This is a genomic window from Solibacillus kalamii (assembly GCF_002174535.1).
Taxonomy (GTDB): Bacteria; Bacillota; Bacilli; order Bacillales_A; family Planococcaceae; genus Solibacillus; species Solibacillus silvestris.
Genome location: NZ_NHNT01000001.1, coordinates 403,701 through 461,371 on the forward strand (window position 1 = coordinate 403,701; position 57,671 = coordinate 461,371).

The 57,671-nt window shown below is 37.5% G+C and carries 64 protein-coding genes, 1 pseudogene and 1 riboswitch; of the genes and pseudogenes, 21 read left to right on the plus strand and 44 right to left on the minus strand.

The window, feature by feature from the left end; translation table 11 throughout:
* The first annotated feature begins 67 nt into the window (after positions 1-67).
* From CBM15_RS01975 to CBM15_RS01985, 3 genes are all read left to right on the plus strand, one after another.
* Positions 68-253: a YkvS family protein gene (locus tag CBM15_RS01975; RefSeq protein WP_008403508.1), complete on the plus strand. Its 186-nt coding sequence runs from the start codon at positions 68-70 to the stop codon at positions 251-253.
* Between the two features lie 85 nt (positions 254-338).
* The gene (locus CBM15_RS01980; RefSeq protein WP_008403510.1) at positions 339-950 is read left to right on the plus strand and encodes a CPBP family intramembrane glutamic endopeptidase; all 612 of its coding nucleotides are present in this window, start codon (positions 339-341) and stop codon (positions 948-950) included.
* Between the two features lie 63 nt (positions 951-1,013).
* The gene (locus tag CBM15_RS01985) at positions 1,014-1,742 is read left to right on the plus strand and encodes a chemotaxis protein (protein WP_087615529.1); all 729 of its coding nucleotides are present in this window, start codon (positions 1,014-1,016) and stop codon (positions 1,740-1,742) included.
* A 44-nt stretch (positions 1,743-1,786) separates the two neighbouring features.
* Here CBM15_RS01985 and CBM15_RS01990 read toward each other — a convergent pair whose 3' ends face one another.
* Entirely contained in the window at positions 1,787-2,233 is a 447-nt protein-coding gene (locus CBM15_RS01990; protein ID WP_014824582.1) for a MarR family winged helix-turn-helix transcriptional regulator, read from the minus strand.
* 309 nt (positions 2,234-2,542) lie between these two features.
* A complete protein-coding gene (locus CBM15_RS01995; RefSeq protein ID WP_087615530.1) occupies positions 2,543-4,003 on the minus strand; it encodes an ATP-binding protein in 1,461 nt (486 codons plus the stop codon).
* A 165-nt stretch (positions 4,004-4,168) separates the two neighbouring features.
* On the opposite strand from CBM15_RS01995, the gene CBM15_RS02000 reads away from it, so the two are divergent.
* Positions 4,169-5,902 (plus strand): B12-binding domain-containing radical SAM protein, encoded by a 1,734-nt coding sequence (locus tag CBM15_RS02000; RefSeq protein ID WP_087615531.1) that lies wholly within the window; start codon positions 4,169-4,171, stop codon positions 5,900-5,902.
* A 60-nt stretch (positions 5,903-5,962) separates the two neighbouring features.
* On the opposite strand, the gene CBM15_RS19310 is transcribed toward CBM15_RS02000, so the two are convergent.
* A complete protein-coding gene (locus tag CBM15_RS19310; RefSeq protein ID WP_193433742.1) occupies positions 5,963-6,130 on the minus strand; it encodes a hypothetical protein in 168 nt (55 codons plus the stop codon).
* A 118-nt stretch (positions 6,131-6,248) separates the two neighbouring features.
* Between CBM15_RS19310 and CBM15_RS02005 the strand changes: the two genes are divergently transcribed.
* From CBM15_RS02005 to CBM15_RS02015, 3 genes are all read left to right on the plus strand, one after another.
* On the plus strand, positions 6,249-6,545 hold the full coding sequence (locus CBM15_RS02005) for a transposase (RefSeq protein WP_239835806.1): 297 nt from the start codon (positions 6,249-6,251) through the stop codon (positions 6,543-6,545).
* A 194-nt stretch (positions 6,546-6,739) separates the two neighbouring features.
* Positions 6,740-6,997, plus strand: coding sequence for a translation initiation factor 2 (locus tag CBM15_RS02010; RefSeq protein WP_087615533.1), 258 nt, complete (start codon positions 6,740-6,742; stop codon positions 6,995-6,997).
* A gap of 116 nt (positions 6,998-7,113) precedes the next feature.
* The gene (locus CBM15_RS02015; protein ID WP_239534741.1) at positions 7,114-7,431 is read left to right on the plus strand and encodes a ferritin-like domain-containing protein; all 318 of its coding nucleotides are present in this window, start codon (positions 7,114-7,116) and stop codon (positions 7,429-7,431) included.
* A 314-nt stretch (positions 7,432-7,745) separates the two neighbouring features.
* Here CBM15_RS02015 and CBM15_RS02020 read toward each other — a convergent pair whose 3' ends face one another.
* From CBM15_RS02020 to CBM15_RS19220, 6 genes are all read right to left on the minus strand, one after another.
* Positions 7,746-8,402 carry a potassium channel family protein gene (locus CBM15_RS02020; protein ID WP_087615534.1) on the minus strand — a complete coding sequence of 219 codons (657 nt, stop codon included), beginning with the start codon at positions 8,400-8,402 and terminating at the stop codon, positions 7,746-7,748.
* Positions 8,403-8,425: 23 nt separating this feature from the next.
* A complete protein-coding gene (locus tag CBM15_RS02025) occupies positions 8,426-9,763 on the minus strand; it encodes a TrkH family potassium uptake protein (protein WP_087615535.1) in 1,338 nt (445 codons plus the stop codon).
* Positions 9,764-9,962: 199 nt separating this feature from the next.
* Positions 9,963-10,103, minus strand: a riboswitch (cyclic di-AMP (ydaO/yuaA leader).
* A gap of 427 nt (positions 10,104-10,530) precedes the next feature.
* Entirely contained in the window at positions 10,531-10,722 is a 192-nt protein-coding gene (locus CBM15_RS19660; RefSeq protein ID WP_087615536.1) for an N-acetylmuramoyl-L-alanine amidase family protein, read from the minus strand.
* 169 nt (positions 10,723-10,891) lie between these two features.
* Positions 10,892-11,194: a hypothetical protein gene (locus tag CBM15_RS02035; RefSeq protein WP_087615537.1), complete on the minus strand. Its 303-nt coding sequence runs from the start codon at positions 11,192-11,194 to the stop codon at positions 10,892-10,894.
* Positions 11,195-11,391: 197 nt separating this feature from the next.
* Positions 11,392-11,568: a hypothetical protein gene (locus CBM15_RS19215; RefSeq protein WP_158100184.1), complete on the minus strand. Its 177-nt coding sequence runs from the start codon at positions 11,566-11,568 to the stop codon at positions 11,392-11,394.
* Between the two features lie 361 nt (positions 11,569-11,929).
* Positions 11,930-12,103 carry a hypothetical protein gene (locus CBM15_RS19220; protein WP_158100185.1) on the minus strand — a complete coding sequence of 58 codons (174 nt, stop codon included), beginning with the start codon at positions 12,101-12,103 and terminating at the stop codon, positions 11,930-11,932.
* Between the two features lie 559 nt (positions 12,104-12,662).
* On the opposite strand from CBM15_RS19220, the gene CBM15_RS02040 reads away from it, so the two are divergent.
* Positions 12,663-13,046: a spore coat protein gene (locus tag CBM15_RS02040; protein ID WP_087615538.1), complete on the plus strand. Its 384-nt coding sequence runs from the start codon at positions 12,663-12,665 to the stop codon at positions 13,044-13,046.
* 213 nt (positions 13,047-13,259) lie between these two features.
* Here CBM15_RS02040 and CBM15_RS02045 read toward each other — a convergent pair.
* Positions 13,260-13,529: pseudogene (locus CBM15_RS02045) on the minus strand (RusA family crossover junction endodeoxyribonuclease); the annotation flags it as partial.
* Positions 13,530-13,949: 420 nt separating this feature from the next.
* Between CBM15_RS02045 and CBM15_RS02050 the strand changes: the two are divergent.
* Both CBM15_RS02050 and CBM15_RS19665 read left to right on the plus strand, forming a co-directional pair.
* Positions 13,950-14,279 (plus strand): Arm DNA-binding domain-containing protein, encoded by a 330-nt coding sequence (locus tag CBM15_RS02050; RefSeq protein WP_087615539.1) that lies wholly within the window; start codon positions 13,950-13,952, stop codon positions 14,277-14,279.
* Between the two features lie 9 nt (positions 14,280-14,288).
* The gene (locus CBM15_RS19665; protein WP_158100186.1) at positions 14,289-14,489 is read left to right on the plus strand and encodes a tyrosine-type recombinase/integrase; all 201 of its coding nucleotides are present in this window, start codon (positions 14,289-14,291) and stop codon (positions 14,487-14,489) included.
* Between the two features lie 109 nt (positions 14,490-14,598).
* Here CBM15_RS19665 and CBM15_RS02060 read toward each other — a convergent pair whose 3' ends face one another.
* The 3 genes from CBM15_RS02060 to CBM15_RS02070 all read right to left on the minus strand — a co-directional run bounded on the left by CBM15_RS02060 (position 14,599) and on the right by CBM15_RS02070 (position 20,251).
* Positions 14,599-15,948, minus strand: a complete 1,350-nt coding sequence (locus CBM15_RS02060; protein ID WP_087615541.1) for a TrkH family potassium uptake protein — start codon at positions 15,946-15,948, stop codon at positions 14,599-14,601.
* 104 nt (positions 15,949-16,052) lie between these two features.
* Positions 16,053-16,817 (minus strand): TerC family protein, encoded by a 765-nt coding sequence (locus CBM15_RS02065; RefSeq protein ID WP_014824588.1) that lies wholly within the window; start codon positions 16,815-16,817, stop codon positions 16,053-16,055.
* A 386-nt stretch (positions 16,818-17,203) separates the two neighbouring features.
* Positions 17,204-20,251 (minus strand): efflux RND transporter permease subunit, encoded by a 3,048-nt coding sequence (locus tag CBM15_RS02070; protein ID WP_087615542.1) that lies wholly within the window; start codon positions 20,249-20,251, stop codon positions 17,204-17,206.
* Between the two features lie 191 nt (positions 20,252-20,442).
* On the opposite strand from CBM15_RS02070, the gene CBM15_RS02075 reads away from it, so the two are divergent.
* A complete protein-coding gene (locus tag CBM15_RS02075) occupies positions 20,443-21,207 on the plus strand; it encodes an NRDE family protein (RefSeq protein WP_087615543.1) in 765 nt (254 codons plus the stop codon).
* Positions 21,208-21,464: 257 nt separating this feature from the next.
* Here the strand turns inward: CBM15_RS02075 and CBM15_RS02080 are convergent, their stop codons facing one another.
* The 3 genes from CBM15_RS02080 to CBM15_RS02090 form a co-directional block, all read right to left on the minus strand.
* The gene (locus CBM15_RS02080; protein ID WP_014824591.1) at positions 21,465-23,036 is read right to left on the minus strand and encodes a peptide chain release factor 3; all 1,572 of its coding nucleotides are present in this window, start codon (positions 23,034-23,036) and stop codon (positions 21,465-21,467) included.
* 66 nt (positions 23,037-23,102) lie between these two features.
* Positions 23,103-23,663 (minus strand): VanZ family protein, encoded by a 561-nt coding sequence (locus tag CBM15_RS02085; protein WP_239534740.1) that lies wholly within the window; start codon positions 23,661-23,663, stop codon positions 23,103-23,105.
* A gap of 76 nt (positions 23,664-23,739) precedes the next feature.
* On the minus strand, positions 23,740-25,209 hold the full coding sequence (locus CBM15_RS02090) for a UDP-N-acetylmuramoyl-L-alanyl-D-glutamate--2,6-diaminopimelate ligase (RefSeq protein WP_087615544.1): 1,470 nt from the start codon (positions 25,207-25,209) through the stop codon (positions 23,740-23,742).
* Between the two features lie 349 nt (positions 25,210-25,558).
* Here CBM15_RS02090 and CBM15_RS02095 point away from each other — a divergent pair, with 349 nt between their 5' ends.
* Entirely contained in the window at positions 25,559-27,136 is a 1,578-nt protein-coding gene (locus CBM15_RS02095; protein ID WP_087615545.1) for a two-component system sensor histidine kinase NtrB, read from the plus strand.
* Positions 27,137-27,182: 46 nt separating this feature from the next.
* Here the strand turns inward: CBM15_RS02095 and CBM15_RS02100 are convergent, their stop codons facing one another.
* Positions 27,183-28,571, minus strand: a complete 1,389-nt coding sequence (locus CBM15_RS02100; RefSeq protein WP_087615546.1) for an aldehyde dehydrogenase — start codon at positions 28,569-28,571, stop codon at positions 27,183-27,185.
* A 321-nt stretch (positions 28,572-28,892) separates the two neighbouring features.
* Between CBM15_RS02100 and CBM15_RS19315 the strand changes: the two genes are divergently transcribed.
* Positions 28,893-29,045, plus strand: coding sequence for a hypothetical protein (locus CBM15_RS19315; protein WP_008403534.1), 153 nt, complete (start codon positions 28,893-28,895; stop codon positions 29,043-29,045).
* A gap of 249 nt (positions 29,046-29,294) precedes the next feature.
* On the plus strand, positions 29,295-29,660 hold the full coding sequence (locus CBM15_RS02105; RefSeq protein ID WP_140405546.1) for a hypothetical protein: 366 nt from the start codon (positions 29,295-29,297) through the stop codon (positions 29,658-29,660).
* A gap of 133 nt (positions 29,661-29,793) precedes the next feature.
* Here CBM15_RS02105 and CBM15_RS02110 read toward each other — a convergent pair whose 3' ends face one another.
* The 7 genes from CBM15_RS02110 to isdC form a co-directional block, all read right to left on the minus strand.
* Positions 29,794-30,618, minus strand: a complete 825-nt coding sequence (locus CBM15_RS02110; protein WP_087615548.1) for an EfeM/EfeO family lipoprotein — start codon at positions 30,616-30,618, stop codon at positions 29,794-29,796.
* Positions 30,619-30,631: 13 nt separating this feature from the next.
* Positions 30,632-31,315 carry a class B sortase gene (gene srtB / locus CBM15_RS02115; RefSeq protein ID WP_087615549.1) on the minus strand — a complete coding sequence of 228 codons (684 nt, stop codon included), beginning with the start codon at positions 31,313-31,315 and terminating at the stop codon, positions 30,632-30,634.
* 1 nt (position 31,316) lies between these two features.
* Entirely contained in the window at positions 31,317-32,087 is a 771-nt protein-coding gene (locus CBM15_RS02120; protein ID WP_087615550.1) for an ABC transporter ATP-binding protein, read from the minus strand.
* A gap of 8 nt (positions 32,088-32,095) precedes the next feature.
* Positions 32,096-33,049, minus strand: a complete 954-nt coding sequence (locus tag CBM15_RS02125) for a FecCD family ABC transporter permease (RefSeq protein ID WP_087615777.1) — start codon at positions 33,047-33,049, stop codon at positions 32,096-32,098.
* A gap of 117 nt (positions 33,050-33,166) precedes the next feature.
* Positions 33,167-34,078 carry a heme ABC transporter substrate-binding protein IsdE gene (gene isdE, locus CBM15_RS02130; RefSeq protein ID WP_087615551.1) on the minus strand — a complete coding sequence of 304 codons (912 nt, stop codon included), beginning with the start codon at positions 34,076-34,078 and terminating at the stop codon, positions 33,167-33,169.
* Between the two features lie 207 nt (positions 34,079-34,285).
* A complete protein-coding gene (locus CBM15_RS02135; RefSeq protein WP_087615552.1) occupies positions 34,286-36,085 on the minus strand; it encodes an S-layer homology domain-containing protein in 1,800 nt (599 codons plus the stop codon).
* Positions 36,086-36,105: 20 nt separating this feature from the next.
* Positions 36,106-36,882, minus strand: coding sequence for a heme uptake protein IsdC (gene isdC, locus CBM15_RS02140; protein ID WP_087615553.1), 777 nt, complete (start codon positions 36,880-36,882; stop codon positions 36,106-36,108).
* A gap of 376 nt (positions 36,883-37,258) precedes the next feature.
* Between isdC and CBM15_RS02145 the strand changes: the two genes are divergently transcribed.
* A complete protein-coding gene (locus tag CBM15_RS02145) occupies positions 37,259-37,897 on the plus strand; it encodes a GntR family transcriptional regulator (RefSeq protein WP_087615554.1) in 639 nt (212 codons plus the stop codon).
* A 113-nt stretch (positions 37,898-38,010) separates the two neighbouring features.
* Here the strand turns inward: CBM15_RS02145 and CBM15_RS02150 are convergent, their stop codons facing one another.
* From CBM15_RS02150 to CBM15_RS02185, 8 genes are all read right to left on the minus strand, one after another.
* On the minus strand, positions 38,011-38,676 hold the full coding sequence (locus CBM15_RS02150; protein ID WP_087615555.1) for an HAD family hydrolase: 666 nt from the start codon (positions 38,674-38,676) through the stop codon (positions 38,011-38,013).
* A 31-nt stretch (positions 38,677-38,707) separates the two neighbouring features.
* Positions 38,708-39,349: an NAD(P)H:quinone oxidoreductase type IV gene (gene wrbA / locus CBM15_RS02155; RefSeq protein WP_008403545.1), complete on the minus strand. Its 642-nt coding sequence runs from the start codon at positions 39,347-39,349 to the stop codon at positions 38,708-38,710.
* A gap of 113 nt (positions 39,350-39,462) precedes the next feature.
* Positions 39,463-39,903 (minus strand): type II 3-dehydroquinate dehydratase, encoded by a 441-nt coding sequence (aroQ, locus tag CBM15_RS02160; protein ID WP_087615556.1) that lies wholly within the window; start codon positions 39,901-39,903, stop codon positions 39,463-39,465.
* A gap of 120 nt (positions 39,904-40,023) precedes the next feature.
* The gene (locus CBM15_RS02165; protein ID WP_087615557.1) at positions 40,024-40,923 is read right to left on the minus strand and encodes a quinate/shikimate dehydrogenase; all 900 of its coding nucleotides are present in this window, start codon (positions 40,921-40,923) and stop codon (positions 40,024-40,026) included.
* Positions 40,924-40,961: 38 nt separating this feature from the next.
* Positions 40,962-42,176: an MFS transporter gene (locus CBM15_RS02170; protein ID WP_087615558.1), complete on the minus strand. Its 1,215-nt coding sequence runs from the start codon at positions 42,174-42,176 to the stop codon at positions 40,962-40,964.
* A gap of 102 nt (positions 42,177-42,278) precedes the next feature.
* Positions 42,279-43,478 carry an MFS transporter gene (locus tag CBM15_RS02175; protein WP_087615559.1) on the minus strand — a complete coding sequence of 400 codons (1,200 nt, stop codon included), beginning with the start codon at positions 43,476-43,478 and terminating at the stop codon, positions 42,279-42,281.
* Between the two features lie 463 nt (positions 43,479-43,941).
* Positions 43,942-44,760, minus strand: coding sequence for a thermonuclease family protein (locus tag CBM15_RS02180; protein WP_087615560.1), 819 nt, complete (start codon positions 44,758-44,760; stop codon positions 43,942-43,944).
* Positions 44,761-45,017: 257 nt separating this feature from the next.
* Positions 45,018-45,599 carry a phosphatidylglycerophosphatase A family protein gene (locus CBM15_RS02185; protein ID WP_087615561.1) on the minus strand — a complete coding sequence of 194 codons (582 nt, stop codon included), beginning with the start codon at positions 45,597-45,599 and terminating at the stop codon, positions 45,018-45,020.
* A gap of 119 nt (positions 45,600-45,718) precedes the next feature.
* On the opposite strand from CBM15_RS02185, the gene CBM15_RS02190 reads away from it, so the two are divergent.
* The 3 genes from CBM15_RS02190 to CBM15_RS02200 all read left to right on the plus strand — a co-directional run bounded on the left by CBM15_RS02190 (position 45,719) and on the right by CBM15_RS02200 (position 47,575).
* Positions 45,719-46,438, plus strand: coding sequence for an alpha/beta hydrolase (locus tag CBM15_RS02190; RefSeq protein WP_087615562.1), 720 nt, complete (start codon positions 45,719-45,721; stop codon positions 46,436-46,438).
* A gap of 189 nt (positions 46,439-46,627) precedes the next feature.
* Complete coding sequence (locus CBM15_RS02195; RefSeq protein ID WP_008403553.1) at positions 46,628-47,143, plus strand: YjcG family protein; 516 nt, start codon at positions 46,628-46,630, stop codon at positions 47,141-47,143.
* A 3-nt stretch (positions 47,144-47,146) separates the two neighbouring features.
* Complete coding sequence (locus CBM15_RS02200) at positions 47,147-47,575, plus strand: GNAT family N-acetyltransferase (protein ID WP_008403554.1); 429 nt, start codon at positions 47,147-47,149, stop codon at positions 47,573-47,575.
* 93 nt (positions 47,576-47,668) lie between these two features.
* On the opposite strand, the gene CBM15_RS02205 is transcribed toward CBM15_RS02200, so the two are convergent.
* From CBM15_RS02205 to CBM15_RS02230, 6 genes are all read right to left on the minus strand, one after another.
* The gene (locus tag CBM15_RS02205; protein WP_008403555.1) at positions 47,669-47,917 is read right to left on the minus strand and encodes a stage VI sporulation protein F; all 249 of its coding nucleotides are present in this window, start codon (positions 47,915-47,917) and stop codon (positions 47,669-47,671) included.
* 18 nt (positions 47,918-47,935) lie between these two features.
* Positions 47,936-48,088, minus strand: a complete 153-nt coding sequence (locus CBM15_RS02210; RefSeq protein WP_008403556.1) for a YjcZ family sporulation protein — start codon at positions 48,086-48,088, stop codon at positions 47,936-47,938.
* 63 nt (positions 48,089-48,151) lie between these two features.
* Complete coding sequence (spoVAE, locus tag CBM15_RS02215; protein WP_087615563.1) at positions 48,152-48,526, minus strand: stage V sporulation protein AE; 375 nt, start codon at positions 48,524-48,526, stop codon at positions 48,152-48,154.
* Positions 48,523-49,518, minus strand: a complete 996-nt coding sequence (locus tag CBM15_RS02220) for a stage V sporulation protein AD (RefSeq protein ID WP_087615564.1) — start codon at positions 49,516-49,518, stop codon at positions 48,523-48,525. Before CBM15_RS02220 ends, spoVAE begins: the two co-directional genes overlap by 4 nt.
* Entirely contained in the window at positions 49,512-49,967 is a 456-nt protein-coding gene (gene spoVAC, locus CBM15_RS02225; RefSeq protein WP_087615565.1) for a stage V sporulation protein AC, read from the minus strand. The genes CBM15_RS02220 and spoVAC overlap by 7 nt, the downstream gene beginning before the upstream one ends.
* A 1-nt stretch (position 49,968) precedes the next feature.
* The gene (locus tag CBM15_RS02230) at positions 49,969-50,370 is read right to left on the minus strand and encodes a YhcN/YlaJ family sporulation lipoprotein (RefSeq protein WP_087615566.1); all 402 of its coding nucleotides are present in this window, start codon (positions 50,368-50,370) and stop codon (positions 49,969-49,971) included.
* A 160-nt stretch (positions 50,371-50,530) separates the two neighbouring features.
* Here CBM15_RS02230 and CBM15_RS02235 point away from each other — a divergent pair, with 160 nt between their 5' ends.
* Entirely contained in the window at positions 50,531-51,055 is a 525-nt protein-coding gene (locus CBM15_RS02235; RefSeq protein ID WP_008403561.1) for a CotY/CotZ family spore coat protein, read from the plus strand.
* Between the two features lie 100 nt (positions 51,056-51,155).
* Here the strand turns inward: CBM15_RS02235 and CBM15_RS02240 are convergent, their stop codons facing one another.
* The 6 genes from CBM15_RS02240 to CBM15_RS02265 all read right to left on the minus strand — a co-directional run bounded on the left by CBM15_RS02240 (position 51,156) and on the right by CBM15_RS02265 (position 55,998).
* On the minus strand, positions 51,156-51,473 hold the full coding sequence (locus CBM15_RS02240; protein WP_087615567.1) for a 4-diphosphocytidyl-2C-methyl-D-erythritol kinase: 318 nt from the start codon (positions 51,471-51,473) through the stop codon (positions 51,156-51,158).
* 49 nt (positions 51,474-51,522) lie between these two features.
* On the minus strand, positions 51,523-52,893 hold the full coding sequence (gene mgtE / locus CBM15_RS02245) for a magnesium transporter (protein WP_014824608.1): 1,371 nt from the start codon (positions 52,891-52,893) through the stop codon (positions 51,523-51,525).
* A 198-nt stretch (positions 52,894-53,091) separates the two neighbouring features.
* Positions 53,092-53,976 carry an RluA family pseudouridine synthase gene (locus CBM15_RS02250; RefSeq protein WP_087615568.1) on the minus strand — a complete coding sequence of 295 codons (885 nt, stop codon included), beginning with the start codon at positions 53,974-53,976 and terminating at the stop codon, positions 53,092-53,094.
* Positions 53,977-53,987: 11 nt separating this feature from the next.
* Entirely contained in the window at positions 53,988-54,782 is a 795-nt protein-coding gene (locus CBM15_RS02255) for an NAD kinase (protein ID WP_008403565.1), read from the minus strand.
* Positions 54,782-55,459 (minus strand): GTP diphosphokinase, encoded by a 678-nt coding sequence (yjbM, locus tag CBM15_RS02260; RefSeq protein ID WP_008403566.1) that lies wholly within the window; start codon positions 55,457-55,459, stop codon positions 54,782-54,784. Before yjbM ends, CBM15_RS02255 begins: the two co-directional genes overlap by 1 nt.
* Before the next feature lie 155 nt (positions 55,460-55,614).
* Positions 55,615-55,998 carry a UPF0738 family protein gene (locus CBM15_RS02265; protein WP_087615569.1) on the minus strand — a complete coding sequence of 128 codons (384 nt, stop codon included), beginning with the start codon at positions 55,996-55,998 and terminating at the stop codon, positions 55,615-55,617.
* Between the two features lie 168 nt (positions 55,999-56,166).
* Here CBM15_RS02265 and CBM15_RS02270 point away from each other — a divergent pair, with 168 nt between their 5' ends.
* A complete protein-coding gene (locus tag CBM15_RS02270) occupies positions 56,167-56,754 on the plus strand; it encodes a CYTH domain-containing protein (RefSeq protein ID WP_087615570.1) in 588 nt (195 codons plus the stop codon).
* Between the two features lie 23 nt (positions 56,755-56,777).
* The gene (locus CBM15_RS19585) at positions 56,778-57,545 is read left to right on the plus strand and encodes a lytic transglycosylase domain-containing protein (protein ID WP_275584029.1); all 768 of its coding nucleotides are present in this window, start codon (positions 56,778-56,780) and stop codon (positions 57,543-57,545) included.
* The last annotated feature ends 126 nt before the right edge of the window (positions 57,546-57,671 follow it).

A 57,671-nucleotide genomic window follows, 5' to 3' on the forward strand; every position in this document is an offset into this window, starting at 1 on the left:
AATTGAATTTTGTAGTATAATTTCAAGCAAACTGTTAATTAGTAGTCGATGAAGGGACTGACTGTGTATGAAAATTGCGGAAGTTGGAAATATAATCGAGTTTAAAGACGGCTTAAAAGGAGTCGTTGAAAAAGTGAATGAGAATTCCGTTATCGTTGATATAACGATTATGGATAATTTTCATGATTTAGAAATGGAAGAAAAAACAGTTGTTAATCACAAACGGTATAAAATATTAGCTAATAACGAATAATTTAATGCAAATTACCCTTTTTAACATTGAGATGATGATAAAAAGGGTAATTTTTGTTACGATACGTAAGGGGAGGTTGAAGCTATTGAAAAACAAAAAACAAATCATTACACTCCTTCTGGCATTAGTTTTTATTTTCAGCATGATGTTTTTTACATTTTATGAAAAGACGATATTCTGGTATTTATATGCCTTTACCTTACTAGTTGGAATTGCCATCAGCTTAGTGGCAGGTAAATTTGAAGACCGTATTCCGACATGGCAATATTTGATATACGGAATTGGGTACGGGACAATTACGTATGGAATTGTAAAACTCGGTTATATGATAATGCCTTATCTCGATAAAAACGCATCAAAGGATATATCGAAATTTTTAGATGTATATGGTCCACAGAATATTTTCCATTATTTAATGCTCATTTTTATCGTAGTTGTAGGAGAAGAAATGTTTTGGCGAGGCTATGTTCAGCAGCAGTTAAAACAATACACAACGCCTTTCTGGGCTGTCGTAATCACTTCTATGCTATTTTCACTGTCTCTAGCAATTAGCGGGTTCCTGCCAGGTGCACTTGCAGCTATTATCGCTGGTTTGCTTTGGGGAGCGTTATATGAATGGAAAAAAAGTTTACCGTTAATTATCGTTACCCATATTGTCTTTGTTTTACTATTATTTTTAGTTTTACCATTATTCTGATACAATTAAAGCAGAAACTTATCTTTCTAAATTTTCGTCTATACATGTTAAAGGGGGATCCATATGAAGAAAACAATTTATCAAGTCGGTGCCGTAGTTATTTTATCTGCATTTTTAGCAGCTTGTAATACGGATACGGACGAGCCTACAACAACAAACGCAGCAAAAGAAGAGCCTACTGAAACAGAAGAAGTGCAAAATGAGGAAGAACAAGAAACAAACGAAACGAGCGAGACAAGCGAGGCCGATGAATCTTCTTCAGCTCAGCAAGAGGAAACTACTGAGTCATCAGAAGAAACAAAAACTGAACAAGAAGATAAAAGTGATACTACTACATTGACATACATTTCAAATGGCCAGGCGTTTGAAGAAAAAGTAGTAACTTCAAAAAGTGATGAAATGAATTATACGATTCAACATTTAGAAAACTATACACTGACTTCAGAAGAACCAGGTGTCGACAGTTTATTAAATAATGCTGATGAAGCAACGTCAATGCAGATTGAAGTTGTAAAAAAAGAAGATGTAACTTTTGATCAGTTAAAAGAATCTGCAAAGGAAACAATTTCTGCCATTGCTCCTGAGAACACGAAAGATCTGGATTTAGCTTCAACTTTGTCAGAGCGTGAGGAAATTTTAAATATTGTTGGATATGAAGCTTTATTAGAAGATGAAAAGGTTGTAAAAGTTGTAATTGAGCGCGAAAACCTGTTTGTTACGTTAACAATTTACGATAATGTCCAAGCAGACTTAACAGATGCCTTTTTACAAATGGGCTTAACAATTCAATAATGAGCAAAAAGGACGCCCGTAAATTTTGGGCGTCCTTTTCTTGATTAATAGGATAAATCTTTAATAGATAATCCTAATTTTTTTAATAACTCTATTGCTGTCTGTTTTTCTTCGGCTGATAATGCTCCTAAAAGTTCATGAATTTTCTGTTCATGCTCTGGAAACAGCTTGTCCATAAATTCGGAACCAAGATCGGTAATTTCCGCATATGTGACACGACGATCGGTTGGGCACGAAACACGCGCTAAAAAATTCCGTTTTTCCAACTTATCAACTACGTAAGTAATTGATCCGCTTGCTAACAGAATTTTGTTCCCGATTTGCTGCAGTGGCTGGCGACCTTTATGATATAAAAGCTCTAAAACTGCGAATTCTGTGGGATTCAAACCATTTGTTTGTATAAATTGATTCGTAGCTTCACTTATCGCTTTATGTGCTCTTGATAAAACGATAAATAATTTCAACGATTGCTTTACTTCCTCTGAAGCCATAAAAACCATCCTCTATTTTAAATAATCAATTACGCTATGCGCAATTGCGTAGGATTTAAGGAGGCCCACAAGACGGGACAGACTTCTGTTGTCCATAATGGAACACTTTAAGCTAACTTCCTCTTTAAATCCTCTTTAGTAATCTGTGACATCTGCAAGAAGCTTGGCTCACACGAGATTAAATACTCATTCATTACTTCATGGAAGCGGTGCTCTTACACTGATTTGCTAAGATCTCAGCTAGTGTTTGCTAAATCTGCTTAATGAAGATGTACATATTATAGCGATGGATTGGAAGTTTTGTCAAAATCACTTCGAAATTGCCGCCATTCTTGCAACTCTCATTGAATAAGAAGGAGAAGAATTTAAATATTCAATTTCATTTCTTAAATCAAAATCAATTAAAAACTTAGATCCTTCACCTTGCTCACTTTCAATGTGGAGAGTCCCATTATGTTCTTTAATGACAGATTGTACAAGCAATAATCCCAGTCCAGATCCTGTTTCTTTCGTTGTATAAAAAGGGTTTAACGCATTTTCAATATCAACTGCATTCATCCCTTTTCCACTATCCTGAACTGAAAGCTGCAGCGTATTTTTGCCGCGGTAGAGTAAACGTACCACAATGTAATTATTCGTATCCATGGCTTCGATAGCATTTTTCAGCAAGTTAATGATCATTTGCATCAGGCGATTGTAGTCCCCATTAATTCTGTATTCTACTTGTTCGTCAAATTCAAACAAAATCATCGCATTTGTTTTCATTGCGAGAGGCTGCATACGCTGAATTGACTGGTCTACAACATCCTTCAAATCAAGCATGTTAAATACTTGTTTCTTTGGTTTTGAAATGTTCAGAAGGTCTCCAAGCAAATCATCCATACGTTTCAACTCAGATTCCAGAATTTTGAAGTAAGGATATTCCTGCTCATTTAAGCTGCTTTTAATCATCTGAATAAAGCCTTGGATCGATGTCATAGGATTGCGTATTTCATGGGCAATCGACGCAATATTTTGACCAATAAACGACAGAGATTGCTGATGCTCAATCCTTTTTAACAACATCATCTCTTCCGTCTGATCAATAATCGTTGTTACTAATATCCCTAAATTTTCATCTACTTTACTAATGAAGTTTAAATAGACCGGAGTGCCATCTCCGTTTTCTCTTTTAACAAAAATACTCGCCATTTCCCGATTTGAAATTTTTTTATAATATTGGATGATAACTTCTGAATCGTACTGGCAATCTTCAAAAAGATAATCATAGCTTCTATTTTCTATTTGAGCGGCTTTTCGATCAAGTAAATGTAATGCCATTGCATTGCCGGATAATATTTTCCCGTTCAACGTTGTTAATATTACCCCTTGTGCCATTCCATCAATTAAATTCTGAAACATAAGTGTTTTGCTTTTTTCTTCGAATGAAATAACATTGGATGGGTTAACTTGTATTCTAGTAAAGATCAGTTGTTTATGTTCAAGAAAATGCCCCCAAACCTGGACCGGTATTTTCTGATGATATTTATTAATTAATACAAATGTAGTAGTAGATGGTGATTTTTCATTAACGGAATGGATAAATCTCTCCCACTCACCACTAAGTTTGTCCGTACTTTCCCAAAAACATTTAGGTAAATGGGTTGACTGTAATATTTCCTCTGCTTTACTATTCATAAATTCAATCTTACCTTGGCGGTTTAATATAATAATTTGTTCATTGGATTGCTGAAAGAGATCTTCTAACATAAAATTCAATTGACCTTCCACTACAATTACAACCCCCCATTTTTAGATATTATAGAATTTTCAGAATTGTATACTTATGGTATATTATTTCACATTACTATTTGGAATAAAATGGGCAAATTCTCCCATATTGTTTGTATCTGTTTACACTGCTACAATATACTTTATGAAGAGGAGAATAAAATTATGAAAATTATATTAAGTACACTCAATGCAAAATATATTCATACTAATTTAGCGATCCGCTATTTAAAAGCAGCAGCACTACCTGAATTCGACTGTGAGCTAGCTGAATATACTATTAAAGACCCCGCTTTCAACATTGTATCAGACCTTTTCCAAAAGAAACCGGATGTTGTCGGATTCAGCTGTTATATTTGGAATATTAATGAGACGATTGCGGTAATTCGTATGCTAAAAACGGTATTGCCTAATGTCAAAATTGTATTAGGCGGTCCGGAAGTTTCCTATGATGTCCATGAATGGATTCGTAAACATGAAGAAATCGACTTCATTATTATGGGTGAAGGTGAAGTTTCATTTAAAGAAATGCTTCGCTACTTCAATGGTGAGACCCCACTCGAAAAGGTGCCGGGTATTTGCTATTTAGAAGAAGGAAAATTGAAAATTCATGCACAGCCACCGAAAATCGATTTGCGAGAAATTGCTACCCCTTTCCGATTTGAAGAAGATTTACCTCATCTAGGTAAACGGATTCAATATATTGAAACAAGCCGCGGCTGTCCTTTCAGCTGTCAATTCTGCTTATCTTCTATAGAAGTAGGAGTTCGTTATTTCAATCGAGAGAAGATTAAAGAAGATATTCGTTACTTAATGAATAACGGGGCAAAAACGATTAAATTCGTAGACCGTACCTTTAATATTAGCCGCAGCTATGCGATGGAAATGTTCCAATTTTTAATTGATGAACATCAGCCAGGTGTCGTATTCCAGTTTGAAATTACAGCGGACATTATGCGTCCTGAGGTCATCCAATTTTTAAATGACAACGCACCGAAAGGGCTGTTCCGTTTTGAAATCGGTGTCCAGTCAACTAATGACCTAACAAACGATCTTGTAAAGCGTCGTCAAAACTTCGAAAAACTAACTCGTACTGTCACAATGGTAAAAGAAGGCGGAAAAATTGACCAGCACCTGGATTTAATTGCCGGATTGCCTGAAGAGGATTATGCGTCTTTCCGCAAAACATTCAATGATGTATTTGCGATGCGTCCAGAAGAGCTGCAGCTTGGCTTCCTGAAACTGCTGCGCGGGACAGGCTTACGATTGGAAGCAGAAAAGTACGGCTACACATATGTTGATATTTCGCCATATGAAATTTTTTCAAATAATGTATTAACATTCGATGATATTGTTCGTATTAAACATGCGGAAGACGTACTGGAAAAGTATTGGAATGCTCATCGTATGGACAATACGATTGAATATTTAGTAACAAAAGTATTTGAAACGCCATTCGATTTCTTCCAAAGTTTCGGCACATACTGGGAAACAAAAGGCTGGTCACGTATTGGACATCAGCTTGAAGATTTATTCCGCCGTTTACTTGAGTTCCTTCAAACAGTCGAGCATGCTGACTTAGAAGTGATTACAAGCTTAATGAAGTACGATTTCCTGCAAGGTCAGCAGTTCCAGCCGCGTAAACTTTGGTGGGATGACCGTCTTTCTGATGAAGAGATGAAAGATGTCTATGCCCGTATTAAAGAAGGCCCTTCCCTTGTAGGTGAGGAATTTGAAGCAATGCAGATTACTGAACGCGAATTATTCAAGCATTCATTAATTATTCCGTTCCACATCGATTTAGAAAATTACGAAGTCGGTGCACCAGAAAAGAAAACAGGCTATTTATTCATATACTTCCGCAATGGACAACAGCCTTACTTCAACACATTCAATTAATTCAAAAACGCTGCAAACTCTTAATATGGAGTGTGCAGCGTTTTTTACAAACTGAAAAATTTATCGATTATTTGATTTAGAATCATCCGATTGTTTCTTTTGAGGTCCATTTTTATATTGCTCTTCCGTTAAATCATTGTCTTCACGAAGATCCAGATCATCCGGGTTTAATTCCGGTCCAACCTCTTCTTTCATATTTTGTCGGTCATTCCCTTTCTTCTTTTCCATAACGATCACCTCCATTCAATAAATTAACCAATTGGCTATAATCTTATTCTGCCGATTGCAGTCGGCCTACTCGTTTTATACCCCAAAAAAGAGGGCATAATTCAACTAATAGAAAGGAGTGCTATTTTTGAAATTTTTATTGGTTATTTCAACCATTGTTGTTCCGCTTATTATGGTCCTTCTAAGAAAGAAAATCAGCAAGTCAGCCGTTATTTTTAATATATTGGCTGTTATTTTTGTCATCATTTTCGGCAGTATTGCATCTACTTCAATTTATCAGATTATTATTGACGATGCTGTCTTTATGACAAAAATCCATGGTCTTTTTTTAAATGAACTCTTCTTAATTTCCGGCGCATATATCGGAGTATTTACTATTTACAGACTTATGATTCTCACATTGCATGAAAAATAGTTATGTTATAAATACATTAAAGAACGCCCATTCCCTATAAGGAATGGACGTTTTTACGCATTGCCCGATTTTCCTTTAATTACCATTATTACTCCGCAAGAATAAGCAATTTTAATATTTCTAACTCACTATTATTTAAAAAATACATATTATGCAATTAGAGCCATTCTTTTTTAGTAAGGAGGATATTATTAGTGAATGCCAATAAAAAAGAACAGTCCCCAGACTCTCAAGATATTCAAATTGCCAGGCTTGCTTTTATTGGTGCATCCATCGCTACATTAGGTGATGGTATAGCTGCGATTGCTGCTGGTCTAGCGTTGGAGGCATTAGAAAACTCAAGTAACCAAGGCACTCAAAGATCCGATTCATCCCCACAGTCAAAAGACATGCAAAAACAGCTTGACTATTTAATTAATGAATTGAAACAGATTAAAAAAATGATGAAATAAGTTTATTAGTTTTGATTAGAGACAAGTAGATACACTACGAATTTTTATGCCTAAAACTTCAAGCAAAGTTTTGTTCTTATTTTAATCGAATATATTGGCTAAAAAGGAGTGTATTTTTGCATAACTCTGGTCTGCTTTTCCTTAAAGCAATCAATGGTGAATTCACGGCAATCCATTTTTATGAGCACTTAGCTAAACTCGCACCAACTCAAGAAATTCAAAATAGAATTCTTGAAATTCGAAATGATGAAATGAGACACTTTCAAAGCTTTTCTAATTCCTACTTCTCCATTACCGGCCATTATCCAACGCCTCAAATTACAGAAGAAATGCCAAATAACTTTAAACAAGGTGTATTAGGTGCATTTAAAGATGAGCAAGAAGCTGTTGAATTTTACCATTTTGCTTCAAGACAAGCTGGAAATCCTATATAGCACATCAATTTCAATCCAATGCATCAGATGAACAAAATCACGCAGTCTGGTCTCCCCGATTCTTGTGCCAATCGCAGTAAAGGGTAAAATTCGTATCTAGCGAATCCATTAAAAATTCGTTGGTTAACATTTCCGAGAAGGTGTTTGACGCTGTATGAATTATTCACTCAACTTTTTAACCTAATATAAAATAAATTTATTACTATACTATGTATGGCAAAAAAGCCCATTACTTTTTAAAGGTAATGGGTTTTAATGTATTTATGTGATTTAGTTTGTGCAAAAAGGGACAATAAAAAGAATCATTTATACACTCATTCTATACTCGAGAATTTTGCCAGATCTTTCCTACTCCCTATGGTCACTAGTAAATCTTCTGGTTGGAGCAACTCTTCTGGAGAAGGAGAAACAATGATATCATCATTCCTAACAATCGCAATAATACTGACATTAAATTTAGCACGAATATCAAGTTCTTTTAGATTTTTACCGGCCATCCTTAAAGGAATTGTAATTTCCTCAATATTGTAATTTTTCGAGAGTTCTATATAGTTAAGCAACTTGGGTGAAAGGAGTTGATTGGCTACTCGTTCCCCCATATCTCTTTCCGGATAAATGACCCAATCAGCGCCGATCGCCTCTAATACCTGGCCATGCCTTTTGCCAAGTGCCTTAGCAATAATTTTTGGAATTCCTAAATTTTTTAAGAGTACCACCGTTAAAATGCTGGATTGAATATCGTTTCCTATCGCTACAATTACACAATCAAAGTCTGTGATACCTAATGAAGTAAGAGCCTTTTCTTCCGTCGAATCAGCAATCACCGCATCTGTAACGTAACCTTCAGCAGCTTCAACATTTTCTTCAACTAAATCGATACCTAATACTTCTTGCCCAGCTTCATGCAGTCTTCTAGCAACACTCGTTCCAAATCTCCCTAAACCTATCACAGCATATTGTTTTATTGCCATTTTGTATCCCTTTCTTTTGTTAATTAACCAATCATTATGTTCCCTTTTGTATAGTGATATGCTTCTTTTTTACGTCGTTTGGAAATAGCAAATCCAAGTGTTAACGGACCTAATCTCCCTACGAACATTGTTAAGATAATTAGAACGCGTCCAAATGGAGATAGCTCTGGTGTTAATCCCATAGAAAGTCCCACGGTACCAAATGCTGAAGTTGCTTCAAATAAATATAGAATAAAGTCATGACCTGGTTCTGTGATGCTTAGCAAAAAGGTGACGATTACAACGATCATGATGCCGCTCATCGCAACAGTAAGTGCCTTTAGAATACTTTGCATAACAATACGACGTTTAAATAAAACCACATCTTCTCTCCCTTTAAGCTGGGAAAAAGCTGTTGCCACTAAAACTGCAAAAGTAGATACCTTAATACCTCCAGCAGTCGAGCCTGAACCTCCCCCGATAAACATTAGGAAAATGGTTAAGAATAGTGTGGCATGAGTCAAATCTGCCATTGGTAATGTATTTGCTCCCGCCGTTCTTGGCGTTATACTATGGAACAAGGCACCTAGAGCTTTTCCTGTGGAAGATAACGGTCCTAATGTTTTATCATTATTATACTCAAACAGTAAAATTAAGATGGTTGCCCCAACGATAAGCATTAGAGTTGTAAACAATACAACTTTTGAATGTAATGAAATTTTATGTGTAACAGGGTATTCATATAATTCGTGTATGACAATGAAACCTAAGCCACCTATGATGATCAGAGAGCAAACAGTTAATACTACAAATGGATCGTCAACGTATTCAGTAAGACTTTTAAATCCCCCCATTAAATCAAATCCTGCATTATTAAAAATTGAAATTGAGTGGAAGAAACCAAAATAAATTGCATTGCCAATCGTCATATCAAATGAAAATCTGATCGCTAATATGATTGCTCCAATACCCTCTACTATCACAGTGAAAATTATTATTCTTTTAACTATTTTGACGATATCAAGAGTCGAAGCAGCATTAAAAGCTTCTTTTAATAAAATCCTTTCTTTTAAAGAGATTTTTTTTCCTAATAGAGTAAATAAAAAGGTTGCAAACGTCATAAATCCTAAACCGCCAATTTGAATAAGCGACAAGATCACTAATTCACCAAACAGTGAAAATGCCTCCTCTGTATCTACAACCACTAGACCTGTAACACAGGTAGCGGAAGTAGCTGTAAATAACGCATCTAGGAATGGAAGTCCTTTACCATCTGCTGTAGCTACCGGGAAAGTCAACAAAAATGCACCTACTAGGATTAAAATGGCAAATCCCATAACAAGTATTTTTGATGGATTAAGGCTCTCTTTGAAAATTTTCATTGCTCCCTCCTAACAATAAGTTAAAAGTTATTTACCCATGCATTTATACCAATTTTAGGTATATTTCCCACTCTACGAAGAAGCTCTTATTCTAAAATAATTAATAAAGTTTTATGAACGCAAAAAGACCGATTTAAACAAGCATTAACCTTGCGGTAAACGACAAAAGGAATACTTGAATAAGGCGGTCTATTATATGACCTCCTCCGCATTAGCCGACGAAGTTAGCTGACGGGTTAGGATGGCGAAAGAGTAAATATCATCCCTTCTGCAATGCAGAATTAACCCCAAAAGATTGGGTCCTCCGTTCTCAATGATTGAGATTTGGCTTTGTTAGTTTTCTTAATTACGAGCTTATTTTACTCCTGCGCATAACACTTGTAAACTGGTTAAAAAAATTTATTTATAAGTTTGTTTATAATAATATGACATGTCTTAACCATAATGACATGGAGAAAATTTTTTTCGATATGCAAAATACCAGAAAGAAAATCTACTCACCTATTAAGACAAATCCATGCTGTTCTTCAGTTAGACTTAGTGGTCGACATAAAAACAGTGAGTACTAGATTGGGTCATTAAAATATTTACATTACAGCAAATACATATTTGCATGTCAAAACGACTCAAGGATTAGATTTAATTCTTCTGAATTAATTTTCTCTGTATTATTAGGTTCATAAATATTAATAGTTTCTGTATTAGAAGATTCAAATTTTAAATTTTCTACTTCATCCTTTAAGATGGCATAGTACTCTTTTAATACCTCAGGGCTTGTATTTTCGATAATCTCTGAACGTAAGTGATAGATACGTGTCAGTGCGCCTCGATAGCCTTACTTCATATCCTTGTGAGATTAATTTCTTTTCTAAAGCTAGAGCTACTTTCAATACATTTTCTGCTTCTTTGGATTTTGCTCCAATCGCTCCAGGATCTTGACCGCCATGCCCAGGGTCAATATCTTTTTACTCATCCGTAAACAACTCATTTTCAGGTGTATGGTAGCATTTCTCACGCACCACCGGAAGAATAGCAATACGCACTATTCAACACCCTACTCAATTATTAGCATAACCTTATGCTAATTGCTGAATAAATAAAAAGAACGCTCATTTTGAGCGCCCGCAACTATATATAATAATCATCGTTATCATGCCAAATCCCCTGGCCATCGTAGAAAGCCAGAAGTTGATTTTTAGCTCTATTTAGAGCTTCTTGTTCTGTTTCAAAATTAGCCGCAGTAGTTATATACGCACCTGCATTATTTTTACCCTGATAAAAATGACTGGTTTTCATTTGATAGAAACCATTTTCATCGATGTAAACTTTAATTCCAATGCGTTGTTTCCCTACAAACATAGAATACTCATTCACTAATCGCTTTACTTCTGAAACATCTTTATCTGCTAGTAATTCGAAATCCCAATTCATACTATCATCTCCCACCTCTATTTTAAAATAGAATGGAAGGTAATTCCACGAAAAACAAAACAAACCTCTCAGTAATTTTAGGAGTTTCATATTCCTGTTTAATTTCTTCCCAGTAAATCATGCCACATCAACACCACCTCCAAAAGACAAAATAAAGGGATTCGTAATACCCACAAATGTAATTTTAGGGATCATATTCAATTCTTTACCACGCTACTACTTGCCTTTGGTAACGTTACCTCAATACCATACCCTGCTATTTTTGCACCATTATAGCCCCTTTTTGCCTCCGCTATCTCAATTTCACTAATCATCCAATGATAATCCTTAATCATTTGATCTAGCGTATGACGATTCACAATTTGCTTTGCCATAAGATTGCCCCCTTATGCTATAATTATTTTGGATGAATTATTTGGCATAAGTTGAAACCTACACTAGAACAAGAGTGTATAGTTTTACTACTTGAGCTGTGGCTTGAGTCTTTTTTTATGCGCACTTACAAAAAAAGAAGGAGATCTTTATCAATGGAAACGTTAATCGCTTTTATACCGATTTTAAGTTTATTTTTTTACATAGCTCCATGTGTATTTGTAATTTGGTTCTTACTTAGAATTCTTAAAATACAGCAAGAAAAATTACGAGTTCTTAGAAGTATAGATAACAAACTAAATAAGTAGAATTTTTAGATGGGGCCTCCCATCTTTTATACGTGCATAATTCTCAAGGTATTAATCAATCTTCGTCATCTAATTGTTTCATTTTATCTAGCATTTGATCTAAAAAGATAAGTTCCATTTGTTTAGCTAATTTTTCTGCCATTCCTAATGAATCAAGACTTTTTTCTATATCTGTAACCTGTTGTTTTATGTGTAATCTTAACTTTTCATATTTTTCTAATTCACTCATACTCTCTACTCCTTTAAACTGAAGTTTTACTACCAAGTATGGACAGATTATTTAGTAATAGTCCAACCTTTGCAGTTCTCATCTAGTTCAGAAAAGTTTGCTATTCCTCATGAAAAATGGGTCATTTCTATAAAGCCTTCCTCGGCAATAAAACGTTCAACCTCATCCTCTGTATAACCTAGATGCATAATTTTTTCACAGTTTTCAGTATTATTTATACACGTAACTGTATAAAGGTCTTCGCTATCTGTGTCATATTCGTGCACTGAAATGCTATTTAGAATTTCTTATCTAGATACTGGTTTCTGTAAACTAGCGTTAATCCATCCTCCAAAGTCATCCGGTTCCACGATTACCCAACCTAGTTTTTTCTAATGCTTCTTTAAACTCTCCAAAAATATGTGCCTAGACTATTTCAAATAATTATTTAATCTTAGCTAACAGGCTAATCTCCCAAGAATAAATCATAGTTACCTTAGATATTCGTCTATAGTCTTTTCCAACTTAAGCATAATCTAGGGACGTAAGACAAAATAAAATCGAAAGGAGATGTTTATTTATGGCGAATAACAATAATAATCGAACTCCGCAAAACAATGAAAATAATGTAGAAGTAAATCAGTTTCAAGATCAAGGGTTAATTATTCGTAATTCACATACTGTTGATGTAACACAAACGGAAGTACAAGGACTTGTGTTAGTTCAAGCTGCTCTACAAGCTGCTATCGAAGCGGCCATTGTAGTACTAGGCTCGAATGAAAATACTGATGTAAGAAATCTTCAAAGAATAGCTCAAAATTTAGAAGTTACCCAAGCAGAATCACAAAGAGTTGTTATTCTTGACTCGGATGCAATAACTGTAAGACAAACAGAAGTTCAAATTGATGTAGTAGTTCAGGCAGCCATCCAATTATTAGCTCAATTAGCTTTAAGAGTCGGTTAATAAGGAAAAGCCTCTTTTTACAATTACGATTATTTGTAAGAGCTATCCAATAAACTTTTTAAGGATAGCCCTTACCCTTTTTTACTCTCTGATTAAATGGTCTAATTCCTGTTTGTTCCTTTCTGCATCACCATTACTCCACATTTTTGTTTAATTACTTACTAGTCCGATCCACCAAATAAACAAGCCAATCTACATAAAACCGAAGCTTTTTCATGCAATCACCATTATTTTCACTTCTGCCCGTGGTTGCATATCATAAAATTTCCGCAACACCATCTCCACAATCTGTGCATCATCATGCCAAATGATTTTACTACAGCCGTCCTTTATTCCCTTTACTAAATTATCTAAGTCCGGCTTGGTTGTCGGTCGTAAATCACCTGATACAAAAAGTGCCTGTTTTGGCTTTGTATAGTACTTTTTCGGTGGAACAATATAAACATCCACTTCTAGCTTTAATGGAGCAACAATCGGCTCCTGTGGCTTATTCTTCCACGCTTTCTTCCACGCTTTCTTCCACGCTACGAGCTTAACTAACTCTTTGTATGAGCGAGAGACTTCGGGGCGTCGTGTGTTCTGACGCCCTTGCCCATTCTAGAAAATCTCGGTCGCTCCTGCGCTTGTACGAATCCTGGTACTGTAAATTGAATCGTTGCCCTGTCACTCCTAAGCGACCTGCTGCAATGGCTCTATCTCATTCACCATTCGCACACTCGGCACTAATTTGTTTTGCTGCTGAATTATTAATACCTGATGGTAGTTTCAAAGAAAACGAGACTATCTATGACATAGCTTCTATACATAATGTACCGATTGAATTAGTCGAGTTAAAATGTAAGAAGTTATTTTTACAATTACAAAAGAACTTATGTTCCTAAAAACCATTTTAGAGGTAATTACATGGCTTACTTCCGAAAACGTGGAGATGTATGGGAGTATCGAATAAAATACAATGATTTAGGCAAACAAAAGACTCTTTCTAAAAGTGGGTTTGCTACTAAATCAGCTGCACGAGCTGCCGCTGTCCTAGTGGAAGGAAAATTATTTAAAGGGGGTATCGATGAATTCAGAAAAGGAGACATACTATCTGAAGGTTGGTTGCAAAAATTTAAATTAATTTATGAATCGCAACGACGTGATTCCAGTAACGTATCTGCAGCCAATGGCCAAGCAAAATTATTAAACCGGTTTAAAGGATATAGTTTAAAGAAAATAAATCGGGCAGACTAAGAGGACATGATGAGTAACTTTTTACGGTATGCTGGAATACCTGAGAGTAAATCACCTCACTTATTACGACACACCCATGCTGTTCTTCAGTTAAAAGCAGGGGTCGACATAAAAACAGTGAGTACTAGATTGGGTCATAAAAATATTAACATTACGGCAAATACTTATTTGCATGTTACTGCGACTCATGAACAAAATTCACTAGAATAGTTTGTTAATTACCTCAAAAATTAGATCTTAGGGGTCTAAAAGGGGTCAAATAACTTTTCAACCCCTCGAAAACCCTTGTAAAGCCTTACTTTAAGCCACTTTTGAAAAACTACCCAATAATGATCCGTTCCTTCGGGTAATGGTACTTCTTCTTCTTGGCAGATCCTCCGATTGAATACAGGAAAGAAATGAGCCCTACACGCCCTACAAACATGAGCACCATAATGACCATTTTTCCGAATGCCGTTAAGTCGCCCGTTATGCCGAGCGACATCCCACACGTTCCGAAAGCTGATGTAATTTCAAATATGACTTCCATCATAGAGGCGCTGGATTCTGTGATAAACAGCACCATCGCAGCGCCGAGCACCATAATAATCGCAAAAATAAGAACCGCAAACGAACGGTATACATCGATTAAATGAATCTCCCGGTTAAAAATTTGAATTTCCGACTGCCCGCGGGAAAATGCAATTAAAAACAAAATAACTATCGCAAATGTCGTGGTACGAATCCCCCCCCCGACAGAGCTTGGTGATGCGCCAATAAACATAAGTGCACTCATAAAGAGCTGTGTCGCCTCGTTGAATGAAGTGACATCATAGGTTGTTAAACCGGCCGACCTCGTGGAAATCGATTGGAACATAGCCGAAAAAGCAGCCTCATGCCATCGCATCCCTTTAAATGACTGGAAAGATTCGATAATAAAAATTACGACCGAACCAAAAACAAATAAGGCAACATACGTAAACGTCGTAACCTTTGTAAATAAGCTAAAGCGAAATCCCGGATCCTTTTTCATTAAATAGGCCTTCACTTCAATTAATACGGGAAAACCGATCGCTCCGAGGAAGATTAAAATCATACAAACAAATTGAATGAAATAGTCGTGATGAAACGGCTGCAAACTCATTCCCGTAATATCAAAGCCACCATTTGTTGTCGCAGAAATAGACGCAAACAATCCATTGATCGCCGATTCTTCCCATGTCGCAAAATAACGCTTAAAGTGTACCGTTAATATAAGGGCACCTGTAAATTCAATGATAAACAGCAGCTTGGCTATTTGACGAATCAAGGCAACAACACCCGATAAATTATATTGATTATGGTCAATCATGATAAGCTGACGTTCACGCATGCCGATTTTCTTTCCAAACAGCAGCCATAAAAACGTACCGATGGACATAATCCCAATCGCACCAAATTGCAGAATAAGCAAAATCATGGCAAGTCCAAAGCTACTGTATGTTTCTGCAACAGTAACGGTCGTTAAACCCGTTACACTAACCGCACTGACCGCCGTAAATAGACTGTCTAAAAATGAAACATGTACACCTTCCAAATGGACTCCCGGAAGTCGCAGCAATAAAAACGAAATTAAAATGGCTACAGAATAATAAGTGATTAAAATTTGGAAAGGCGTAATTTTACGCTTTTCGAATTTTTTAAAAGGCATAGATGGGCCTCCGATAATTAATTACATTTTTACTAGTATAATGAATATCATGGAAAATGAAAAGAAGATACTTCTAATAGTTGAAGTATCTCCTAAAACATATATTATTCTGCTTTTGCTTTTTTGTTTTTGTATACACTTACTAAATAGCCGCCTACTGCAAGTCCAAGCAGTACTACCCAGAAGATGGCTTTCCATGTTGTCGAATGCGGGAAATGCGGGTCGATAATGGCCAAGTTCTCATGACCTAACGCCAATACCGCCAATTTGACACCTACCCAGCCTACAATTAAAAAGGCTGCAGTTTCCAATGTTGGATAGTCGTTTAACAGCTTAACAAACATTTGGGCCGCAAAACGCATAATGACAAGCCCTATAAAACCACCAAGGAACATAACAGCAAATGGACCGGCATTAATTCCGCCGATATGGTAATCACTAATGTGCGGTAATGTCATAGCAATAGCTACGGCTGCAAGCATTGAGTCGATTGCAAACGCAATATCCGCAAGCTCTACTTTTAATACCGTCATCCAGAAACCAGAACCTTTGCTCTCTTTCAATTCCAAATCTTCATCCTGCTTTTTAAAGTGATTATCGTATAGATGTTTTATGGATATGAATAATAGATAGGCCGCACCAAGCGCCTGAATTTCCCAGTATTTCGCTAAGAATGTAATTAGGAACAGCGCGATGAAACGGAATACGAATGCACCGAATAATCCGTAAAATAATGCCTTTTTCTGTTGTTCTTTCGGTAAGTGTTTAACCATTACTGCCATTACAACTGCATTATCTGCAGCTAACAGCCCTTCAAGGAAAACTAATACAAGTAAGACCCATGCATATTCTAATAAAATTGCTTCCATGAAATTTCTCCTCCTTATTATTTACTTGTACCCAATAAATTAGGCGTTAATAATGTGAATTTGAAAAAATACCCTTTTTGGCCAAAAAAGAAAAGACCTCTGCCTATGTAAATAGGCAAAGGTCTTGCTAAGCACATAATGCTATCACACCCGATGGCTCCTAACCATGTAATGACGAATGTGAAGTAAGTACATTTAAAAATAGCGCTTATCTAAAATGACAGGCTGCTACTTAAATCTCTTATAGCTACTCCCCTTTGACAAATGTCAATTGGATATTCAATTCAATTATATTGCTATTTTACCGATAACGTCCCGAAAAATCAAACATTCTTTTATAATTCATCAAAATTTTACATTGTCGCGCAGAAAATAGTTTTTTCAATCTATTCTTTTGCTTCCTTTTCAATCAGGCTGTAAATGATCGGTACGATAAATAATGTTAAAACTGTTGAACTAACCAGCCCTCCAATAACGACAATGGCCATTGGCTGATTCATTTCTGTACCTTCGCCAATTCCCAATGCCAATGGTACCAAACCTAAAATAGTCGTTAAAGCCGTCATCAAAATTGGTCTCATTCGATCCTGGGCACCCATAATAATGGCCTCGGTTATATTTAATCCGAGCTGTCGTTTCTGATTAATATAATCAATAAGGACAATGCCGTTATTTACAACAATCCCCACTAATATAAGGATGCCAATAATGGCTGTAACACCGAGCAAAGTATTTGTTACAAACAGAGAAATAGCGACACCGATAACCGTAAGCGGAACACTGAACATCATTACAAACGGCAGCTTAAAGGATTCAAATTGAGCGCCCATTACCAGATAAATAAGAATAACAGCCAGCAGAATGGCCAGTATCATATCTTGTTTTGCACTGTCGAAAAGCTCACGGTCACCACCAAAAACAACTTTCGATGTTGCAGGAATACCCTCTTCTTCAATCGCATTATCCACTTTCTTAGAAATGCCGCTAAGGGACTCCGATGTATTGTATTTTACAAATACGGCTACGGCCGATGCCTGATCCGATCTTCGAATAGCCGTTTGGGTTTCTTTTATTTCAACCGTTGCCAGCTGCTGCAGTTCGACAAACACCCCCGCATTTGTTCGAAGCTTCATCGTTTTAAGTGCTTCTACATCTTCGCGGTATGCTTTTCCGAATCCAGTATATACACCTAGCACTTCACCATCTTCGGCAATGATCTGTGTTGTAAATGCGCCTCGTGTCATCATATTGACGGTTTGAGCAATTTGTGCGGGCATTAACCCATATTGAAGTGCATTATCACGATTTACTTCAATTTGAATTTCCTCTTGAACATCATCCAAATCAGTCGTTACCTCGTTAACCGAATCAATCTTTGCAATACGTTGCTGGATGGAAGCGACCGTTTCTTTCAGCTGAGACTCATTGCTGTCTGTCAAGCGAAATGTTAATGAATTCGGTGTTGAACCTGAAGAAGATGAAAGCGAGAAGTTCACTTCTGCACGCTCTCCGATTTGCTGTTGCACTTGTTTTTCAAAAAGTTCAACAAACTCGAAAATGGAGCGATCTCGTTCCGATAATTCAACGAGCTTAACTGAAATCTCCCCTTCATTTTGTTCACTAGTACCCCGCGATAAAGATTGCTGATTCCCTCCAATTAAACTGACCACTACATCAACTTCTTCATACTGCTTTGCCATCTCCTCGATTTCTGAAACAATTTGTTCTGTTTTTTCAACTGTTGCACTGTTTGGAAGCTCAACGGACAAAGATACGAATCCTTCATCAGTCGGCGGCAAAAACTCTGTACCTGTTTTATATACCATAAATCCGGATATACCGACTAAGACGATGGTAATTGATAAAATAAGGGCTCGTCTCGATAAGCCCCATTTTAGTATTTTCGTATAATTTCGGTACAGCCATGAATCTTGACGCTTCTTTACTGCATTCGAAGGCTTTGTACGTAAGAAGCGGCTTGCCAGCATCGGTACAACCGTCAGTGCCACAAATAGTGAAGCAATTAAGCTAAATGAAATCGTTAACGCGAATTCCACAAAAATTTGACCGATTAACCCACTTATAAAAATGACCGGCACGAAGACTGCAATCGTCGTGACAGTAGAAGCGGTAATGGCTAAAGCCACTTCTTTCGTTCCATTGACTGCCGCTTCTTTTGGATTCTCACCAAGCTCTAAATGCCGCTCAATATTTTCTATAACAACAATGGCATTATCCACTAGCATCCCGATTCCAAGAGCAAGGGCACCAAGTGTCATAATGTTCAAAGAAAAGTCCGCAAAAAACATAAGCACAAAGGTTACGATGACCGAATACGGAATCGCAATGCCAATAATAAGCGGACTTTTTATTCCGGATAAAAAGACGAAAAGCACAAGCATCGCAAATAGCCCGCCAAAAATAAGCGAGGAGCTAATATTACCGATTGCTAAGCGCACATAATCCCCCTGGTCAAATAAAATTGTTGCTTCAACTCCATCATACTGGGGCTCATCCAATAATTGACCAAGTTCCTTCTGAAAAGTTTCGGAAACACTTGCAGTATTTGCTCCGGACTCCTGCAAAACCGAAATGAGGACAGCCTGCTGGTCATTTGCTCGAGTTATTGTGTTCGTTTCCTGTTCTTTTCGTTCTACAGTCGCTATATCCTTAACTTTTATTGCTTCACCTGTTAATGGGTTGACCGAAAGCGCAACATTCGCTATTTCTTCCGGAGTTGTAAATAAACTGACTACTCGAGTCGTTAACAGCTGATTCTCATTTGTACTTAGCTCAGCTCCCGGCATCGAAATATTGCTTGCCTGGATAATTTGCATCACATCATTTTGCGTCAAATTATTCTGCTCAAGCTTCCGGGCATCAAGCTCAATCTGCACTTCTTCTACAATTTCACCTGAAACAGTTACACTTGCCACCCCTTCAGTCCGCTGCAATTCCTGTTCAAGTGATTCAGCGATTTGACGGATATCGACTTCTTCATTTTCTGCTGCGAGCGCCAATTGGATGACCGGAAATTGCGAAGGGTCAAATTTCAAAAAGCTTGGTTTCCCCGCATCTTCTGGAAGTGGAACAAGATCAATTCGTTGTAATATATCGGTTTGCACATCATCCATACTTGTTGACCAATCAAATTCCAAAATAATCAGGTTCGAGCTTTCCAGCGATGTCGACTGCACTCGTTTAATCCCCGGCAATGTCGCCAGCGAAGCTTCAAGCGGCTTTGTCACTTTTTCGTTTACTTCAATCGGACTTGCACCCGGATAGCTTGTCACAACAACTCCAATCGGCGGATTTAAATCAGGTATTAACGTAACTGGAATTTTAAATAATGAAACTGCGCCGAGTATTAATACAAAAATCATTGAAACAATTGTAAAAACCGGGCGTTTTATAGAAAACCTACTTATATTCATCGGTGGAAAGTCCTTTCAATTTATCTTCATATTAATTAAAATTCGTGTAGAGCTATCTATTTCCCTTTAATATTTGACAGAAACTACGTCACTACAGCAAAATGTTACAAAAAATCATACAAAGTAGGCAGGAGTTAAGCACTCGATTTAGTGAATTTTCTTGTCTACTATTCAAGAAACGGGGTCCATCTATGTGTTTAATTGCATTTTCTTACAAAGTTCATCCAATATATCCGCTCATCATCGTTGCAAATCGTGACGAATTTTATGACCGTCCGACAGCCGCTGCCCATTTTTGGGAAGATGAATCTGCCATTTTAGCTGGTCGGGATTTACGTCAACAAGGAAGCTGGATGGGGCTGTCGAAAAGTGGTCGTTTTGCTGCAATTACAAATTACCGTGACCCGCGCCTTCCTGAAACCGGCCAATTGTCACGCGGCGAAATTGTACGGCTGTTTTTAACTTCAACGGAATCGGCAGACTCATTTATTCAGTCTCTTCGTTCAAAAAGAGATTTGTACGGAGGCTTTAATGTCCTGCTTTACGACGGCGAAGACATGCACCATTACAATAATATTTACGATGAACACCGCATTGTAGAAAGCGGCATTCACGGTGTAAGTAACGCTACTTTCAATACACCATGGCCAAAAGTAGAAGCCGCAAAGCGCGTATTGGAAAAAGCAACCGATAAAGACACAATTGAAGTAAACAGTTTAATACCGTTATTGGCAAATGATGAAATCGCACAAGATGAAGTATTGCCAAATACTGGTGTAGGTATCCATCTAGAAAGATCCTTATCCGCTCAATTTGTTAAAATCCCCAATTATGGTACTCGCTGCTCGACAGCCATTGTTTATCACAATAATGGGGAGATCGATTTTCTTGAACGGACATATGAGAACGGTGATTATAAATTCGACCGGTCTTACCATATTGATACGGAGGAATGAGCATATGAAGATGGGTTGGGCAGTGGAACGGGGAGGAGTTCTACTTTCTCCCGCTTTCTTTCCACATTGAGGGTGAATCGCTCCCTTTCTCCCGATAATGTTTTACTTTTCCCGTTCTAGTTTCTACATTTCCGCTCGAAAGTTCTAATTAATGCCCAGCCCAACTCAGCCATCCTCATATCCCAAACCATAGCTACAAACACAAAAACCCCGGCAATTTTCCTTCGCAGAAAATTACCGGGGCTTTTAAAATCAAATTATAACAAGCTGTATAACTGAATGTTTTCGTTCTTCTCTGAGAACCAACGCATTGCAAATTCATTTTCGAATAAGAATACTTTATTATCGAAACGGTCTTTTACAAGCATTGAACGTTGAGAGTGCATTGAATCTTTCACATCTTCTTCATTTTCAATCCAACGTGCAATCTTACTGCCAATCGGCTGCATAATTACTTCCACGTTGTATTCGTTAATCATTCGGTGCTGGAATACTTCAAACTGTAATTGACCAACCGCACCTAGGATTACTTCTTCGGTATGCATTGTTTTGAAATACTGAATTGCACCTTCTTGTACTAATTGAAGCACACCTTTTTGGAATTGCTTCCCTTTCATTACGTTTTTCGCCGAAACTTTCATGAAAATTTCAGGTGTGAATTGAGGTAGTTTTTCAAAGTTAAATGTTTTCTTACCGCCGACTACTGTATCCCCGATTTGATACGTCCCTGTATCATAAAGACCGATAATGTCACCTGCAACCGCTTCATTTACTGTTTCACGGTCATCTGCAAGGAACTGTGTCGACTGCGTTACTTTGAAAGATTTACCTGTACGTGAAAGTGTCATATTCATACCGCGTTCAAATTTACCCGATACGATACGCACGAATGCGATACGGTCACGGTGAGCCGGGTTCATATTCGCTTGTATTTTAAAAATGAAGCCAGAAAACTCGCCATGCTCTACAGGATCGATAAATTGCTCATCTTCTGTAATACGTGGCTGAGGAATCGGTGCAAATTTTAAATACGTATCAAGAAATGTCTGAACACCGAAGTTCGTTAATGCAGAACCGAAGAATACAGGTGTCAATTCACCACGTGCAATTTTATCTTCTGAATACGCATTACCAGCTTCGTTTAAAAGTTCGATATCATCGATAGCTTGTGAATAGTACGATGTTTTTTTCATATCGTTGTCAATGGCTAAATGCCCTTCTTCATCAAGTGGTAAGTAGCGGTCACCTTCTTCTACACGGAACTGTTCGATACGTTTGTTGTAACGGTCGTAAATTCCAAGGAATTCTTTCCCCATACCAATTGGCCAGTTCATTGGGTACGCGTTAATGCCAAGCACTTCTTCTAATTCTTCGATAAGCTCTAATGGCTCTTTCCCTTGACGGTCCAATTTGTTGATAAACGTAAAAATAGGAATACCGCGCATTTTACAAACTTTGAATAGCTTTAATGTTTGTGCCTCGATCCCTTTAGCTGCATCGACTACCATGACAGCCGAGTCTACAGCCATTAACGTACGGTACGTATCTTCCGAGAAGTCTTGGTGTCCAGGTGTATCCAGAATGTTTACACGGCAATCTGAATAATCGAACTGCATTACAGAAGATGTAACCGAAATCCCACGTTGTTTCTCAATTTCCATCCAGTCAGATGTTGCAAACTTTCCTGATTTTTTACCTTTTACTGTTCCTGCGTCACGAATCGCACCACCGAATAATAGTAGCTTTTCTGTAATCGTCGTTTTACCGGCATCCGGGTGACTGATGATGGCGAATGTACGACGCGCTAATATATCTTGTTCTAAAGTCATTAATTTCGTCTCCTTTTTTCATACTTTCTTATTTTAAAAGACAACAGTCAGTTGTTACAACCTTTTTTACTTTGGCGCGCTCATTTTACGTAATCTCCGGAATATTTTGAAGAGCACAAATCCTATCACGATGGCAATTGCATTTAATAATACATCATCGACATCTATACTACGACCAATAAAATATTGGGTACCTTCAATAAATAAGGGAATTGCGAATGCAACGACATGCATGATGCGCCATCCTCTAAATTTTTTCCATAACAGCGGAATAAAGAAGCCAAAAGGAATAAACAGGACAATATTGCCTGCCAAATTATAAAATGCGATATTTGCCAATGGTCCATTCAATTGATCATAATACAGCATAATTGTTTGTAATGGGGTGAAATTACTGCGCACATATGCGCTGGAAGTATCAAAAATGATCTGTCCATTTGAGATTTGGAAGCTTGGAATAATCGTTTGTGAAAAAATACTGATACTGTAAAAGAAGAATAGAAGCATCACCAACTCGCGCCTTGCACTTCTTGTTTTATTTTTCATATAAAACATTCGCAATATGCAATAAATCGGGAAGCTCACAGTGCAATAAGCAATCATACTAAGTAAAAATGAATGGATCATTTTTGTCACCTCCAAAAAAATCCACCGTTAACGCTATTACGTTAACACGGTGGATTTGAAAAAATTATAGCATAATCTATACAAATTTTAACTTTCCAGCTTCAATCGCAATTTTCGCATCACTATGCGGGTATTTCGTATCTTCAATAATTTGGTAATCCTCATGGCCTTTACCTGCGAAAATAATAATATCGCCAGGATTTGCAACGCTTACCGCATGTCTAACTGCCTCTGCACGGTCACCGATACAGGCATAATTTTTATGTTTCATGCCTTTTGCCAAATCACCCGTAATACTGTCGAACTCTTCATAGCGAGGATCATCTGTCGTCAAGATAACATAATCGGCAACAGATGCTTTTTCTGCCATCGTCGGGCGTTTCGTTTTATCGCGCCCGCCACCTGTCCCAACAAGGAAAATCAGTTTATTTTTCGGTTTTTTATAGGGCATTGCCGCATTGATCGCTTTTTCAATAGCATCCGGTGTATGTGCATAGTCGATGAACATTTGAATCGGTAAATCCGAATCTACTTTCTCCATACGACCTTTCACCGGTGGCAGCATTTCAATTTGTTCAATAATGACTTCAATCGGGAAACCGCGTGCATAGAATACGGCTGTTGCTGCAAGGACGTTGTAAATATTAAATTCACCAAGTAAATGCATTGACACGGGGAATGTACCCTCCGGCGTTTCCATATCGAATTGCGTCATTCCATTACCATAATTGCAGTTTACTGCCCGGAAAATTGCATTATTATGCAATCCGTAAGTCCAAATTGGATATGGTGTCATTCCCGCATAGCGCTCAGACCAAGGATCATCAGCATTTAAAACGACATGCTTGTTCTTTTCCAAGTCTTGTCCAAGTTGAGAAAACAGTAAACCTTTTGTATTACCATAATTTTCCATCGTACCGTGGAAATCTAAATGATCATGTGTTAAATTCGTAAATACCGCCACATCATAGTCGACACCTGCTAAACGGCCTAACGCTAACCCGTGTGATGACACTTCCATCACCATTGCACGGCAGCCTTCGCTTTTCGCACGGAAAATCATCTGTTGTGTATTCAATGAATCACTTGTCGTATTTGCTGACTCGTATAACACACCATTTAAATTAAAACCGATTGTTCCGGACAATGCCGATTTTTCGCCAAGCCCGATTAATATATTGTGGATAATTCCAGATACACTTGTTTTGCCGTTTGTACCTGTTACCCCGATCATCATAATATCCTTCGATGGATAATCAAAAAACTTTGCCGCTAAAATGCCAAGTGTACGTGTCGTATTTTTTACGATTACTTGTGCAATTTCTCCATCTAACTGTAAAAGACGTTCTGTAACGATTACAGTTGCACCTGCATCAACTGCCTTTTGAGCATAATCATGCCCGTCCACCGTAAAACCTTTTATACAAATAAATAAACTGTTTGGCTGTACACTGCGCGAGTCAATCGCAATATCGGTAATCAATTTCGGTAGTTGACCTACCACTTTTTTTTGCATCAGTGTACTTAAAAGTTCTTCTGCATACATAATTCTTTCCCCCACACTTGCAATATAATTGCGAATGATAATTTCCTTCTATGTACTAATCATCATACTGTGCATAGATCAAAATTTCCACGCTTTTCATTAACTGTAATGTTTCCGTATAAAATAAACATGTTTGCAAAATAAGGACTTTGGACATATAATACATAAGTTCATTTTCTCATTATTGAATCAATATACAGAAATGAACTAAAATTATATTAAGATAAGACTCCACTTTGTTTACTTATTTTTTATTTATACGATATATCTATCATATCAAAATTCGCCATTTATCGACATCATGAATTACTGTATCATTATAGTTAATATTACTTACCCGAGGTGTTTTATGCAGCAACATGAAATTTTAAATAAGCGAAACCTGCTTATGATTATTACTTATTTTTTCTCAACGCTTATTTTTACTACTGTCATTGTTACACAGCTGTTCAAGCAACCTTATTCATTTTTAGTTATTAATATTGGAAATTTCGTTTTACTCATTGTTTTGTATTATTTAAAAACGCCTCCAAAAGTGCTTCAAATTATTTTGATTTGTACATGGCATTTAATCGTATTCCTTTTTAATTATCAAAATGTAAATATAATTTCGTTTTATACTTTTATATGGCTTATAGCGATTTTAACCATTTACCGTTCATATATTATTTCTTTGATCAATATTTGCCTTGTATTTATTGAGATTTTTATTTTAGATAAATTATCAATGATTCCCTACCATAGCTTTAAATCAGAAGATCACCTTTTACTTTTCAGTTTTTTAATTACCGTTATCATCATGAGTATTGGTCAAAGTATTTTTATAAAACAGATTTGGTTAAAGTTAGAAAAAAATGCAATTGACCGGGAGTATTATTTGAATTCCAAGCATGCATATTTACATTTGTTTTTCGAGCAGGCTAATGATGCAATTGCTGTATTTGATTTGGAGGACCGTGTCATTGCGGTCAATCCTGCATTCGAAAAATTGTATGGTTGGTCCAAGGAGGAAGCATTAGGGCGTATTTTACCGCTCATTCCCCCGGAAAGGGTGGAAGAGTCAAAGCAAAGAATAGAAGATTTAAAGCTTGGAAAGAAATATCATCTTCATGAAACGACCGATATGAGAAAAGACGGCACTTTTTTTGATGCACAACTTTCGTTATCGCCTATTTGGAGCCCGCATGGCGAAATTATCGGATCGTCCGTAATTTCACGGGACATTTCCTATATTAAAGAAAATGAAAATCTAATATTGCAATCGGAAAAACTAAAGCTTGTTGGAGAGCTTGCTGCGGGTGTAGCCCATGAAATCCGCAATCCGATGACGGTCATTTCCGGCTATGTACAAATGATGAATGAAGATCCAAATTCACCTTACTATGAGTATACAAAGCTCATTCAAAATGAAACAGAGCGAATCGAATTAATTTTATCGGAGTTTCTTGTATTATCTAAACCTCAAGCAAACCAGTATGCTCCAATTAATTTGGCGGAAGCGTTATCGGAAGTCGTCCAGTTTCTTCAATATGAGTTCCAGTCAAAAGCGATTTCCTTGAATATTATTAATGAATTTTTGAACATTACAATTTTAGGAAACAAAAATCAACTGAAGCAAGTTTTCATCAATTTATTTAAAAATGCAATTGAAGCAATTAATGCAGACGGTTCAATTACATTGCAAGTATGCAAAAGTAAAGATGAGAAGGAAATCTATATCCAGATGATTGATACGGGATGCGGTATTCCGCCACATGTACTGGAGCGGATATTTGAACCTTTCTATACGACGAAAACAAAAGGGACCGGGCTCGGCATGATGATTATTAATAAAATTGTGCAAGATCATCAAGGATCCATCCAAATTAAAAGCAAGCAGCATGTCGGTACTGAAATCTTGTTAACATTCCCGATAATGACAGAATAATAGAAGAAGGCTTTCCTGATTTTTGCGGGAAAGCCTTCTTCTTATTTTATTTCATTATTGTTCGAACAAGCTTTACTTTTTGTTTATATGGTGGGTATAGCAAACTATTTGCCAGTTTATTAGAACGATGCATAATTGATTTCGGATGTGTGAAGTTTTCGAAACTTGCTTTCCCGTGATATGCTTTCACACCTGAAGGTCCCACTCCGCCAAACGGTAAATGCGTATTGCCGACATGTGTAATGACGTCATTTATACAGCCTCCGCCAAACGGAAGCTCCTCTAAAAAGTACGCGATGGCTTTTTCATTTTCCGAGAACAAATAAGCACTTAATGGTTTTGGCAATTGACGAATTTCATGAATCGCTTTTGGTAAATTTTCATACGTCATAATCGGTAAAATCGGTCCAAACAGCTCATCTTCCATCGAAGGTCGATCCCACGTAATATTTTCCAGCACTGTCGGTTCCATATATAAATCCTCTCGGTCAGTTCGCCCGCCAAATGTAACAGTATCCCGTTCCTTATCTAAAATCGTCTGCAGACGATCGAATTGGCGTTCATTAATAATACGCCCGTAGTCCTGACTTTGCTGTGGATCATTACCATAAAATTCTTTGATTACTTTTTTTAGGAGACGCGTAAATTTTTTCGCAACGCTTGTATGGACAAGAACGTAATCAGGCGCCACACATGTTTGCCCTGTATTGTTGAATTTCCCCCACACGATTCGCTTCGCTGCTACATCTAAATCTGCTGTTTGGTCGACAATCGCCGGACTTTTTCCGCCCAATTCCAATGCAATTGGCGTAAGACGTTCTGCTGCCGCTTTTGCAACAACCTTCCCTACCGCAACACTTCCCGTGAAGAAAATATAATCAAAAGATGCGTGGATTAAAGCCGTAACTTCATCCTTTTCTCCCTCTACAACACGTACATATTCAGGCGGGAATACTTCTCCGAGAATTTTTTTCACAATAAATGCTGTATGTTCGGCGGATTCCGATGGTTTTACGATCGCCGTATTTCCTCCGATAATCGCTCCGATCAGTGGCTCCATAATTAATTGGAAAGGATAATTGAACGGCCCAATGATTAGTGCCACTCCATAGGGTTCACGCACAACATAGCTTTTTGCAGGCTGGAAATGAAGCGGTGTTTTGACAGGCTGCGGTTCCATCCAGCTATTTATATTTTTTAAAAAGTAGGAAATACTATCATAAACAATACCGATTTCAGTTGTGAATGCTTCAAACTCACTTTTTCTTAAATCCAATGCCAAAGCTTCTATTACTTGTTCTTCATATTTTTTTATTGTGTCCTTTAATTTTAAGAGCTGTTCTTTACGAAATTCTACATCTTTTGTTGCGCCAGTAAAATAAAAAGCGCGCTGATTCTCAATCATTAGTTCAACATCATTTGCCGTAAAATTCATTTTTTTCATCCTTCCCAAAATTAATATCCGTGACATATACAGAGCTTCAGCTTCATTCATCAACGACTAAAGAAAATGACCATTTTTTCTGAATGAAGATAAATGTATGCATAAATTATAGCTGTTCACACATATTAACTATAGTAATAACTACTACAAAGTTAATAAATTTTCCTGCTAATAAAAGGAGGCTTGATGATAAATTTGTCTTAATTTTTTAAAGAAAGGTTTATAAATAAAGGCATATGGGAATTTCATAATTAAATAAATAATCGAACATAATAAGTAATGTAAAACAATCGTACAAGGAGGCTATATAAAATGATTATTACTGAAACTTGGTGGGGCGAGATTTTTTCGGGGCCATTATCTATTGGATTAAATGAACAGAAAGTTAAACAACTTGAGGATGAATCATTTTTATACTTTGACGAATTTGTTGCTACAATTCCTAATGAAGAACAAAATACTTAATTTTTAAAAGGACTGTCACAATTGGCAGTCCTTTTTAGTATTTTTTTGTGGCATAATGACTATATAATAGTGATTATTACGCTAGGTTCATAGGAGGTTATCCTTATTTTAAATAAATTACTGAAATTTATGTTAATCGCCTTACTTATTTTTGTTTGCGTTGTTTCAGTACAATATATTATAAAAATGCAGAATTCCGAAGAGGAAGAAACAATCATTGAAGCTAAGGCATCAATGACCCAGGAGCAATTGAAAACTAACACTATGCTTATGATGACAGAAATTGTGCTGAAGCAGTTCGTCGAAAATATAATGCTGAATATCGAAATCGTACCGGTTGAAGACAAGCAAAATGTCATCGTCTCATTGCGGGCATCAGAATTTCTTAAAGAAAGTACACTCTTGAAAGATAGCTACAACTTATTAAAAGAAATTCAGCATGTGGAAGAAATAAATGATATTACATTAAAGTGGTTTATGCCTGTAAAGAACAATAATACTGAAATTCTCACTGTTACTTTTGATGACGAGGCGTTGGCTACTATCAACGAAATTTCGTATAAAGACATTCCTCAAGCATCCACTCAATATATAAAGCATAAGCATTTAGATTAAAGTCCATTTTCTAAATAAAAAGCGGTTCAAACTTTACGTGTCGTAAAATTTGAACCGCTTTAATTTATGTCTCAAGATTTATCTGAAACTTGCTTATGCAAATAAGATTTTTCCGTTTATTTATCAGCATCAGCTATTTTATTGATTCATTCATTTGCTGTAATGCCGCTTCCACATTTGTTACCGCTGTAATTAGCTCTTGTTCTTGTTTTGTCGTGAAGAGATTATAGTTTACGTAATCTTCTTTTCCCACTTCGTAGTACGCCACAATATCGTTTAATTTTGTAATGGCTTTTAATGCAGCATCGGCGCTTTCAGTAGAAACACGTGGAACAAACACTTCCATTAAATCTTCTGCTACATCCGTTTGTGCTTTCACTGCATATACTTCATTTCCAGCAATGCCCGGCGATGTTAATCGGTTATTTGCCATATCCTGAAACATTGTTACTGCTGAAGCAAGTACATTAATTTCAGAAACATCAATTGTCGCAAAATCGGTTTGAAGTGACTTCACATCGGCAACAAGTTCCTCAGCAATTTCTTCGTAACCTGCTGTCTTCTTCTCATCAAATAATCCATGTGCTATACGCTGAAAACCTGTCGTGTCCGTTTCTTTACCTTCAACAATGTCACCGTTTATTTTTTTGTCAAGCTCCTGGAAACTCGGGGCAAGCGGCTGTAATCGTTCGTAATACATCGTTACTAACGGATACAGTTTCTGTGCGTCTTCCAGCTTTCCTTCGTTAATAGCAGTCGCTAAAAGCTCGGTATCTGTTACAAAGCTGTCCATTTCCCCTGCTAAAAGTGATTTGAACTGCTCTGCTTCTGCACTCACATCGATTACTGCTTCCTGCTGTTCCACAGGTTCTGCTTTTTGTTCTTCTTCTTTTTGTCCACATGCTGCCAATACGGAAACAGCAAGTAATGCCGTCATTATTTTTTTACTGTTTTTCATCTTACTTCACCTCTTATTTTTCTAGTTCGACTACTTTTGCATGAACGACGAAACGTTCCTTATCGTTTTGTGATGTCGTACATGTTGACAATGTAACTATTTTATCAGCAGCCGTTATATGAACCGGCAATTTTATATTGGAACGTTGCTGTATTTCCTCTAAAAACTGTGTATATGTGTTGTCTGTAAATTGCGTTTCAATATAATAAAAGTCGGTTGTCGTTTCATATGCGGCAAACACTTGCAATGCAAAGCGCTTGTCATTCGTTTCATAATAAAATACGGGATGGGCTTCTGCGTATGCCTGCTCGCTAAACTTAGGCAAATCTCCGAACATCGTACCATTGCGTAAAACATGTCCGTAAAAAATCGTATGACAATCTTCCATTACCTCATTGCGAAAATCGGCAAATATGCTTCCGCCACGACTTTTCTCGTCTAAATAATTATGTGTTAAGTAAAATTCATTATTATCCCTTTGCAAAACAGGGTTATTAAGACGGGTATTTTCCAATGTGAGCCAGCCGACGATATGAGCGTTTTGCTGTTGAAGTACGGCAAGCTCACTTTGTTCGACAATTTGCCGCGCATCTTCCAGCTTGTTTTCCACTTCCTGATAGCTGAAAAAATACCGGATAATAATCGCCGCGCAAATAATCATAACAATGCCGCTTACAATTTGAATAATTTTACGCATTTTAAATACTTAACGGCATCATATATAACCCGAGCTGCTCATCTTCATGAAACACGGAATTGACCCCGTATACTTCCTTAATTACTTCTTTTGTAATAACATCGCGCGGTGCACCTTCAGCAATGATCTTACCGGCTTTCATCAAAATAATGTGGTCACTATAGCGGATTGCCTGATTAATGTCGTGGAGTACCATGACAATCGTCAAGCCATACTGTTCATTCAGTTGCTTAACGAGCTCCAGCAGTTCAAGCTGATAGTATATATCCAAATACGTTGTCGGCTCGTCCAGGCACAATATTTCCGATTTTTGTGCAAGTGCCATTGCAATCCATACACGCTGCCGTTCTCCGCCGGAAAGTGCCGACAAATCATTATGCCGTTTTTCATGCAGATTCGTACATGTAAGTGCCCATGTAACGGACTCCTCATCTTCTTCAGCTCGCTTCTTGAATAATGAAGTATGCGGCATCCGACCGTACATAACAAGCTTCTCCACCGTCAAATCTGAAGGAATATCGTTTTGCTGATAGACAATCGCCAATTTCTTTGCAAACTCTTTCGGCTTATATTCCACTAAATCCCGATTTTCGAGCGTTGCCTGACCTTCAAGCGGTTTTTTGTTCCGTGACATAACACTTAGCAATGTGGATTTCCCGCAGCCATTCGGCCCTATGATTGTCGTCACTTTTCCTTTTGGAATGGCGGTCGATACTGCATTTAAATGGCGGGTCGCCCCATCATGGGAAACGACTACTTGTTTAATTTCCATATTGGTTGTCACTCTTTTCTAAGTAGGAATATGAGGAAAGGTCCTCCGATAATGGCCATAATCGTTGATGCCGGTACTTCCATCGGGCTGAACATTGTACGCCCAAGGGTATCTGCCAATAAAATAATAAATGCACCGAGCAGTGCCGTAAATGGAATCAACACTTTATGATCATAACCAACAAGTCGACGCGCAATATGCGGCACTAAAATTCCGACAAATGAAATAACCCCTGCCACCACGACAGATGCTGCAGCTAGCAGCACGGCCACCGCTGCAATAAGGATGCGTGCACCTGTAACATTAAAACCGACACTTTTGGCAGTTTTATCGGATAACACGAGCACATTGCAGGAAGCGTATAAAATAAAAGCAAGAAGTAAACCGATTGAGCCATATGTAACGATTAACGATACATCATCCCATGTTTTTAAGGACAGGTTTGATGTAATTGCGCCTGTTGCCGATGCGCCAAAACTGATCATCGCTTCCGTTAGTCCCGAGAACATCGCATTGATTGCAATCCCGACTAAAATTAACTTTAATGGATTCAGCCCTGACTTCCAGGAAAGCAGGAAAACGAAGAAACATGCAAGTGCACCCCCGATAAATGCTGCAATTGGGGTGAAGAAAAATAATGTCGGTACAAAGCTTACGATAAATAATTTTGTAAATGCAGCTCCCGCGGATATTCCGATAAATCCGGCATCTGCCAATGGATTTCGCATAATTGCCTGCAATAGTACACCGGCAACCGATAAAGCAGCTCCGGCAAATATCGCAACGATGATTCTCGGAAAACGCAAATCTTTAATCGCAGCCATATCTGCATTATCGGCATTGAAGAAATTCGTTATAAAGTCGATAAATGACATCTGTATACTGCCTGTTGTCGCTGCATAAATAATTGTCATAACAAGCAATACAGTGACAGTGATAAAGCTTATAATTTTTTTTGTCACAGAAAACATCCTTTATATGATGAAAAGCAAAACCTCCCTCAAGACTTTGCTTTTCCAACATTATTATTGATATAGTGAAACTTCAATCAGTGGAGCAGATAATTTACTACCCGTTAATTAGGGATAAAATATTTCTACTAACTGATTGAGTGCTTCCGGTACATTCAATGCTGCTGTCGTACCAAACAGTTCTTCCTCTAAATCATATACTTGTCCATTTTTCACGGCATTAAAATGTTTCCAAACATCATTTTTTGCAAATTCCTCGTCAAACATTTCAATTACCTCATCCGGCATACCGTGCGATAAACGTAAAATGATATCAGGGTTCGATGAATATAAATGCTCTGTATTGGATGGCAAATATTCAGCATCCTGACCAGCCATGACATTCTCCCCGCCTGCAAGACGTACTAAATCACCCGCATAGGAATTTTCGGTCGCCACTAAATAACTGCCTGGTACACCTAGTAAAATGAGTACCCTCGGCTTCTCTTCACTATTTGCTGCAACCTCTACCGCATCAATTTCAGCCTGTAGCTCATCATTTAAAGCCTTTGCCTCGTCCACACGGCTGTAACGTTCACCAAGTGCTGTAATTTCACCCATCATCGTTTCAATACTTGTTAAATCAACAAAATCGACCGGAATTTTCAATTGTTCAAATTTATCCTTTAAATCGTATTCCAGTGTTGAAACAGACAATACTTCAGTTGGATTGAGCGATTTGATAATTTCCGCATCCGGATCCATTGCATTCCCGATATTCGGCAGATCATCAAAACGAGCAGGCAAATCCTTTACCGTATCCGGAATTGCGACCGCATCAAGATTAAGTTTATCCAATATTTGTGCAATGACAACCGTTCCCGCAATAATGCGATGCTCCTCTTCAACTGCCGAAGCCTGTTCTGATGGAGTATTGTCATCGCTGGTATTTGATGACTCTGCTTTCTGTTCCTGTTCACTATTTCCGCATCCCGCAAGTACTGCGATACTCAGCGTGAGACCGATTAACCACTTCTTCATTTCCTTTTCCTCCTAGCTGTTTAAACTGAAGTAAAATTTCATCACATCCAGGATGGAAGTTTAGTTCAATTTAAGCGTAGCATCTCCACTTTCCTTACTTAAAAATAGGATTGGGGCTGTATTAAAAGCCGCAGCTTTTAACACAACCCTACCTAAACTCATATTAGCTTACGGCTTTTTGTAATAAGCCATTTACGTTTCATTGAATTATTTCTTTAGACCATCAACAACTGTTAACGTATTGTTTAAGATTTTTGCCATTTGAGAGCGTGTTAATTTGTTTTCCGGATTGAATTTCCCTTCAAAACCAGAGATAATACCTAATTTATTTAATTCAGAAATTGCTTTTGATGCTTCAACTTCTTTTGGCATATCAGAGAATTTTGCTGCTTCTCCAGATGCTTTATAGCCGTTTTTCTCTAATAGACGGTAAATCATTAACGCCGCTTGTTTACGAGTTATATCTTGTCCAGGTGCAAATGTAGTAGCTGTTTTACCGTTAATAATACCGTAACCGTTTAATGCATTGATTGCTGTTTTTGTTTCTGCATCGTATTTTGTGATATCAGAGAAGTTCGCTTTTGCGGGTACATCCAATTTTAATGCACGGTTTAGCATTAATGCGAATTGAGAGCGTTTCAAGTTGTTTCCAGGGTTGAACTTTTCTGCAGCTTTGAAAATCCCTTTGTTATAAAGGTTAATGATTGCATCTTTGTTACCGTTGTTTGCGATATCTTTAAATGGAGCAGTTGTTGAGTTCTTATCGCTAAACTTCATTTGGAAGTCATGTGCAGTTTCATATAAAACATTCCCATTAAGAACTACTTTTAAATCAGCTGTTGCTGTATAGATTTTTTCTAAATCTTTAACTGATAACGTGTAGATTTTTACTGTATTATTGCCAACTTTTTCTTCTGACTTTAATGCAACCGTTGCGCCTTCAACATCGAAGCCTAATAAGTGTTGACCTTCAGGGAATGTTAATTCTACATCATAGCCACCTTCAGTTGTTGTCACTGTTACTTCATCGTCTAAATATTTATTGTGCATAATAGACAATTCCTGAGTTCCGTTCTTTAATGCTGTAACATCCATTTTTACAGATTCAACAGGTGCAGGTTTTACTTCAGCTTTTGGTAACTCCAGGTCAGCTGTTTCGATAGCGAAACCGAAGTCATACCATTTATCCATTTTCGCTGCAGGAACAACAACATGTACACCTGCTTCATGTAATTCACTAATTGAAGGAATTTCTACTGTATAAACGCCATCTTTTTCAGTTGCTTCTTTACCCGCAATTTTAAATCCAGCTACCATTTCTTTTGAAGTTGCCGCTACAGATACTTCTACAGAATATTTGCCGTCTTTTACGATTAATTTCGCTTTAGGTGTGAAGTGGTTTGTAATTGCTTTGTAGTTACCTATTTTTTCTGAATTATATGCATCCCAAACAATATCGTAAGTACCATCTGCTACTGAATCGAAAGTTTTGCCTGGTGTATAAACTTTCTCTTCTTTCACTTCTTCAACCGGCTTTGTTGTTTCCGTTACTTCTTTAATTGATTTTGCATCAGGTGTTAATGTAACTTTATAATCAACTGGATCTTTGCCAACGAAAGTAATTGTCATATTAAGAGTAGCTTCTACAGGAGCATAATCTGCAGTTACTGGAATATTGATGTGCTTTTTCCCGTTATATTCAGCCATTGCAGGTTGTCCTGCTACTGTTACGCTATTTACCATTGCTAATACCGCATCTGATAATTCAATATTGATAAATTGCTGACCATTACGTTCAACTAGCTTGCCTGTAGTTGGAATAAAACGTTTTAGTGCATCATCCGCGTCAACTTTAAAGTCAATTGTTTTTGATGCTGTCGAAGTAGCTGCATCTGTTGCCTTTGTTTCTGTAGTCGTGTCAGCAGATACTGCCATTGCTGGTACGATTGCTGATGTAGCAAGCAATGATGCTAATACTGCTTTAGTTGCTTTTGATTTGTTAGCCATTCTTTATTTCCCCTGTCTGTTTATATAGTTTTTGTTTTCTTTGTGCGAATGAATACAACAGCTGCTATGATAAATAAAATAACTGCCATTAACGGTAATTCATCGCTCGTCTCCGGATTTTCTACTACCTCAGAATCTTCAGCTTGCTTCGTTTCAGATGCAATTTCTTCATCTGATTTTGTAGAATCATCTGTCTCTGTCGTTTCTGTTGTCGCTTGCTGTTCGGATGAATCTTTATTCTGCTTTTCAGTTGATGGTGCTGGTGTATTTGAAGAAGTATTACTTCCTGACGACTTTGTCGGTGTTTCCTTAGGGGCTGGAGTTGTTTTTGCAGGTTCCTGCTTTACCGTTTCTTTAGGTTCCTCGACTTTTGCTTCAGGTAACCCCCCGCTATTAAATACAAAATCTACACTATAGCTATGATGGTAATCGATATCATCAATGTCGATTTTCATCGCTACTGTCACTAAATTTGCATTGGAAACAGAAAATTGCACTGTACGGTGGTCTGAGGATTCATTTGAGCTGATTACTTTCGCTCCGCCTGGAGGATTAAACTGTGTCACCCAACTGCTGTTTTTAATCGTAATCTGCATTGTCATTTTTCCGTTGTTTACGATTAACTTGGCTGGCTTTAAAAAATAGTCATTTGCCATTGATGCCGAATTGCTCCCGGGTTTATTTACTTGATAACTAACATCATATGTACCATCAGCAATTGCTGCAGATGAATTATTCGGTAAAGTAAACGCTACCAAAAAAAGAGCAGCAAAAAATATGAAGAAACTTTTTCTCACACTATTTCTCCTCCTTTTCTATATAATATCAAAGTTTCTAATAGAGAATATTTCTCAATTCCACTATATAGCATGCCATAAAAATGGTTGATTCTCAAATGGCAACATTCCCCTTTCCCATTAAATTTCGGCCAATCCTTTAAAAATTCATGAATTTGTCGCAATTACAGCTTGACTCTTTTTCACAGAAGTTCAGTTATTTACAGAAAAGGGGAATAATCTACAAGTACTCGTATTTTCCGACCTATCGATTACTTATTTTTATACTGAAAAGTTGTTTATGAGGAATACTAGGAAGGTTGGAGTCTTCTTCAAAAAATTAGTTAAATAAAGTATAATAGGGAGTATAATTAAAATAATTTTTAGGGGTTACGTTATGATTTTAGATAAAAAGAATGCACAAAAATTTGCTTATGAATATATACGAGAACGAATTTTAAACGGGACCTATAGTGGTGGCATGAAACTTGTGGAAGAACGCCTGGCAGATGAAATTGGCGTTAGTCGAACACCGATTCGGGAAGCAATTAAAACACTTGAACAGGAAGGGTTGATTAAAAAAAAGCAAGTTGTTAATCCGACTGCTCAAGATTTAATATACCTATATGATATACGTATATTACTTGAAGGTTTTTCTGCAAAAAGAGCAGCAAAGTATATGACTCCAGATAAGATTAAAGAGCTTGAAAGTACTATCACGAAATCCCGCAGTTCATTTCTCGAAGGGCATTCAAAAGAAATGTACAATTCTAACCAGCATTTTCACGAATTAATTATTAATGAATGCCAAAACCCGCTGATTATTGAAAAATTAGAAGAAGCTCGTACGATTTTTCACTTGTTTAGTTTAAGATTCGATCTATATAGTCGACCTAATATTATTGAAGAGCATGAAGAAATTTACAATGCAATTAAAGACAAAAACGAAGAACTTGCCGGCGAACTGATGGCCAAACATTTACAAAAAGATATGAATTTTACACTGGAATATATCGGTAGACGAGGTCAATATTAAGTTCAATTATATAATTGATGTCCGAACATAAACTTTTGGAATCGTCTATTCCATAACATATAAAAAGGCACTAATTCTTCCAACCGGGAATTAGTGCTAAAATGTTATGGGATTCAATTGTTTTCAATCGTTCTTACTACATCTAATACTTCATCGAACTGATTAATTACATAATCAGCTTTTGAATCTTCTTTGTAAGACGGATCTTTTATCCATACGCTAATCATCCCAACGTCATTTGAAGCTTGAACATCATTTATTAAATGATCACCAACGTAAATTGCTTCATTTGGAAGGACATTCAGTATATCCAATGCATAGTTGAATATATTTGCATCGGGTTTTCTCATCCCTACTTCATCCGATACAACGATGCAGTCAAATAGCGAATCAATACCAAGCTTAATAACATTATTACGCTGATGACCAACACGGCCGTTAGTTACTAGACCTAAGAGGTATCCTTGTTCCTTTAGTTTTTTTAAAACCATCTCGATATCCGGAAAACCAACTGCGAATTTTTGGAAGTTATCTTCATACTCTTTTACGAGCTCTTCCATTGAATAGGGTAAGTTCCATTCTTTTATTAATGTTGAATAGACAACATCTTTCCAAACATATCCCTGTGCATCGAGTTCAATGAATCGATCAATGAAGGGCTGCTTCTGAATATTTTCTAATTGAAACAAACGCTCATACTGCTCATGAATATAGTTATTTAGCGCTGTATCCCGATCCATGATTGTTCGATCGAAGTCAAATAAAATTGCTTTTATCATATTATCTAGTTTCTCCTTTTAAGTAGGAAATCTAATCTTGTATTCCTGCTTTAATCCAACTGCCTACTTGAATCGTTCTCCGTGCTTGATATTCAACTGCTGCTTTTGCATCCTCAATGATCTGGCCATCTTTTCCTACCGTTACACTTGTACCAAACGGATTACCACCTGCCGTAAAAACACTTGGATCCGTATAACCTGGAGTTGCTACAATTACACCCCAGTGATACATTGTTGTGTAAATTTGCAATAATGTTTGTTCCTGACCACCATGCACATTTTGTGCAGAAGTCATTGCACTTGCTACTTTGTTAGCCAACTTCCCATTGTACCAAAGCCCGCCTGCTGTATCGATAAATTGTTTAACTTGACCCGGCACATTTCCAAAACGTGTAGGGATGCTAAATATAAATGCATCTGCCCATACTAAGTCGCTTAATTGTACTTCTGGCACATCTTTCGATTTTTCCATAAACGCTTTCCATGCCGGATTTGAATTAATTGCTTCTTGTGGAGCTGTTTCCTGAATTCTTAATAATTTCACATCTGCACCGGCTTCAATTGCAGCAGCTTCGGCCCACTTCGCCATTTGATAATTAGTTCCTGTTGAACTGTAATAAATAATAGCAAGTTTCACTGGATTTTCTTCCTTTACTTTTCCTTTAAAAAACATATATTACTTCCCTCCAATCCAACAATAAGCGACTTCTAATCAAAGAAATCGCTTATTAATTTACCCTATTTAGTTAAGTACAACCAACATTATGAATTTAAATATATAAATAATTATTTTCTTATTGCTTGTACTGCCGCCCGAATTCCTAATAAGTAGCTCTCTTCACCAAAACCGGAAATTTGACCTGTCACAATATCAGCGAATACTGATTTTTCACGGAAGCTCTCACGTGCATGAATATTTGACATGTGCATTTCAACGATTGGGCCTGTAAAAATAGCTAATGCATCTCGAATTGCATAGCTATAGTGAGTCCATGCACCTGCATTCAGAACAATGCCGTCAACACCTGCCAGGAACGCTTCGTGAATTTTTTCTACGAATTCACCTTCATGATTCGTTTGAAAAGTTTCTACTTCTACATTTAATTCTTTTGCCAGTTCTTGAATGTTGTTGTTAATTTGATCTAAAGTAATTGTGCCATAATGTTCAGGATCGCGTTTACCGAACATGTTGTGGTTAACACCATGTAACATTAAAATTTTTGTCATCATCCATACTCCTTAAAATAAATTGTTATATAGAATATAGTGTTTTAGTATTTGTAAACATTTCATTATCCATACCGTATATAAAGGAGCGTGTGATATGAATATATAATAATATTGAAATTATTTATGTTCACCAAACATAATTTCTTTAATTTCCTCAATTGGCATATCTTCGCCAGTGAATAATTTAAAGCCTAAAGCACCTTGCCATAACATCATACCAAGACCGTTGATTACTGTACAACCTGCCTCTTCAGCTTGAGTTAATAATTTTGATTTTTGCGGGTTATAAACTACGTCAGTCACAACTAAATCTTTACGTAACACATCTAACGTTTCATCCACAATCGATAAATGATCAAGCGGTTTCATACCAAGGCTTGTACCGTTCGCTAAAATAGCAGATTCAGCAACTTCACGACGGAATGCTTCTTTATCTTCCAATGGGAAAATGTTCGCTTTTACGCCAAACTCTTTCATTTCATTGTTAATGTAGTTCACATTTTCTTCTGCTTGTCCAAAGAATTGGTCGTTACGTGCGAAAATTGAAATTTCACGGATACCTGATTGAGCAAATTGAATAGCGATAGGAGTTGCAGCGCCACCAGAACCAACAAGGGTAACTTTTTGACCTTTAAGCTCTACACCATGCTCGATTAAGTTGCGGATATAACCAAGACCGTCCGTGTTGTAACCGATTAATTTACCATCGCGGTTAACTACAGTGTTAGATGCACGAGAATATTTAGCTGAATCATCTAATTCATCTAGATAATCAAGAACTTTCATTTTGTTAGGCATCGATACGTTGAAGCCTGCTACACCTGCCGCTTTGAAACCTTTAACTGTTTCTTCTAATTCTTCGTTACCTACTTCAAATGCAAGGTAAGCATAGTTTAAACCTTTTAATGAATAACCTAAGTTATGCATACGTGGTGATAGGCTATGGCCAATCGGTGTTGCAAGTAATCCTACTAATTTTGTTTTACCGTCGATTTTTTTCTCATTTACATTTGTCATTAGAAACGCTCCTTTTATTTTGTATAAATTCAGATGTTTTATTTCACTGTTGCTTTGTCTGTTTTACCAAAGACTTTATTTAAACGACTTAGTACATAAACCGCTAAAATAACACTAATTACAGCAATCACAATATCAAAGACAAGTGTCATCGAAATACCAACTGAGTCTACAAGTGCACTTGTAATGATTGGTACTAAAATGAATGCTGAACTTGCAGCAATATTAACGTACGCTGAGAACGTTGCTTTATTTTTGGGGAAAAGCTTCATCATGACACTTAACGCTAATTGGAAAATACCCGATGTGAATAGACCAAGTAGGAATGTACTTACTAATACAAGACCGTATGATTCCACAACAAATAGTGAAAGCATCGCTACGATAGCGCCAATTGGATAAATAATCGCGACCATAATTGGTGAAATATATTTATCTAACACAACTGCAAGCAATAATACCGATACAAGTGCGCCGATACTGAAGTAAGACAGTAATTGAACTGCCTGGCTGGACTCTAAACCAATGAAATCTGTACCCAGTTTAGGTAACCATGTTTGCCAAACAACGAATAACGCCGTTGAGGTGAAACCAATTAAAATTATGGCTAAACCTTCACCAAAGATTTTTGGCTCTTGTTTAAAGTTTGTTTCAACTGTTTCTTCACCTTTTTCATCTTTAGCTGGTGCAGCTTTATGTTCAGGGAATGGCATGAACATTAAGTAAATACCGCTAACTAAATATAGAGCACCTAGGCCAAAGAATGCCCAGCCCCAGAAAATATCATTAGCAATTAATACAGCTAAAATAAATGGTAATAATGTAGCACCGATTGAAACAGATGCTTTTACTAAAACGTTAGCTGAACTTGCTTTTTTCGGGAAGGATTCTGTCAACGCAGGATATGTCCCTGAATCAAGTAGTGAGTTCGCAATACCTGCAGAAATTGCAAAAATGAATGCGATTACATAACTTGTCGTTGTTGGAATACCAATTAAGAATACTAAATATAGGAAACAAGCCGTGATAATAACTGGCTTACGACCTAAGCCATCCGAAAGACGTCCTACGAAGAATAATGCCCCTAATTTACCGATACCAATAGCTGATACAAGTAAACTGATTTGTGCAATCGTTACGCCATATCGATCAGATAAGTTGTCCATGTTTGAAGCGATAATAATATTAATCATCCCAAGCATGAAATAGTTAAGATACATCCCAAGAGATGTTTTAAGAAACGGGCTTTTCATGTTTTCACTCCTCAATATTTGTGCTGGATCCTATATATTCCTGATTCATATATCTCGAATCCGAGGGATTGTAGAGTATTCTCCTCGTATTTCAAGAAGAATCTAATGCACAACTTTAATTTTTTTGTATTTTATAAAAATGTAGGTAGCAAGCAAAATACTCACTAGAGCGAGAACGAAATCAAATACAAATACAGATGTAATATTAACGTACTCTCTTAATAATCCTGTTCCGTAGGGAATCACCATAAAAGCTACACTTGCTGCTGCACTGACGTACGCCACGCTTGTTCCTTTGTTTTCAGGGAATAGCTCAACCATAACAGTCATTGCTAGTTGGAATATTCCAGACATAAATAAACCTAAGAAGAAGATTAGAAAAGCGGTTAAACCTTGAGTCGAATTTGTTAAAAAGAGAACTAGAAAAACTGCTGCCATAAACGGATATATGATCATCGCTGTAACCGGTTTAATCCAACGGTTAAGAAAAATAGTTAATAGGATTACGGATAGTAAGCCACCAGCACTAAAGAAACTTATCAGACTCACTGCTTCAATATCTCCATAACCTAGGACTTCTATGGCATAAGTTGGCATCCAAGTTTGTACAATCATTGAAAGGGATATAGAGGTAAAGCCAAATAAAATCAAGGCTGCTCCTTCTTTCATGAATTTCGGCTTAATAGAAAATTGTACTTTCACTGCAGAATAATCGACCAAATAATGATCGAATTCATCTTCCTTATTTTTGGGAAATGCAGATTTAAGAACAATAAATGCCACAACTAAAAATAATGCTGCCGGTACAAAGAATGCGTATCCAAAAAATAAATCCTTTGAAATAAATAAGGCAATCATCATAGGCAGAAGTATTGCGCCTATTGATACAAAGGCTTTGATTAATACAGTAGCGCTACCTGCCCGCTTAGGAAAAGCCTCATTTAATGCCGGATATGATCCCGAGTCTAATAATGAGTTACATGTCCCTGCGATAAATGCAAGCCCTATTGCAATAGAAAATGAATTTGTAAGGGGCATCCCAACTAAAAAAACAACGTAAAGAACCGCTGCAACCAGTATTAATGGTTTTCTCCCGTAGCGATCAGAAAGTTTCCCTGAAATATTGACAGTAAATAGATGTCCAATGCCAATTACGGATATTAGTAAACTAATATCTGTCCGGTCAACATGCATTTGTTCAGTTAGAAAGCCCATATTAGATGCTAGAATAATATTCACCATTCCAAGTAATAAATAGCTCATGTAAATGCCTGTACCCATTTTTAAATATGGATTTTTCATCTTTTACCTCTCTTATATATTTTCAGGATATTTATTAAAAAGTCGCTGCTAATAGAGTGATCGAAATCATTCCCAGTATTTACCTGAACACGAAAAGTTAATCTTACTAATCGGCTTCTCTTTATTATTTTATTTCTTATAGATTTTATACTTTTAATTCGAATAGCTATTACCAACCAGCTTCCTCTGGAACAACTTCATAATATCACTCTGTATACATTTTTGTCAATTTTGTATACAAAATAAGATAATTCTGTTTTTTCTCCTATCTATACTGCCCTTTATAATATAAAAAAGTCCCGAATAATAATGTAAATCTAGTAGTAGTTATTGATGGGGCGTGTATATGTTCCACTTTATAAACTTCATGCTCAAACACGAAAAGCGCCTCCCTTTTCAGGGAAGCGCTTTTAACATATTCTGCGTCTATTTAATTTAACCTTAACCTTAACCTTGCAGCATTTTACTGCTTTGCCGGTACAAACCCGGCATCCTTGGCATCTTCTTCTGTACAGAACATTTCCTCTGCTACAGTATTCTCAAAATCACGCTGTCCTGGCATATGGTATATCTTATTACCTTTGGAATTTATATTTCCTTTAATTTTACAACTTGCCTCATTTTCTGACATGTTCAATTTATCTTCTTCTACAGTAGATTTATTTTCATCGTTTACCGCAGCATAGTATACCTCTTTATCGTAGCCTCGATTCGTCACATAATCCTCAACAGACCAAATGCCGATTGCATTATGTTGGGCCGTTTTTTGAATGGATTTAAACCAGTCGACATGTTTCGTATTTGGATCATAAATATAAGCTACCCGTACAAGTCCGCTTTTCAATAATTGTTCTTGAACGCTAATGCCCTCTTTCGTATAAATATAGGCTAGCAAACGTTTGTATTTATCACGGTACGTTACATCAAATTCGACATAAACAGAATCTTGTCCAGCTAATAACTGCTTTAGAAACTCTTTTGCTTCAGGTCCAAACGGTTGCTCTCCTAATGTTTCATGATTTGTTTCCGGAGCGTCTATAAGAAGCAGACGTACTTTTTCTGAACTGCCGTTATATTTGATCCGTATTGTATCACCGTCAATGATGTCCTGCAGTTCGTACTCTTCGAAATCGCTAATATCATATTTTGTTGCCGTCTCTTTCGAAGAAGCTGCAATTCCTTGAATTGTATTGGTTTCACTAGTAGTAGCTGTATTCGTTTCCTCTGTACATCCACTTATTAGTAGTGCAGAAAAAAACAAAGCCATAATTATCTTTTTCAAATCTCTATCCTGCTTTCTTAACCTGCTATAAAATAAACTACTGCGGTTCAATTCATACTGTAGTCTTAACTAAATATTAAATATAGTACAACGGCTAAAATAATCGTCCCACTCGTAATCAATGTTTTAATATCTTTGTCACTCATATCCTGTACCTCTCTTCTATTACGTATAATCCATTTTATCATTATTGAACACATAAAAAAATCTTCAGCCTAAAAAACCGAAGATTGTAATTTTTTATTAAATTACTTCTTTTAGATTTCTTTATTTGCCTTTGGGTTCGGCCCCAGCACGATCGGTGGGATATCTGCAAATGTTCCGCCTTCTTCTTCCAGATCACGCATTCGGTGTGCCAGGCGAGATGCTGCACAAGCCGCGATACTTCCAACTAGATCGTCTAGAAATGTATTTACAGATTCGCCCGCTTTTGTATCAAGCTTTTCAATGATTCCAATTTTTTGCTTATCCAAATGACCGAAAGTTGTTACGGCAATACTTCCATACGTAAATACTGACCCCAATGCCAATGTTTCATCAACGCCAAACAGCCCTTCATCAGCCTCGATAATTGCTTGTAGCGGTGCCGACAGCAGTCTTTTCTCTGCCAGTTCATCAAGCTCAATTCCGACTAGCACTGCATGTTGCACTTCACGTTTATTTAATACACGAACAACCGATTGAATGCAGTGCTCGATCGTTAAACCTTCATTATATGGTGACTGCATCGTAAACACGATTTCAGCAATATCTTCAATTGTTACATGACGACGTTCCAACGCGTTATAAGTAGCTTTTGTCACTTCGTCAGAGTGTACGCGAATATTTTTATTATGCATAAGAAATCCTCACTTCTATTTATTTTAAGTATTTATTTCTCGTCTTCTTTCTATATATTACACCTTTATTTTCCTATATGATACAATTTTACATACATCAAAATACAGGGGTGACAACATTGGAGAGAGGCACAGTAAAAGACGTTGCTTTTTTTAGCAATGCATTAAACGAGGAGCTGGAGTTATTAATTTATATTCCAGCAAATTATTCCCCATTATATGAATATAACATTCTAATTGCGTCCGATGGTAAAGATTACTTTCAGCTAGGAGGCATTCCGCGCCTTGCTGATGAACTGATCGATGGCTATCTAATCGAAAATACAATCATTGTTGGTGTGCCATACAAAAATTACGAAGATCGTAAGCGAAAGTATACACCAGCAGGGGATCAATTTGAAGCGTATATGCGGTTTTTGGCACATGAGCTCGTGCCTTATTTGGATGACGAATTTTCAACTACACAAGTTGGCGGCGGACGTGCATTAATAGGTGATTCTATGGCTGCAACCATTTCATTAATGACTGCAATCCATTATCCAAATATTTTCGGGAAAGCCATTTTACAATCACCTTATGTAGATGAGCTTGTATTGCAGGGAGTTAAGGATGCGAAAAACGTCGATATTCTTTCGTTGTACCATATTATCGGTCTTCAGGAAGATCAGGTTTCATTAAAGGATGGCACGGTCAAAGATCTCTTAACACCGAACCGGGAGTTGCATCAACTGTTCATTCAACATGGTATTGATACATTCTATGAAGAATTCAATGGAAATCATACATGGACTTATTGGAAACCTGATTTAAAACGTGCACTAATTGAAATTTTCGGATAATACGGTATGTTGGAAATGTTTATTCACAAATTTTTCTGTTATACTTATAACAATTACGCCTTGGTGTGGCTGTATCTAGATTTTTGTTAGTATAAATAGTTGTATAAAATCTATGCCATTTACAGGACGTCTTACCTTCATTTAGCACGGTGCTAAATGATATTATAAAATTTTTAGGGGGTAATGAATTTGAAATATGGTATTGTTGCTTTTCCATCTAAAAAATTACAAGATTTAGCGAACACTTATCGCAAACGCTATGACCCGCACTATGCTTTAATCACACCTCATATTACGCTCAAAGATGCGTTTGATGCGGATGAAGCTGAAATCGGAGAAATCTCCAAGCATTTGCAGGAAGTGGCATCAAGGTTTGCACCTTTACAAATTCACGCCTCACGAATCAGTTCATTTTATCCGACGACGAATGCCATTTACTTCCGAGTTGAGCCAACACCACAGTTGGAAAATATTCAAAAGTCAATTCAGGAAAAAATTAATTTTGGTGCGCCAAAGCATGTGTTTGTGCCACATATTACAATTGCACAAAAAATGAGCGCTTCCGAGCATGATGATATTCACGGCCAGTTGCGTATGGTTGGAGTAGATGAAAAAGATTCGATCGATCGTTTCCACTTGCTTTACCAATTGGAAGACGGCTCATGGACAACTTATGAAACATACAAATTGACTGGAGCTGAGTAATACGTGTTTGAAGTAAAACTAGTTACAACCGACGAAGACCGCGAACGTGCATTTGAACTACGTAAAGAAGTATTCGTCAAAGAGCAAGGGGTTCCACTGAGTTTGGAATTAGATGAATATGATGAAACAGCCACTCATTTTTTAGTAAATGAAGGTGAAAATTCAATTGCTACAGCACGTCTTCGGGAAGTCGAACCGAAAGTCGGAAAAGTTGAACGCGTTTGCGTATTGAACAATTATCGCGGTAAACGACTTGGCGCATTAATTATGGAAGCTGTTGAACAATATGCAAAAAAAGCTGCGTTTGAAAAGCTTAAGTTGAATGCCCAAAGCTATGCAATTCCTTTCTATGAAAAGCTGGACTACACTGTCACTTCTCCGGAATTTATGGATGCAGGGATCCCACATCGCGCTATGGAAAAGAAAATCTAATTCTTTAAAACTCATAAAAGGAGAAAAACATCCATTTCCCGCCGGAGAAAATGGATGTTTTTCGTATTATTACGCCACTTTTAAAGTTCCGATTTACTTCATCATTTTCTCGATTTTTGAAAAATCCAAAGATTTACCGTCTTGAATGATTGATTGGACAATTTTGTCTTCAAGTTCACTCGTAATCGGTTTATTTGCAAGGCGACTCACCTTTTTCACGATTTTCCGAACTTGTTTTTCATCCGAGAAATCTGCATACGTCAATGCATTGGCAAGAGTCATAATTTCATCGAAATCAACGCCGGTTTTGCGCTCCACTTTTTTAAAAAACGAACGATCCATACTGTTTGCTTACCTCCCTTAAATAAATACGCTACCAACGATGATAAGTAAAATAAATAGTACAACGATCAATACGAATGTACTACTGTTATTACCCCCGCCATAGCCTGAGGAACCATAATCGCAACCACCTTGTTGCCAACCTTGTTGCTGCCAACCATATCCAGACATACTTATACCCCCCTTTCTATTTTGTAGTGTATGCAAACACTCAAAAAAAAGGAGGGTATTCGTCTAATCTACTTTTCCTTTAGGCTTAAATATTACTGCCGCGATAAAGCCAAACAATATTGCCGCGCTAATTCCGGAGCTCGTCACCTCGAACATACCTGTCAACAGACCAATCCAGCCATGTTTTTCAACTTCAGCCATTGCTCCATGTGTCAATGAGTTCCCAAACGAAGTAATCGGAATTGTCGCACCGGCCCCAGCGAAACTTATTAAGGGTTCATATAAATTAAGTCCATCTAAAATTGCGCCTACTACTACTAAAATGGACAATGTATGACCAGGTGTCAGCTTTCCTACATCCAATAATAACTGACCAATTAAACAAATTAATCCACCTACGACAAATGCCACTAAAAATGTAAAGCCGATTGTAATCACCCCATCCCGATTTCAATTGCATGTGCTGTGCACGGAATTGACTCGCCTTGTTGAAAAGAAAGCGGCGATAAAAGTGCTCCTGTCGCCACCAATAATACGCGTTTGTAACGACCAGTTTTAAATTGTTCCATCATATAGCCGCTATAGACTGCTGCAGAACAACCTGCCCCACTCGCTCCTGCCAAAAATGCTGTATCTTCTCCGTAAAATTCAGCCCCGGCATCACGGAATCTTGATAAATCTTCTTTTTTTACACCACTTTGGGCAAACATCGCAATTAAAATTTTTAATCCAATTTTCCCTAGATCACCAGTCATAATGACATCGTAATCCTGAATCGTTTGTGAACGCTTTTTTAAATGTGCCTGAATCGTATCAAATGCTGCTGGTGCCATTGCTCCACCCATATGAAATGGATCTGTTGCTCCGTAATCAATTACTTTTCCGATTGTTGCGGCTTCCACATACGGAAGCTTCGGCTGATGTTTGCCAACCAATACAAATCCTGCTGCTGTTACGGTCCACTGAGCAGTTGCAGGCTTTTGACCTCCATAATCTACCGGATAGCGAAACTGGCGCTCGACCGAGTTGTGCTGGCTAGATGCACCGGCAATAGAAAACTCACTTGCACCCAGTTCTGTCAATAATGAAGCAATAACTATAGAAGAAACCGATGTTGCACAGGCAGAAAATAGACCGATAAACGAAATCGCCAGTTCCCGTGCGGCAAAGTTTGTAGGCGTCATTTGATTAACTAAGTCCCCGCCCAATAAATAATCAACATCCAAATTGTTTAAGTTCGACTTTTTCAAAATGATTTGACATGCTTCAGAAATAAGCATGGCATTTCCTTTCTCATTCGAATCTTTTTGCCACCGTTCGTCGGTCGATATTTTGTCAAAATACGTTTGAAAGACACTCCGCTTTTCCAAAGGTCCTACTACAACACCAGAAGAAAGAATGGATGGCTTTGACTTAAAAACAATTACCACGAAACGACACCTACCGATACCAGAATTAATTTAACCAATGTCACAAAAAAGGCCGAAACAACCCCAAACAAAATAACCGAACCTGCAAGTTTGAACATATTACTGCCGACACCTAATACAAATCCTTCCGATTTCCCTTCAATAGCTGAAGAAACAACAGCATTACCGAACCCTGTTACTGGAACGGCACTACCAGCTCCGGCAAATTGGCCAAGTTTTCGATATAGTCCGAACCCTGTCAGGAGCATAGCGAGAAATACCATTGTTGCCACTGTTGGATTGCCTACAGTTTTTTCCGTAAAATCAAAAAATATCATATAAAAAAAGGAAATTGCTTGTCCTACACAACAAATAATACCGCCAACAACAAATGCTTTTAGACAATTAATGGCAAGAGGTGTTTTCGGTGAAATTTGTTCTTTTAACGTATTGTATTGTTGCTCATTCAAGTTACGTTTCCTCCTTAGCAAGCTTTTTAAGCTCATGCAATTCTTTCAGCATTTTTTTCTGATTATTTTCTTCCATTAATTTGGTCGATTCCCAGAACATTTTAAAATCTGCTGAAACGTTGACTTTACTATCGGAAAATTTATCTTCCAACTTTTTTTTCCAGTCTTTTTCAATTTTTTCGCGATTCCATTTTTTAAATGGTTTTAATTGCATAGCGACAAATAATTCATCTTCAAATACTAAAAGATTAGCCTGTTCTATTGCATCATCTTCTTTTAAAAGCTTTTCTACTTCCTGCTGATTTTGTACATTATCTGTCATTGAATACGTTGCAACTTTCTCTCGGTCATTGCAGCCTGCAAGAATAAAAAGCAAACTCAATGCCATGAATGCCTTCCGCATAATAGTCCCCCTTTTGTCCATTTTTCTCCAAGTATAACCGTCCGTATTTTGAATTATTCATCTTGCATAGAAGTTTGGGGAAACCTGTTCATTCGCCCGATTCCTTTGACAACCGATTCATATTATTAGTAAGAGTTAAGAATACCGGAGGTGAAAAATTATGGGTTGTGGAAGAGGTAATAATGATGTAGGTGGAGCAGGTGAACATCATCACTCACGTGGTTGTGTCTGTGAGGTTGTTCGTGCAATTTTAGAAATTCAAAATGCAGCAGTACAGGATGAATGTAACCGTTGTACAACAAACTGTTTCTTAGAGCCGCTTGGTGGAATCGTTAGCCCGGCGCGATCAAATGTTGACACACGTGTATTTACTTTATTGAACAAGGATGGATCACCATTCTTCGCTACATTCAATACGCCAAATGGCTCTTGTCATTGTGTATCAATTTATTTCCGTGTTGAAGATGTATTTGATGGCTGCTGTGCAACACTACGTGTTCTTGTACCGCAAGATGACAATGGGCATACAGTTGATTTACTAAACGACTACGGAACTGCTATTGATTTCCGTCAAGTATGTAAAGTAACACAATTTGAAGCTTCAGATAGCTGTATCACAGTTGATTTAGATTGCTTCTGTGCTGTTCAATGTATCGATGACGTAGACCTTGGCATTTGTGACTAATTCACAGGAAAAACACATCTCGCGCATATAGCGCGAGATGCTGTATTTTCTTAATGAAACGTACTAAAAAAAGAGGAGCCATTAACGTGGCTCCTCTTTTTTATAAAGTATGATGAATTAACACAATCTCATTAGCTTTAATCCAACGTTTCGTCTCACAGCAATTCAACAATACTTGACTACCACTGATTTTATCGATTGATCCGTGTATTTTTTCGCCAGATTTCAAAATAAACACCAACACCCTAGGCTCTTTCGTCGGCTTCGAAAAATAATGGAGCTGTCGGGCAATAAGGCCATTTTCTATTTTTTCAGTTGCAGGACGTACATAAATTGATGTACTTTCTTCTTCTACTTCGACCCGCTTTTCTTGTATATAAACAGGACTTGCAATAAAAAGTAATGGGTGAATTTCCACATTCCACATCCTTTTTCATACAATATGCAAAGTCTTTTCAAATCGTTCCTTACAGAATCCTGCTAATAAACGTCGTTGCAAGGCCAAGATAAATAATAATACTTGTAACGTCATTCAACGTTGTGATAAAAGGTCCTGATGCGACGGCAGGGTCAACACCCAGCTTATGCATTAAAATCGGAATGAACGATCCAGCAAGTGTTGCGACAATAATCGAGCAGCAAATCGCTGCGCCGACGAGCAGTCCGATCATTAATGTACCTTTCCAGAAGAAAATGATTCCAACAACAATAGCACCACTTACAATTCCCATAATAAGTCCTGTACTTAATTCCCGAACGATCAGCCTGAATTTACTTTTCCCGCCAATATCCCCTGTTGCAATCCCTCGCACCGCTACAGCCAATGCCTGGGTTCCACTATTACCGGATGTACCGGAAATAAGCGGTATAAATGTTGCTAGCAAGGCGACTTTATCGAGCGTTGCTTCAAAAATCCCCATAAGTCCTGATGTCAGCATTCCTAAGAACAGTAAAATAATGAGCCATGGCAAACGCTTGCCCGCTGCACGTAATGGACCTGCATCATTATCATCCATATCTGCAATACCTGCCAGCTTGGAATAGTCGTCCTCTGCTTCTTCTTCAATAACGTCGATAATATCATCGACTGTAATAATCCCTTGAAGTTCACGGTTCTCGTTAACAACTGGAATTGCCAATAAGTCATAGTCCTTTATTAAGTTTGCGACATTTTCCTGGTCATCCGTTACTTTTACCGATACGACACGTTCGCTCATAATGTCGCGAATATATAAATCACCTTCAGCAACAATCAGTTCCCTTAAAGACATGACACCGAGTAGTCGATGTGCCTGATCCACGACAAAAATATAGTAAATCGTTTCGGCAGTTTGGGCTTCCTGACGCAGTACACGCATTGCCTCACGAACCGTTGCACTTTCTACTACCGATACATATTCCGTCGTCATAATGGCGCCGGCAGTATATTCTTCATAGCCTAAAAGCTCATTAATTTCATCGACCGTTTCTTCATCCATCATTTCCAAGTAATTTTCCCGTTGCTCGGTATCCAATTCATTCAGAATATCTACCGCATTGTCGGTATACATGAAGCCGAACATGGCTGCACCGTATGATGGATCCATCTCATCTAAGTAAGTTTTGTATTCATCATCTTCAATTTCAGTTGTTTCAAAAATGATTGCCATTTCTTGAGGAGACAAGTAACGATAAATAATCTGTCGTATGTCCGGGCCCACCTCTTCATAAAACTGTGCTTGATCATATGGATGGAGTACTAGGAAATGTTCACGGAACGACTCGATATTTTCTTCATCAAGCAGCATTCGCAAAAACGCTTCATCGTACTGGACTTCATCATTTTTTTCCTCTATCATGCTTGCCCCCTCCTTTCAACATTTCATAACGAGTTATTTTATGATTAATTGATATCTCTCGTCAAGGCTAATTATGTTTTATTATTATTTTTTTGTATATACAAAAATTGACCAATGACTAACACAAATTCCTTCTCAACAGTATATTCCCATTTTCCCCAAAAATAAAAGATGCCAATGAAATCTTGGCATCTTACATTAGTAAATCAATGTAGAAATCTCTTCTGGCAACTTGCTTTCAAAGTGCACTCTTTCTTTCGTTAACGGATGTTCAAATTCAATGTAGCGGCAATGGAGTGCCTGACGATCAATGAATGTATGAGTACCCCCATATAATTCATCCCCCACTAATGGGTGGCCAATATAAGCCATATGAACACGTATTTGATGGGTTCTTCCAGTATGAAGCTTCAGACGAATATGTGTCATGTTATTTTTACGCGTCAGCACAGTCACATCCGTATGTGCGAATTGCCCGTCTGGCCGGACTTCACGTTCAATAATGCTCGTATCTTTCCGTCCAATCGGAGCGATGATGGATTGCTGATCTTGTACAATGATGCCTTCTGCAACTGCTTCATATTCGCGGTGAATTTGTCCCTTTTTTTGCTGTTCACTCATTAAATGATGGATATGACGGTGCTTCGCTATAAGCATCAACCCGGACGTATCACGGTCAAGCCTTGTCACAATATGAACAGTTGAAGCATGCTGCTGCTGTTCAAAATAGCCATATACAAGGTTTGCAAGCGTATTATTGGGGTGTTCCCGGGAAGGAATTGAGCTCATAAAGGCCGGTTTGTCGACAAGAAGCACTGCCTCATCTTCGTACACAACCGTTAATTCTCCTTTTACGGGAATCAGCCCTTCACTTGCTTCTTCTACCGGGAAAATAATCGTCACATCATCGCCTTCTGCCAGCCGATGCCGTACATTTCTTTCTTCGCCGTTAACCAAAATTGCCCCACCATCAAATTTGATGGCAGTCAATGCACGTTTTGAAATGCCCCATTGAGCAATTGCATCACGCAAAAGCTCTTGATCAACCTTATTCGTAAATTGTAATTGAAATCGTTTATCCATATAACCTCATTCTATTCATTCGAGATAAATGAATCGTGCACACGTTCCCAAAACGGGAATGGTCTGAAACGTGCAAACCGCACTTTTTCATTTGCCACATTAAAAGTAATCGATTTTACATCGGTTTCCGTCATGCTAATATGATCGACCGTCATATTAAATTGCTGCTCATGTACGGGTTTTAATACACAGTTATGGTGTGCCGGCAATACTAAAGAAGATCCGACCGTCCGGAAAACGCGGTTATTGATCGATGCCATTTCTGTTATTTGCAAGGCCTGCAATGTCGGATGAATAATCGCACCGCCTAATGCTTTATTGTATGCTGTACTGCCTGACGGTGTCGAAATACATAAACCGTCTCCACGGAAACGCTCAAAATGCTCACCGTTCAGTTCCACATCCATCACAAGCGTTACGTCCGGTGATTTAATCGTTGCTTCATTCAGCGCAAGAAACGTACTGGAGTCGGAATGCAGGCGATGAACCTGCACTTCCAATAACGGGTATTCCACGACATTGTATTCCTTTTTGGCAATCGATAATACTAACTTTTCTAGCTCTGAAGGTTTCCAATCGGCATAAAAGCCTAAGTGTCCTGTGTGGATGCCGACAAAAGCTGTTTTATCCAAACGGTGCAAATAGCGGTGGAACGCATGCAATAATGTCCCATCACCACCAATCGAAAGAACAATTTCCGGCTCTTGTTCATCAAATTGTAAACCGAAATCAATTAAATAAGATTTTGCGAGCTCCATCAATTCATTTGATTGGTCATCTCTGCGTGATTGTATTGAAAACTTCATTAGTTGTCACGCTCCTCTTTGTCAGTTGACTTATGGATAGCTGTATTCGTTGCTTCTTTTATTTCACTGAAATATGCCTGCGCCTCTTGAATTTCACTTCTAATTGAGGACATTTCCTCATCTAAACGAAATGCTGCTTCGGCTGCGCTTTGCAATCGATTTTTTATTTCTTCCGGGAAAATCCCTTTATACTTGTAGTTCATGGAATGCTCAATTGATGCCCAGAAGTTCATCGCCAATGTACGAATTTGAATTTCTGCCACGACAACGATGCGACCTTGAATCGTTTCTACCGGATATTCAATAATCATATGGTGTGAGCGATAGCCACTCGGTTTACTATGTGTAATGTAATCTTTTTCCTCGATCACTTTCATATCATTACGCTGACGGATTAGCTCGGTTACTGTTGCAATATCATCAACGAACTGACACATAATCCGTACACCGGCGATATCTTGCAATTCATTTCCTAAACGCGCAGTCGGTTCGAATGGTATCTCTTTATCAAGCGATTTGTCATATATACTAGCAAGTGGTTTTACACGACCTGTAACAAATTCAATCGGCGAATTGGCACTCATAATACCAAATTGCGAACGCATCCCTTTTAATTTAATTTTAAGTTCATCCACAGCTTGTCGATATGGACTCAAAAATACTTCCCACTGCCCCAATTTAAAAACCCCCCAACTAGAAATAGTTCATTTCTGTCACACTATTTCATCAACACGTTGTTTCAAACAATTATACTTCTTGTGAACGAGAAATACACATTTCACACCTAAATCGCGTGAAATGATTCTTTTTCTTGTAATAATTAAGTTAAATGCTATTTATTTAAGAATTCGGCAAATGCCTTTTCGATATTTTCAACAAATTGATCTCCATAGTTGCTGTTGCCTTCAATATTATAAAGTAATCCTTGTAATTCATCAGCAAATTGTTGAAGCGGCAGCAAACCGTCCTGCACTTTCAAGTATGCTTTCTGCTCTGCCAATAACAGCTGTAATAGTTGCGGCCATACATTTTTTGAAAAGCTTAAATAACTGTATGCCTCATTTTCTTCTATGATATATAGAAACGCCTCATTATCCGAATCGACGATAACTTGCCCTGTCGATTGCAATTGGCTAAGTTGTTTCTTTTCATTTAAAATAAAATAGATTTCATTATGTACTACTTCAACATGTTCAATTATATATACGTTTCGCAATGAATTAATCTCCTTTTTCTTTTCATAACTGGAAAATGTCCGATAATAAAATTGATGATTCATCTACCCTTCACATTTTACCATAGGACACTCGATTGTTGCAGAAACGTTTGACTTCTTTCAGCCGTTGAATTTAATTGAAAACTATTAACAAAAAGGACGATGACAATGACACAGCAAATTGAAATAGAATTTAAGAATATGCTAACAAAACTACAGTACGAACGGCTTCTTGAAGCATTCTCCATAAAAAACGAACAAATTATTCGCCAGGTTAACCATTACTTTGATACAAAAGAAAACGATTTAAAACAAATTCACAGTGCTCTTCGAATTCGTGTCGTGGAAGATTCGATTGAATTTACGTTAAAAGAGAAAGCTTCCAAGCACCAGCATTTAGAAACGACAGATTACTTAACAAGTGAGGAAGCAAATCGTATGCTGGCCGGTGAAGGAGTGCCCCCGTATTCTGTAAACGAAAGACTGGCGCTATTTAATATTCCGGTAGGCGAGCTGCACTGTTACGGAACATTGACGACCGACCGGGTAGAAATCCCATATAAAGGCGGTTTGCTCGTGTTTGACCATTCTTTCTATTTGCACTGCGACGATTATGAGGTAGAATATGAGACACATGATGAAGCAGTAGGAAAAGAAATTTTCTCTGAATTTTTAGCACATCATGCAATTGAGCCACAGCCTGCGCCAAAGAAAATTGTGCGCTTTATGACGGCTTTAAACAATCAGAAAGGCTAGGTGCTGTGATGGATATTTCATCGATGAGAACATTGCTTGAACTTCAGGCAATTCAAAATTTAAATACATCCAATCAGTCAAGCTCAAGTGTATTGTCATCATCTACGTCGACTTTATTTTCCGATTTAATGAGCGACATTTTAGACGGACAATCATTATCTAGTTCACTAAATGGCCTAGGTGATGTGAGCACTTTCCAACAGTTAACGGATTCCGACCAAACTTCTAATTCACAGCAGCAAAAATCGGCTGCTCAAAACTATATCGCATCCTTTTTATTGAACAATTCTACAAACTTAACAAATTTACCGGGGACATTCAATACCCTTTCGGCAAGTAGTGAAACACCCACAATTGAACAGTATATGACGGATTTCACAAGAAAGACCGACGTAGCAAATTTCTTTGCCGGTGCTGAGACTTATGAAGCAGAAATTGCTGCTGCCGCAAAGAAATACAATTTACCCGAAAAACTGATTACTTCCGTTATTAAACAAGAGTCGAATTTCAATGCTTCTGCAACAAGTGCTGCCGGTGCATCCGGTTTAATGCAGCTCATGCCTGCAACAGCACGGTATTTAGGAGTTTCTGACCGCTTTGATCCTGCCCAAAATATTATGGGTGGTGCAAAATATTTACGCCAAATGCTCGACCAGTTCGATAATAATGTGGAAACAGCCCTTGCTGCGTACAATGCCGGTCCTGGAAATGTTAAAAAATATGGTGGCATTCCGCCTTTCCAAGAAACTCAAAATTATGTTAAAAAAATAATGAACTATATGAGTGTTTAATTTTTTACAGGAACCAGTGAAAATCGGAAGGCGAAAGCAAAAAGGAATTTTGAGATGTAACTGTAAATGCTGCTGAAATGCTCTAATTTGGATTTGCTGGAAAATTGATGTGGACACCTATTAAAT

Coding starts and splice junctions, on each gene's coding strand:
- mgtE (WP_014824608.1), bottom strand. CDS start 52,893: ATGATAGAGGAAAAAAATGATGAAGTCCAGTACGATGAAGCGTTTTTG.
- CBM15_RS02230 (WP_087615566.1), bottom strand. CDS start 50,370: ATGCGGAAGGCATTCATGGCATTGAGTTTGCTTTTTATTCTTGCAGGC.
- CBM15_RS19310 (WP_193433742.1), bottom strand. CDS start 6,130: ATGGAAAAGAAGAAAGGGAATGACCGACAAAATATGAAAGAAGAGGTT.
- CBM15_RS01975 (WP_008403508.1), top strand. CDS start 68: ATGAAAATTGCGGAAGTTGGAAATATAATCGAGTTTAAAGACGGCTTA.
- CBM15_RS02110 (WP_087615548.1), bottom strand. CDS start 30,618: ATGAAAAACAGTAAAAAAATAATGACGGCATTACTTGCTGTTTCCGTA.
- CBM15_RS01990 (WP_014824582.1), bottom strand. CDS start 2,233: ATGGCTTCAGAGGAAGTAAAGCAATCGTTGAAATTATTTATCGTTTTA.
- CBM15_RS02205 (WP_008403555.1), bottom strand. CDS start 47,917: ATGGATCGTTCGTTTTTTAAAAAAGTGGAGCGCAAAACCGGCGTTGAT.
- CBM15_RS02150 (WP_087615555.1), bottom strand. CDS start 38,676: ATGATAAAAGCAATTTTATTTGACTTCGATCGAACAATCATGGATCGG.
- CBM15_RS02255 (WP_008403565.1), bottom strand. CDS start 54,782: ATGAAGTTTTCAATACAATCACGCAGAGATGACCAATCAAATGAATTG.
- CBM15_RS02085 (WP_239534740.1), bottom strand. CDS start 23,663: ATGATCCATTCATTTTTACTTAGTATGATTGCTTATTGCACTGTGAGC.
- CBM15_RS02165 (WP_087615557.1), bottom strand. CDS start 40,923: ATGACAAATGTAAATGAGAAAAAAATCGACGGTAAAACAAAATTAGTA.
- CBM15_RS02020 (WP_087615534.1), bottom strand. CDS start 8,402: ATGGCAATAAAACAATATGCTGTGATAGGTTTAGGGAGATTTGGAACG.
- CBM15_RS02075 (WP_087615543.1), top strand. CDS start 20,443: ATGTGTTTAATTGCATTTTCTTACAAAGTTCATCCAATATATCCGCTC.
- CBM15_RS02060 (WP_087615541.1), bottom strand. CDS start 15,948: ATGCCTTTTAAAAAATTCGAAAAGCGTAAAATTACGCCTTTCCAAATT.
- CBM15_RS02270 (WP_087615570.1), top strand. CDS start 56,167: ATGACACAGCAAATTGAAATAGAATTTAAGAATATGCTAACAAAACTA.
- CBM15_RS19315 (WP_008403534.1), top strand. CDS start 28,893: ATGATTATTACTGAAACTTGGTGGGGCGAGATTTTTTCGGGGCCATTA.
- CBM15_RS02000 (WP_087615531.1), top strand. CDS start 4,169: ATGAAAATTATATTAAGTACACTCAATGCAAAATATATTCATACTAAT.
- CBM15_RS02050 (WP_087615539.1), top strand. CDS start 13,950: ATGGCTTACTTCCGAAAACGTGGAGATGTATGGGAGTATCGAATAAAA.
- CBM15_RS02135 (WP_087615552.1), bottom strand. CDS start 36,085: ATGGCTAACAAATCAAAAGCAACTAAAGCAGTATTAGCATCATTGCTT.
- wrbA (WP_008403545.1), bottom strand. CDS start 39,349: ATGTTTTTTAAAGGAAAAGTAAAGGAAGAAAATCCAGTGAAACTTGCT.
- CBM15_RS02120 (WP_087615550.1), bottom strand. CDS start 32,087: ATGGAAATTAAACAAGTAGTCGTTTCCCATGATGGGGCGACCCGCCAT.
- CBM15_RS19585 (WP_275584029.1), top strand. CDS start 56,778: ATGAGAACATTGCTTGAACTTCAGGCAATTCAAAATTTAAATACATCC.
- CBM15_RS19665 (WP_158100186.1), top strand. CDS start 14,289: ATGAGTAACTTTTTACGGTATGCTGGAATACCTGAGAGTAAATCACCT.
- CBM15_RS02235 (WP_008403561.1), top strand. CDS start 50,531: ATGGGTTGTGGAAGAGGTAATAATGATGTAGGTGGAGCAGGTGAACAT.
- CBM15_RS19220 (WP_158100185.1), bottom strand. CDS start 12,103: ATGAGTGAATTAGAAAAATATGAAAAGTTAAGATTACACATAAAACAA.
- CBM15_RS02170 (WP_087615558.1), bottom strand. CDS start 42,176: ATGAAAAGCCCGTTTCTTAAAACATCTCTTGGGATGTATCTTAACTAT.
- CBM15_RS02040 (WP_087615538.1), top strand. CDS start 12,663: ATGGCGAATAACAATAATAATCGAACTCCGCAAAACAATGAAAATAAT.
- CBM15_RS02095 (WP_087615545.1), top strand. CDS start 25,559: ATGCAGCAACATGAAATTTTAAATAAGCGAAACCTGCTTATGATTATT.
- CBM15_RS02210 (WP_008403556.1), bottom strand. CDS start 48,088: ATGTCTGGATATGGTTGGCAGCAACAAGGTTGGCAACAAGGTGGTTGC.
- CBM15_RS02250 (WP_087615568.1), bottom strand. CDS start 53,976: ATGGATAAACGATTTCAATTACAATTTACGAATAAGGTTGATCAAGAG.
- srtB (WP_087615549.1), bottom strand. CDS start 31,315: ATGCGTAAAATTATTCAAATTGTAAGCGGCATTGTTATGATTATTTGC.
- CBM15_RS01985 (WP_087615529.1), top strand. CDS start 1,014: ATGAAGAAAACAATTTATCAAGTCGGTGCCGTAGTTATTTTATCTGCA.
- CBM15_RS02145 (WP_087615554.1), top strand. CDS start 37,259: ATGATTTTAGATAAAAAGAATGCACAAAAATTTGCTTATGAATATATA.
- CBM15_RS02070 (WP_087615542.1), bottom strand. CDS start 20,251: ATGAATATAAGTAGGTTTTCTATAAAACGCCCGGTTTTTACAATTGTT.
- CBM15_RS19215 (WP_158100184.1), bottom strand. CDS start 11,568: ATGGCAAAGCAAATTGTGAATCGTCATACGCTAGATCAAATGATTAAG.
- CBM15_RS02185 (WP_087615561.1), bottom strand. CDS start 45,599: ATGCATAATAAAAATATTCGCGTACACTCTGACGAAGTGACAAAAGCT.
- CBM15_RS02080 (WP_014824591.1), bottom strand. CDS start 23,036: ATGACTTTAGAACAAGATATATTAGCGCGTCGTACATTCGCCATCATC.
- CBM15_RS02175 (WP_087615559.1), bottom strand. CDS start 43,478: ATGAAAAATCCATATTTAAAAATGGGTACAGGCATTTACATGAGCTAT.
- CBM15_RS02100 (WP_087615546.1), bottom strand. CDS start 28,571: ATGAATTTTACGGCAAATGATGTTGAACTAATGATTGAGAATCAGCGC.
- CBM15_RS02035 (WP_087615537.1), bottom strand. CDS start 11,194: ATGAATTGGGATTTCGAATTACTAGCAGATAAAGATGTTTCAGAAGTA.
- CBM15_RS02065 (WP_014824588.1), bottom strand. CDS start 16,817: ATGGAAGCAATTTTATTAGAATATGCATGGGTCTTACTTGTATTAGTT.
- CBM15_RS02090 (WP_087615544.1), bottom strand. CDS start 25,209: ATGTATGCAGAAGAACTTTTAAGTACACTGATGCAAAAAAAAGTGGTA.
- isdE (WP_087615551.1), bottom strand. CDS start 34,078: ATGAAGAAGTGGTTAATCGGTCTCACGCTGAGTATCGCAGTACTTGCG.
- aroQ (WP_087615556.1), bottom strand. CDS start 39,903: ATGACAAAAATTTTAATGTTACATGGTGTTAACCACAACATGTTCGGT.
- CBM15_RS02025 (WP_087615535.1), bottom strand. CDS start 9,763: ATGAAAATTTTCAAAGAGAGCCTTAATCCATCAAAAATACTTGTTATG.